The organism is Undibacterium hunanense (assembly GCF_014284335.1).
In the GTDB taxonomy this organism is placed as follows: Bacteria; Pseudomonadota; Gammaproteobacteria; order Burkholderiales; family Burkholderiaceae_D; genus Undibacterium; species Undibacterium hunanense.
Map to the genome: position 1 here is coordinate 173,015 of NZ_JACOGF010000009.1, position 57,671 is coordinate 230,685.

General features: G+C 51.5%; 52 protein-coding genes (1 of these 52 cut by a window edge). 28 read left to right on the top strand and 24 right to left on the bottom strand.

All coding sequences use genetic code 11. From position 1 onward, the window contains the following. From H8L32_RS17860 to H8L32_RS17905, 10 genes are all read right to left on the bottom strand, one after another. Positions 1–283, bottom strand: the 5' portion of a protein-coding gene (locus H8L32_RS17860; protein WP_186948617.1) for a hypothetical protein. 377 nt of this gene lie to the left of the window's left edge; the window shows 283 of its 660 coding nt (coding positions 1–283); it begins with the start codon at positions 281–283; its stop codon lies off the left edge, out of view. A 645-nt stretch (positions 284–928) separates the two neighbouring features. Beyond that, the gene (locus tag H8L32_RS17865) at positions 929–1,525 is read right to left on the bottom strand and encodes a phospholipase D family nuclease (protein ID WP_230412291.1); all 597 of its coding nucleotides are present in this window, start codon (positions 1,523–1,525) and stop codon (positions 929–931) included. 149 nt (positions 1,526–1,674) lie between these two features. Beyond that, positions 1,675–3,147 (bottom strand): ribonuclease G, encoded by a 1,473-nt coding sequence (rng, locus tag H8L32_RS17870; RefSeq protein WP_186948618.1) that lies wholly within the window; start codon positions 3,145–3,147, stop codon positions 1,675–1,677. Positions 3,148–3,170: 23 nt separating this feature from the next. Further along, positions 3,171–3,788: a Maf family protein gene (locus tag H8L32_RS17875; protein WP_186948619.1), complete on the bottom strand. Its 618-nt coding sequence runs from the start codon at positions 3,786–3,788 to the stop codon at positions 3,171–3,173. Between the two features lie 33 nt (positions 3,789–3,821). Continuing rightward, positions 3,822–4,292, bottom strand: a complete 471-nt coding sequence (gene rlmH, locus H8L32_RS17880; protein ID WP_186948620.1) for a 23S rRNA (pseudouridine(1915)-N(3))-methyltransferase RlmH — start codon at positions 4,290–4,292, stop codon at positions 3,822–3,824. 99 nt (positions 4,293–4,391) lie between these two features. Continuing rightward, positions 4,392–5,144 carry a ribosome silencing factor gene (gene rsfS, locus H8L32_RS17885; protein ID WP_186948621.1) on the bottom strand — a complete coding sequence of 251 codons (753 nt, stop codon included), beginning with the start codon at positions 5,142–5,144 and terminating at the stop codon, positions 4,392–4,394. A gap of 3 nt (positions 5,145–5,147) precedes the next feature. After that, complete coding sequence (gene nadD, locus H8L32_RS17890) at positions 5,148–5,822, bottom strand: nicotinate (nicotinamide) nucleotide adenylyltransferase (protein ID WP_186948622.1); 675 nt, start codon at positions 5,820–5,822, stop codon at positions 5,148–5,150. Continuing rightward, positions 5,813–6,712: an oxygen-dependent coproporphyrinogen oxidase gene (gene hemF / locus H8L32_RS17895; RefSeq protein ID WP_186948623.1), complete on the bottom strand. Its 900-nt coding sequence runs from the start codon at positions 6,710–6,712 to the stop codon at positions 5,813–5,815. Before hemF ends, nadD begins: the two co-directional genes overlap by 10 nt. A 137-nt stretch (positions 6,713–6,849) precedes the next feature. Then, a complete protein-coding gene (gene purD, locus H8L32_RS17900) occupies positions 6,850–8,124 on the bottom strand; it encodes a phosphoribosylamine--glycine ligase (protein ID WP_186948624.1) in 1,275 nt (424 codons plus the stop codon). A 1-nt stretch (position 8,125) separates the two neighbouring features. Then, on the bottom strand, positions 8,126–8,851 hold the full coding sequence (locus tag H8L32_RS17905) for a YebC/PmpR family DNA-binding transcriptional regulator (protein WP_186948625.1): 726 nt from the start codon (positions 8,849–8,851) through the stop codon (positions 8,126–8,128). Positions 8,852–8,981: 130 nt separating this feature from the next. Between H8L32_RS17905 and H8L32_RS17910 the strand changes: the two genes are divergently transcribed. Then, complete coding sequence (locus tag H8L32_RS17910) at positions 8,982–10,616, top strand: helicase HerA-like C-terminal domain-containing protein (RefSeq protein ID WP_186948626.1); 1,635 nt, start codon at positions 8,982–8,984, stop codon at positions 10,614–10,616. A gap of 48 nt (positions 10,617–10,664) precedes the next feature. On the opposite strand, the gene H8L32_RS17915 is transcribed toward H8L32_RS17910, so the two are convergent. Next, positions 10,665–10,859 carry a hypothetical protein gene (locus tag H8L32_RS17915; protein ID WP_186948627.1) on the bottom strand — a complete coding sequence of 65 codons (195 nt, stop codon included), beginning with the start codon at positions 10,857–10,859 and terminating at the stop codon, positions 10,665–10,667. Between the two features lie 211 nt (positions 10,860–11,070). Here H8L32_RS17915 and H8L32_RS17920 point away from each other — a divergent pair, with 211 nt between their 5' ends. The 4 genes from H8L32_RS17920 (at position 11,071) to H8L32_RS28010 (ending at position 15,658) form a co-directional block, all read left to right on the top strand. Further along, on the top strand, positions 11,071–12,000 hold the full coding sequence (locus tag H8L32_RS17920; RefSeq protein WP_186948628.1) for a DMT family transporter: 930 nt from the start codon (positions 11,071–11,073) through the stop codon (positions 11,998–12,000). Positions 12,001–12,083: 83 nt separating this feature from the next. Beyond that, the gene (locus tag H8L32_RS17925) at positions 12,084–13,058 is read left to right on the top strand and encodes a quinone oxidoreductase family protein (RefSeq protein ID WP_186948727.1); all 975 of its coding nucleotides are present in this window, start codon (positions 12,084–12,086) and stop codon (positions 13,056–13,058) included. A gap of 11 nt (positions 13,059–13,069) precedes the next feature. After that, positions 13,070–13,213, top strand: coding sequence for a hypothetical protein (locus H8L32_RS17930; RefSeq protein WP_222619410.1), 144 nt, complete (start codon positions 13,070–13,072; stop codon positions 13,211–13,213). Between the two features lie 201 nt (positions 13,214–13,414). Continuing rightward, positions 13,415–15,658, top strand: coding sequence for a DUF1631 family protein (locus H8L32_RS28010; protein WP_186948629.1), 2,244 nt, complete (start codon positions 13,415–13,417; stop codon positions 15,656–15,658). 95 nt (positions 15,659–15,753) lie between these two features. Here H8L32_RS28010 and H8L32_RS17940 read toward each other — a convergent pair whose 3' ends face one another. Beyond that, positions 15,754–16,389 carry a DUF4136 domain-containing protein gene (locus H8L32_RS17940; protein WP_186948630.1) on the bottom strand — a complete coding sequence of 212 codons (636 nt, stop codon included), beginning with the start codon at positions 16,387–16,389 and terminating at the stop codon, positions 15,754–15,756. Positions 16,390–16,723: 334 nt separating this feature from the next. Between H8L32_RS17940 and pepN the strand changes: the two genes are divergently transcribed. The 5 genes from pepN to ribA all read left to right on the top strand — a co-directional run bounded on the left by pepN (position 16,724) and on the right by ribA (position 24,954). Further along, on the top strand, positions 16,724–19,402 hold the full coding sequence (gene pepN, locus H8L32_RS17945; RefSeq protein WP_186948631.1) for an aminopeptidase N: 2,679 nt from the start codon (positions 16,724–16,726) through the stop codon (positions 19,400–19,402). A 210-nt stretch (positions 19,403–19,612) separates the two neighbouring features. After that, positions 19,613–20,614 (top strand): class 1 fructose-bisphosphatase, encoded by a 1,002-nt coding sequence (locus tag H8L32_RS17950; protein ID WP_186948632.1) that lies wholly within the window; start codon positions 19,613–19,615, stop codon positions 20,612–20,614. A gap of 279 nt (positions 20,615–20,893) precedes the next feature. Further along, on the top strand, positions 20,894–21,589 hold the full coding sequence (locus tag H8L32_RS17955) for a helix-turn-helix domain-containing protein (protein ID WP_186948633.1): 696 nt from the start codon (positions 20,894–20,896) through the stop codon (positions 21,587–21,589). A 185-nt stretch (positions 21,590–21,774) separates the two neighbouring features. Beyond that, entirely contained in the window at positions 21,775–23,652 is a 1,878-nt protein-coding gene (gene ilvD / locus H8L32_RS17960) for a dihydroxy-acid dehydratase (protein ID WP_186948634.1), read from the top strand. A 669-nt stretch (positions 23,653–24,321) separates the two neighbouring features. Beyond that, positions 24,322–24,954 (top strand): GTP cyclohydrolase II, encoded by a 633-nt coding sequence (gene ribA, locus H8L32_RS17965; RefSeq protein WP_230412292.1) that lies wholly within the window; start codon positions 24,322–24,324, stop codon positions 24,952–24,954. Positions 24,955–24,988: 34 nt separating this feature from the next. Here ribA and H8L32_RS17970 read toward each other — a convergent pair whose 3' ends face one another. Beyond that, complete coding sequence (locus H8L32_RS17970) at positions 24,989–25,831, bottom strand: HDOD domain-containing protein (protein WP_186948636.1); 843 nt, start codon at positions 25,829–25,831, stop codon at positions 24,989–24,991. Positions 25,832–26,103: 272 nt separating this feature from the next. Here H8L32_RS17970 and H8L32_RS17975 point away from each other — a divergent pair, with 272 nt between their 5' ends. From H8L32_RS17975 to H8L32_RS17990, 4 genes are all read left to right on the top strand, one after another. Further along, on the top strand, positions 26,104–27,063 hold the full coding sequence (locus tag H8L32_RS17975) for an acyl-CoA desaturase (protein ID WP_186948637.1): 960 nt from the start codon (positions 26,104–26,106) through the stop codon (positions 27,061–27,063). Between the two features lie 17 nt (positions 27,064–27,080). Then, the gene (locus tag H8L32_RS17980; RefSeq protein ID WP_186948638.1) at positions 27,081–27,662 is read left to right on the top strand and encodes a hypothetical protein; all 582 of its coding nucleotides are present in this window, start codon (positions 27,081–27,083) and stop codon (positions 27,660–27,662) included. 61 nt (positions 27,663–27,723) lie between these two features. After that, positions 27,724–28,443: an SRPBCC family protein gene (locus H8L32_RS17985; RefSeq protein WP_186948639.1), complete on the top strand. Its 720-nt coding sequence runs from the start codon at positions 27,724–27,726 to the stop codon at positions 28,441–28,443. 52 nt (positions 28,444–28,495) lie between these two features. Beyond that, positions 28,496–28,699: a hypothetical protein gene (locus H8L32_RS17990; RefSeq protein ID WP_186948640.1), complete on the top strand. Its 204-nt coding sequence runs from the start codon at positions 28,496–28,498 to the stop codon at positions 28,697–28,699. On the opposite strand, the gene H8L32_RS17995 is transcribed toward H8L32_RS17990, so the two are convergent. From H8L32_RS17995 to H8L32_RS18010, 4 genes are all read right to left on the bottom strand, one after another. After that, positions 28,676–30,307, bottom strand: coding sequence for a PepSY-associated TM helix domain-containing protein (locus H8L32_RS17995; RefSeq protein WP_186948641.1), 1,632 nt, complete (start codon positions 30,305–30,307; stop codon positions 28,676–28,678). The genes H8L32_RS17990 and H8L32_RS17995 overlap by 24 nt on opposite strands. Further along, entirely contained in the window at positions 30,304–30,594 is a 291-nt protein-coding gene (locus tag H8L32_RS18000; protein WP_186948642.1) for a hypothetical protein, read from the bottom strand. The genes H8L32_RS17995 and H8L32_RS18000 overlap by 4 nt, the downstream gene beginning before the upstream one ends. Beyond that, entirely contained in the window at positions 30,584–30,859 is a 276-nt protein-coding gene (locus H8L32_RS18005; RefSeq protein WP_186948643.1) for a hypothetical protein, read from the bottom strand. The genes H8L32_RS18000 and H8L32_RS18005 overlap by 11 nt, the downstream gene beginning before the upstream one ends. 102 nt (positions 30,860–30,961) lie before the next feature. Further along, entirely contained in the window at positions 30,962–33,193 is a 2,232-nt protein-coding gene (locus H8L32_RS18010) for a TonB-dependent receptor (protein WP_186948644.1), read from the bottom strand. Between the two features lie 261 nt (positions 33,194–33,454). Here H8L32_RS18010 and H8L32_RS18015 point away from each other — a divergent pair, with 261 nt between their 5' ends. Together H8L32_RS18015 and H8L32_RS18020 are read left to right on the top strand one after the other, a co-directional pair. Continuing rightward, the gene (locus H8L32_RS18015; RefSeq protein ID WP_230412293.1) at positions 33,455–35,656 is read left to right on the top strand and encodes a TonB-dependent siderophore receptor; all 2,202 of its coding nucleotides are present in this window, start codon (positions 33,455–33,457) and stop codon (positions 35,654–35,656) included. A gap of 21 nt (positions 35,657–35,677) precedes the next feature. Continuing rightward, positions 35,678–36,904 (top strand): PepSY-associated TM helix domain-containing protein, encoded by a 1,227-nt coding sequence (locus H8L32_RS18020; RefSeq protein WP_186948729.1) that lies wholly within the window; start codon positions 35,678–35,680, stop codon positions 36,902–36,904. A gap of 26 nt (positions 36,905–36,930) precedes the next feature. Here H8L32_RS18020 and H8L32_RS18025 read toward each other — a convergent pair whose 3' ends face one another. Genes H8L32_RS18025 through zwf form a run of 3 tightly spaced genes read right to left on the bottom strand, consistent with a single transcriptional unit; the run spans position 36,931 to position 39,988 of the window. After that, positions 36,931–37,827: an SIS domain-containing protein gene (locus H8L32_RS18025; RefSeq protein ID WP_186948645.1), complete on the bottom strand. Its 897-nt coding sequence runs from the start codon at positions 37,825–37,827 to the stop codon at positions 36,931–36,933. Positions 37,828–37,838: 11 nt separating this feature from the next. Continuing rightward, complete coding sequence (gene pgl, locus H8L32_RS18030; protein ID WP_186948646.1) at positions 37,839–38,513, bottom strand: 6-phosphogluconolactonase; 675 nt, start codon at positions 38,511–38,513, stop codon at positions 37,839–37,841. Between the two features lie 14 nt (positions 38,514–38,527). Further along, positions 38,528–39,988 carry a glucose-6-phosphate dehydrogenase gene (gene zwf / locus H8L32_RS18035; RefSeq protein ID WP_186948647.1) on the bottom strand — a complete coding sequence of 487 codons (1,461 nt, stop codon included), beginning with the start codon at positions 39,986–39,988 and terminating at the stop codon, positions 38,528–38,530. Between the two features lie 291 nt (positions 39,989–40,279). Here zwf and edd point away from each other — a divergent pair, with 291 nt between their 5' ends. From edd to ppc, 4 genes are all read left to right on the top strand, one after another. After that, positions 40,280–42,121 carry a phosphogluconate dehydratase gene (gene edd / locus H8L32_RS18040; protein WP_186948648.1) on the top strand — a complete coding sequence of 614 codons (1,842 nt, stop codon included), beginning with the start codon at positions 40,280–40,282 and terminating at the stop codon, positions 42,119–42,121. 80 nt (positions 42,122–42,201) lie between these two features. Beyond that, entirely contained in the window at positions 42,202–42,855 is a 654-nt protein-coding gene (eda, locus tag H8L32_RS18045) for a bifunctional 4-hydroxy-2-oxoglutarate aldolase/2-dehydro-3-deoxy-phosphogluconate aldolase (RefSeq protein WP_186948649.1), read from the top strand. A 108-nt stretch (positions 42,856–42,963) separates the two neighbouring features. Continuing rightward, a complete protein-coding gene (gene pgi / locus H8L32_RS18050; protein ID WP_186948650.1) occupies positions 42,964–44,598 on the top strand; it encodes a glucose-6-phosphate isomerase in 1,635 nt (544 codons plus the stop codon). A 278-nt stretch (positions 44,599–44,876) separates the two neighbouring features. Beyond that, positions 44,877–47,663 (top strand): phosphoenolpyruvate carboxylase, encoded by a 2,787-nt coding sequence (gene ppc, locus H8L32_RS18055; RefSeq protein ID WP_222619404.1) that lies wholly within the window; start codon positions 44,877–44,879, stop codon positions 47,661–47,663. Between the two features lie 90 nt (positions 47,664–47,753). On the opposite strand, the gene H8L32_RS18060 is transcribed toward ppc, so the two are convergent. Continuing rightward, complete coding sequence (locus H8L32_RS18060; RefSeq protein ID WP_186948651.1) at positions 47,754–48,839, bottom strand: ABC transporter substrate-binding protein; 1,086 nt, start codon at positions 48,837–48,839, stop codon at positions 47,754–47,756. 299 nt (positions 48,840–49,138) lie between these two features. After that, positions 49,139–50,539, bottom strand: a complete 1,401-nt coding sequence (locus H8L32_RS18065; RefSeq protein ID WP_186948652.1) for an MFS transporter — start codon at positions 50,537–50,539, stop codon at positions 49,139–49,141. Positions 50,540–50,936: 397 nt separating this feature from the next. On the opposite strand from H8L32_RS18065, the gene H8L32_RS18070 reads away from it, so the two are divergent. From H8L32_RS18070 to H8L32_RS18085, 4 genes are all read left to right on the top strand, one after another. Continuing rightward, complete coding sequence (locus tag H8L32_RS18070) at positions 50,937–52,532, top strand: methyl-accepting chemotaxis protein (protein ID WP_186948653.1); 1,596 nt, start codon at positions 50,937–50,939, stop codon at positions 52,530–52,532. Positions 52,533–52,718: 186 nt separating this feature from the next. Beyond that, positions 52,719–53,270 carry a molybdopterin-guanine dinucleotide biosynthesis protein B gene (gene mobB / locus H8L32_RS18075; RefSeq protein ID WP_186948654.1) on the top strand — a complete coding sequence of 184 codons (552 nt, stop codon included), beginning with the start codon at positions 52,719–52,721 and terminating at the stop codon, positions 53,268–53,270. 40 nt (positions 53,271–53,310) lie between these two features. Then, positions 53,311–53,511 (top strand): YjfB family protein, encoded by a 201-nt coding sequence (locus H8L32_RS18080; protein ID WP_186948655.1) that lies wholly within the window; start codon positions 53,311–53,313, stop codon positions 53,509–53,511. Positions 53,512–53,687: 176 nt separating this feature from the next. Continuing rightward, a complete protein-coding gene (locus H8L32_RS18085) occupies positions 53,688–54,146 on the top strand; it encodes a hemerythrin domain-containing protein (protein ID WP_186948656.1) in 459 nt (152 codons plus the stop codon). Here H8L32_RS18085 and H8L32_RS18090 read toward each other — a convergent pair. Both H8L32_RS18090 and H8L32_RS18095 read right to left on the bottom strand, forming a co-directional pair. Continuing rightward, positions 54,134–54,352: an RNA-binding S4 domain-containing protein gene (locus H8L32_RS18090; RefSeq protein ID WP_186948657.1), complete on the bottom strand. Its 219-nt coding sequence runs from the start codon at positions 54,350–54,352 to the stop codon at positions 54,134–54,136. The genes H8L32_RS18085 and H8L32_RS18090 overlap by 13 nt on opposite strands. Before the next feature lie 46 nt (positions 54,353–54,398). Then, complete coding sequence (locus tag H8L32_RS18095; RefSeq protein WP_186948658.1) at positions 54,399–54,674, bottom strand: hypothetical protein; 276 nt, start codon at positions 54,672–54,674, stop codon at positions 54,399–54,401. A gap of 217 nt (positions 54,675–54,891) precedes the next feature. Here H8L32_RS18095 and H8L32_RS18100 point away from each other — a divergent pair, with 217 nt between their 5' ends. The 4 genes from H8L32_RS18100 to H8L32_RS18115 are packed head-to-tail and all read left to right on the top strand — an operon-like array spanning position 54,892 to position 57,397. Further along, positions 54,892–55,146: a BufA1 family periplasmic bufferin-type metallophore gene (locus H8L32_RS18100; protein ID WP_186948659.1), complete on the top strand. Its 255-nt coding sequence runs from the start codon at positions 54,892–54,894 to the stop codon at positions 55,144–55,146. A 36-nt stretch (positions 55,147–55,182) separates the two neighbouring features. After that, positions 55,183–56,076: an MNIO family bufferin maturase gene (gene bufB / locus H8L32_RS27790; protein ID WP_186948660.1), complete on the top strand. Its 894-nt coding sequence runs from the start codon at positions 55,183–55,185 to the stop codon at positions 56,074–56,076. Between the two features lie 7 nt (positions 56,077–56,083). Next, positions 56,084–56,881, top strand: coding sequence for an HvfC/BufC family peptide modification chaperone (locus tag H8L32_RS27795; RefSeq protein WP_186948661.1), 798 nt, complete (start codon positions 56,084–56,086; stop codon positions 56,879–56,881). A 54-nt stretch (positions 56,882–56,935) separates the two neighbouring features. After that, on the top strand, positions 56,936–57,397 hold the full coding sequence (locus H8L32_RS18115; RefSeq protein WP_186948662.1) for a DoxX family protein: 462 nt from the start codon (positions 56,936–56,938) through the stop codon (positions 57,395–57,397). The last annotated feature ends 274 nt before the right edge of the window (positions 57,398–57,671 follow it).

Below are 57,671 nucleotides of genomic sequence, written 5' to 3' on the forward strand. Positions count from 1 at the left end.
TTAATGCAGCTGCAATTTCAACTGAATTCAATGGTAGCGACAAGCATTGATCGTCTCCGGTATTCAAAGCAGTAAGCCTCAGTGTATATACGGCACCAGTCTCATCCGGGGAAATAGATGTACCTGCCTCTTCACCATAAATGATCAGATCAGGTGAGGTTTCGCGGTGCAACCACTGATATTGCAAATTAAAGTTCAGCACACGAACATAGGATTTAAAAAGTTCAGCGTCCCTGAAGGCAACGCCAAGTATGCTGAAATAAAATATTTTTCGATTGGGCATGAGTAGGGTTATTGCAGACCTTTTGGCAACAATTTTGGCAGCAAATCACACATGGCTGCAGCAGACATTATTGATATGGTTGATTGAAGTTTTCATGTTTCATATTTCATGTAAGGACTGGAAATATTTCTTCATGCAACACGAAATCTTTTCAATGCCAACATATGATTACTGCACAGTACAAGAGCCTTGGTCAGCAATACGAAGCCATGATCGTACGCATTCATTATGACAATGGATCTCATTGCTGAAACTTTACACAAAAAATCAATGCTACATTGCAACTAATTGTCAAAGTAATCAATTAGGCAAGTTAAGGCCGCTATCGCATGGCAAGAAAGGAGTGGATGTAAGGAGGCAGAGCTTTCCTGCCGCGCCAGTTTTTATAATCCAGTACCTGCCCATTGATAAGATCAATGAGAAACTGGGCTGGGAAAAAAGAGACGGTCAGACTATTACTGAAGGGCAGGGCGCTGCCACAGTCTGGTGAGCTGGTATAGCCGGATTTGGTACGTAGAAATGTCACTTGCCGGGGTTTTTTACTGCCTCAGCCACGCCCTCTCAATTTTCAAAACAGGCGGGTAGTGAATAGACGATCAGGAAGGGCATTTGTATCGACGATGTGATCGCATGCAATATTGTTCCTTACTTCTTCGTTGTCACCATTTTGTAATCCACTGCCTGGGACCAGCGACTTTCCCAGTGGCGAAGAAAAGATTTTGCCAACTCTGGATTGCGCCAGAATACGACCACATTTTCACTGTTGGATTCGGCCGCATCGAGCGTGTAATTGAAGCTTCCGTTTTGAACAGTCTGCTCATCAGCAACGATGTATTTGTCGTGGTGCATCGCGTACACAGAAATTGTGCGTGTTGGAATGCCCGCATTGACCAGACGGTCTAACGCTGCGAGATTGTTTTTTCTTTGATTGCGGAGATAATCCACCATCACCATAATATTTACACCGCGCTTTTTCGCATCAAGCAATGCCTGAATTACAGATGGCGAACTCAACGAGTAGGCAGCCAGTTTGATACTTGAAGAAGAAGTATTGATGACCTTGAGAACCAATGCTTCAGCACCTGCGTCTGGAGAAAAAGCATTCTCAATCGATGGCGACACCACTCCCACATTTATTTCGGCGGCGTGTTTATTTGCCGTGGATGATGCATGGGCAAGAGGCGCCATCACCAGAGTGATTCCCATAATGAAAAGAAGTTTTTTTATTTTGGTAGCAAACATAGTGACTCTCACTCCGGTTTCTGTTGCGTGTGCAATAGATTTTTTTCAGAATAATACATCCGTATCTGCGGTTGTCACAATTACGCAACCTTCATTGCGCCAGCGGCATCGCGCTTGATTCGCTGGCGAAAATGAAAAGAATGAAATTACTACATCAAAATAATATCGTACTGCTCCTGATGAAACACGTTTTCCACTTGCAGTGAAATCGGCTTGCCGATGAAGTCACCGAGCATTGCCAAATGTTGCGATTCTTCTTCGAGGAACATGTCGACCACTACCTGTGAAGCCATGATGCGGAATTCACGCGGGTTGAATTGTTTGGCTTCGCGCAGCAGCTCACGCAGGATTTCATAGCAGATGGTGCGGGCGGTCTTGACCTGGCCTTTGCCATTGCAGGCAGGGCAGGGCTCACACAGTACGTGGGCCAGTGATTCACGCGTACGCTTGCGGGTGACTTCGACCAGGCCCAGGGCAGAAAAGCCGGAAACGGACAGCTTGGTGCGATCGCGTGACAGCGCCTTGTTGAGTTCTGACAGGACGGCGGTCTTGTGTTCTTCATTCTCCATATCAATGATATCGAGAATGATGATGCCACCCAGATTGCGCAGGCGTAACTGGCGGGCGATAGCGTGGGCGGCTTCCAGGTTGGTTTTGAAGATGGTGTCATCGAAATTGCGACCAGCGACAAAGCTGCCGGTGTTGACGTCGATGGTGGTCATGGCTTCGGTCTGGTCGACGATCAGGTAACCGCCTGATTTCAGGTCCACGCGACGGCCCAGGGCTCTTTCGATTTCTTCTTCTACCCCATGCAGATCGAACAGCGGGCGTTCGCCGATATAGTGCTGCAATTTGCCCAGTACAGATGGCATGTAGCGCGTCGCAAATTCTTGCAGCATGATGTAATTTTCACGCGAATCGACTTGTATGCTGCTGGTTTCTTCGTTGACGAAATCACGCAAGACGCGCTGTGCGAGGTTCAGATCCTGGTACAGCAAAGTGGTGGGTGGCTGGGTCTTGGCCAGTTGCAGTATGGTGGACCAGGTGCGGCGCAGGTAATCGACGTCGGCTTTCAGGTCTTCATCCGAGGCATCCTCTGCCATGGTGCGGACGATGAAACCACCTTTCTCGTCATTTTGCTGCAGGCTTTGCACTTTGGCGCGCAAGGCTTCGCGTTCGGCTTCGTTTTCTATCTTTTGCGAGATACCGATATGCGAGTCTTGCGGCAGATAGACCAACATGCGGCCAGCAATCGAGATTTGTGTGGAAAGCCGCGCACCCTTGGTGCCTATCGGGTCTTTGACAACTTGCACGGTCACCGACTGGCCATCGAACAATAATTTTTCTATCGGTGTCAGCGGCGAATTGCTACTGCCATTGCCATCTTGCGGACGGGCATCCCAGATATCGGCAACATGTAAAAAGGCAGCACGTTCCAGGCCGATATCAATGAAGGCTGACTGCATGCCGGGCAAAACGCGCACGACTTTGCCCAGGTAAATATTACCGACCAGACCGCGTGACAAGGTACGTTCTATATGGAGTTCCTGTACTGCGCCCTGAAACATCAGGGCAACCCTGGTTTCTTGCGGAGTGATATTGATGAGGAGATTTTCGCTCATGGACTTCTCAAAGACTTTATCTGTTAGGGAATAATGATGCCGGCCTGACGCAATAACTGGCAGGTTTCAAACAAGGGTAATCCCATGATGCCAGAATAACTGCCTTTGATGTGCGAAATAAAGCGAGCAGCCGCTCCTTGTATGCCATAGCCGCCAGCTTTGTCATACGGTTCATTGCTGCGGCAGTAGGCCATGATCTGCTGTTGATCCAGTTTGGCGAAACTGACTTCCGAGCATTGCGTGACGGCGGCGCTGCCCTGGGCTGAATGGACTGCGATGCTGGTCAGTACCAGATGAGTTTGTCCAGACAGCATTTCCAGCATGTGGACTGCTTCTTCCAGATCGGCAGGTTTCCCCAGAATTTTCTGGCCCAGCACCACGGTCGTATCTGCTGCCAGCACTGGTCGCGCCAGCATTTTGCGCAAATGCATGGCTTCCCATGCCTTGTCGGCTTTTTCTTTGGTGACACGGCTGACATAGGCTTCCGGAGCTTCGCCGGGCAAGACGATTTCTGTCACGTCGGGTCCGCGTGGCGGTGCATCGCGCAAGAGCAGCAGGTCGAATTCTATCCCGACCTGGTGCAGCAGTTCACGGCGTCGTGGGCTTTTGGATGCGAGGTAGATTTTATTTTCGCGGAGCATAGGTTTGTATATGGTTGTCCGAGCGTATCTTGATCACACCCTGTGGTAGGGGTGGTTTTGGGTAATCGACCAGGCGCGATACAGTTGTTCTGCCAGCAGCACCCTGACCATGCCATGTGGCAGGGTCAGGCTGGAGATGCGTATCAGGGTATCGGCCCTGGCCTTGAATTCTGCATCCAGCCCATCAGCACCGCCAATGACAAAGACGACATCGCGGCCATCCTGCTGCCATTGGGTCAGGTTTTGTGACAGAGCGACGCTGGTCCAGTCCTTGCCGCGTTCATCGAGGGCGACAATGCGGGCATTTTTGGGAATAACGGCTTCGATTTTTGTGCGTTCCAGTGCCATCACGGTTTCAGCAGTTTTGCTGCCTGAACGCTCTACCGGCTTGATTTCTTTGAGCAGCACGCGGCATTCCGGCGGCATACGTTTGGCGTATTCCTGAAAGGCGGTTTCTATCCAGGCCGGCATTTTGTGGCCGACGGCGGCGATGATCAATTGCATGTTTATGTCTGTTTGCTGCAAATAACAGCTTGAAAAAACGAGCTTGCTTAAACAAATGGCTGCACCAGGGCAGCCATTTGAAATGGGTCTTCAACAGAATTATTCCTCTGTTTTTTTACGGACTGTTGCGCGTTTGGCTGGTGCAGCTGCTGCCGCTCCGCGTTTTTCCGCAGCCTGTTTGGCGGATGCCACTGCTGTCTTGGTAGAGGCTACCTTGACGCGGCCACCAGTTGGTATTTTGGCTGGCTTGGCTGGTTTGGCGGTACCATCGGCAGCTTTGCGGGCAGCCGGTTTGCGCGCTGGTTTGGCATCTGCTTCGCCTGTAGTTTTGCTGACGCGTGGCTTGCGGGCTGGTTTCTTTTCATCATCCAGCGTGGTCTGGATTGCCATCATGTCATGCGTGACTTCCAGTGGGGCTGCCTTGCCTGCAGTTTTGCGTGGCGCACGTTTTGGCTTGTCGCTGGCTTCACCGGCATCAGGTGCATCGACTTTTTTCGCTGTGATACGCTTGGCTGCGCCGAATTTCACAGGTTTGTCGCCCCACAGTTCTTCCAGACGGTAGTAAGCGCGAATGGCTGGCTGCATGATATGAACGACGATATCGCCCAGATCGACCAGTACCCATTCGCCAGTCGCTTCACCTTCCATACTGACGATAGTGCCACCGTTTTCCTTGACTTTATCGCGTACCGAAGCCGCCAAAGCCTTGGTTTGACGGTTGGATGTACCGGATGCGATACAAACACGGTCAAACAGGCTGGTCAGGTGGGTGGTTTCGTATAATTCTATGTCTTGTGCCTTGACGTCTTCCAGAGCGTCAATGACCAAAGCTTGCAGTTTTTTAATATCCATATTTTATTGGTAGATAGTTTGTTGTTGTAAGTAGTCTAGCACCTTGTGCGGGACTAGCAATCTTGTTGTCGGGTTATGCTGTTTTAATTCTGTACGTAGTTGGGTGGCAGATACATCTTGCGCCAGGTTTCTTTCGAGATAAGTACCACCTGCTGGCCGGGAGCGCATTTCCATGGCGCTGATGGCATTTTTCTTCCAGATATCAGCAATGTCGGGGCTGCTGATATCGAGGCTGAAACCCGGTCGTGAAGCAGCGCAAAGATGCGCTACGCCAAGCAAGGCTTGCCAATTGTGCCAGGTATGCAAATTTTGTAACTGATCTGCACCCATGGCAAACACCAATGATGCCTGTTCGCCAACTTCCGTACGTAGCTGGTGCAAGGTGTCGATGGTGAAATTACTTTTACCCTGTTCTGACCGGATGATTTCCTGCTGGTCTATCCTGACGGGGCAGAGCTGCCAGTCTTCAAAAGCCAGCTCCAGCATGGCCAGCCTTTGTAGCGTTGTTGCCTGAAACTCATTCTTTTGCCATTGTTGACCAACAGGAATGATGCGTAATTCATCCGGTTTCAATACCGTTGCCAGGCTATGGGCAAGGGCGATATGACCCAGATGGACAGGGTCAAAGCTGCCACCCAGTACCAGGACGCAAGGTTTTGCTGCAGTGTCTATACCCATTCCCTGTGTGCCAGAAAGTCTGTTGCCAGTGCTGCTTCCGGGCTACCAGCTTCCGGTTTCCAGTCATAACGCCATTTGACGATAGGGGGCATGGACATCAGTATGGATTCTGTCCTGCCGCCGGATTGCAGACCGAAATGCGTACCACGGTCAAATACCAGATTGAATTCTACGTAGCGGCCGCGGCGATAAGCCTGGAAATCACGCTCACGTTCGCCATATGCGAGGTCTTTGCGTCTTCCCAGTATCGGGCGATAGGCAGGAACAAAGGCATCGCCCACGCTGCGCATCATGGCAAAACTGCTGTCAAAATCAACTTCATTGAAATCATCAAAGAAGATGCCACCGACACCACGGGCTTCCTTGCGGTGTTTCAGGTAAAAATACTCATCGCACCATTTTTTGAAGCGGGCGTGCAAATCTGTGCCAAAAGGCTGGACCGCCATTTTACAGGTTTGGTGAAAATGCACCGCATCTTCAGCGAAACCATAATAAGGTGTCAAATCCATACCACCGCCAAACCACCACACATCTTCTTGCCCTTCGGCACGGGTGGTGAAAAAACGCACATTCATGTGTACGGTAGGGGCATAGGGGTTGCGTGGATGCAAGACCAACGACACACCCATGGCTTCCCACTGGCGACCAGCCAGTTCAGGGCGGCTGGCAGCGGCAGACGGTGGCAGGTTTTTGCCCATGACATGGGAAAAATTCACACCGCCACGTTCAAATACCTTGCCTTCTTCTATAACGCGCGAGATACCGCCACCACCTTCAGGGCGTTCCCAGCTATCTGTGATAAAAGTATGGCCATCAACTGCTTCCAGAGCCGCGACTATACCAGCCTGCAGGCCCAAGAAGTAATTTTTAACCGCGAGTGTATCTGTCATTCTGCTATCTACTCTAAAAAACGCAAGGGGTTGGGCCCGGTAACTGGTCTTTGAACTATTCTCAACCTGTTTTAAAAGATCGAGGGCGCATTGTGCAGTGCTCACCAGCAATGCGCCTCAATGCGCCTGATCAGGACTTAATGTTTGCGGTTGAGCGCACGCCAGCCTATGTCACGGCGATATTGCATGCCGTCGAAATGGATTTTTTCCACTACGTCATAAGCATGTTTTTGCGCCAGTTTGACTGTATCACCCAGACCAACGACGCATAAAACACGGCCACCAGTCACACTCAGGGTCTTTTCATTCAATACGGTACCGGCATGGAAGGTCACGGTTTCCGTCGTTTCTGCCGGGATGCCGGTAATCTTGTCACCCTTGCGCGGGTTGTCCGGGTAACCTGCGGCAGCCATGACGATGCCCATGGCTGTGCGCCTGTCCCATTCCAGTTCCACGGTATCAAGTGTGCCATTCACGGCATGTTCCATGACGTGCAGCAGGTCGGTTTTCAGGCGCGCCATGATGGGCTGGGTTTCAGGGTCGCCCATGCGGCAATTGAATTCCAGTGTCTTTGGATTACCCTGGTCATCAATCATCAGGCCGGCATACAAAAAGCCGGTGAACACGATACCGTCCTTGGCCATGCCCTGTACCGTAGGCACGATGATCTCGCGCATGACGCGTGCATGCAATTGCGGTGTGACGATAGGGGCAGGGGAGTACGCACCCATGCCGCCCGTGTTGGGGCCTTCGTCATTGTCCAGCAAACGCTTGTGATCCTGGCTGGTGGCGAGCGGCAGAATATTTTTGCCGTCCACCATGACGATGAAGCTGGCTTCTTCACCAGCCAAAAATTCTTCAATCACCACGCGTGCGCCTGCGTCACCCAGCTTATTGTCAGACAACATCATGTCAACGGCAGCATGTGCTTCTTCCAGCGTCATGGCCACGACCACACCCTTGCCAGCGGCCAGGCCGTCAGCTTTGATGACAATAGGTGCACCTTTGGCGTTGATATAGTCATGCGCCGGTGCCAGATCAGAAAAGGTCTGGTATTCAGCCGTGGGGATGGCATGCCTGTGCATGAAGGCCTTGGCGAAATCCTTGGAACTTTCGAGTTGCGCCGCTTCTTTGGTCGGGCCAAAGATTTTCAGGCCACGATCACGGAAAATATTGACGATACCAGCCGCCAGCGGGACTTCAGGTCCGACTACGGTAATGCCGATATGCTCCTGTTCGGCAAAGTCCGCCAAGGCAACCGGATCGGTAATGTTGATGTTTTTCAGGCGTACGTCAGCAGCTGTGCCGCCATTGCCAGGTGCCACAAAAATGGTTTGTACACGTTCAGATTGCGCGAGTTTCCAGGCGAGTGCATGTTCACGGCCACCAGAGCCGACAACGAGTAATTTCATCTTAATCTTCTATGATGGCGTTGGTGAATACTTCTTGTACATCGTCGAGGTTTTCCAGTGCATCCAGCAATTTTTGCATTTTGATGCCTTCCTCGCCAGCAAATACGGTCTCAGTATTTGGTTTCATGACGACTTCAGCGACTTCTGCCTTGAAACCTGCTTTTTCCAGGCTGGCACGCAGGTCAGACAGGCTGAATGGTGCGCACAGCACTTCTATGCCACCTTCTTCGTCGGTGACGACATCGTCAGCACCGGCTTCCAAAGCAGCTTCCATCAGGGCATCTTCATTCGTGCCCGGAGCAAAAAACATCTGGCCGCAATGCTGGAACAAAAAGGCCACCGAGCCTTCAGTACCCATATTGCCACCGTATTTGTTGAAGGCGTGGCGTACTTCCGCCACGGTACGCACGCGGTTGTCAGTCATGCAGTCAACCACGATGGCAGCACCACCTATGCCATAACCTTCATAACGTACTTCTTCGTAATTTGCGCCTTCCAGTGTGCCGGCACCGCGTTGTATCGCGCGCGTGACGTTTTCTTTTGGCATATTGGCGTCAGCCGCCTTGTCTACTGCCAGACGCAGGCGCGGGTTGGAATCGACATCCTCACCACCCATGCGTGCTGCAACTGTGATCTCCTTGATCAGACGCGTCCATATCTTGCCGCGTTTGGCATCGGTTGCGGCTTTTTTATGCTTGATATTGGCCCATTTACTATGTCCTGCCATGATCGCTCTTTCCTGAATTGACAATAGCTCACCCTGAGGGCGGCAATTTTGCCTGGCTTGGTTTTATAATGAAGACCAGTATTTTACCATAGTGGTACAGACCGAATTCCCCAAATCACCCCTCAAAACTATGTCAAAACCATTGTTGATCGCTAAAAATTCCGAAATCGACCTGAATTTACTGTCAGACTGGGCCAACCGGCATGGCTGCATCACCGGTGCAACCGGTACCGGCAAGACCGTGACGCTACAGGCCATGGCACAGGCATTTTCCGATATCGGGGTACCGGTATTCATGGCCGATGTCAAAGGTGATTTGTCCGGCATGGCCAAGGCTGGCACTGCCAGCAGCAAGATACAGCAAAGACTGCAAGCGCTGCAATTGGATGAACCCAGATGGCAGGCTTGTCCTGTGACTTTTTGGGATGTATTTGGCAAGCAGGGGCATCCGGTGCGCGCTACCGTGTCGGACCTGGGGCCTTTGCTGCTGGGCCGCATGCTCAATCTGAACGATACCCAGGAAGGTGTCTTGCAACTAGCCTTCAAGATCGCAGACGATCATGGCCTGTTGCTGCTCGATACCAAGGATTTGCGCGCCATGCTGCAATATCTGGCTGAAAATGCGTCGGTATTCCAGACTGAATACGGCAATATCTCTGCCGCCAGCGTGGGGGCTATCCAGCGTTCCTTGCTGACTATTTCTGAGCAGGGAGGCGAGCAATTCTTTGGCGAACCCATGCTGAACCTGGATGACATGATGCAGACCGACGGCGATGGCCGTGGTTACGTGAATATCCTCGCTGCCGATCAATTACTGCAATCGCCGCGCCTGTATTCGACTTTTTTGCTGTGGATGCTATCCGAACTATATGAACATCTGCCGGAAGTGGGTGATGTCGATCAGCCGAAAATGGTATTTTTCTTTGATGAAGCCCATTTGCTGTTCGATGAAGCCCCCAAGGTCTTGCTGCAAAAGATAGAGCAGGTGGTGCGCCTGATACGTTCCAAGGGCGTCGGCGTGTATTTTGTGACGCAAAATCCGCTGGATATCCCGGACACCGTGCTGGGCCAACTGGGTAATCGCGTACAACATGCCTTGCGTGCGTATACTCCGCGTGACCAGAAGGCAGTACAGGCTGCGGCAGAGACTTTCCGCCCCAATCCAGAACTGGATACGGCGGCGGTGATTGCCGAACTGGGTGTGGGCGAAGCTCTGGTATCCTTCCTGGATGAAAAAGGCCGGCCAAACATCGTGGAACGTGCTTTGATCGTGCCGCCATCTTCGCAGATAGGTACGATTACTGCCGATGAGCGCCAGCAAGTCATGCAGACCTCCATCGTCGCCGGTGTGTATGAAAAACATATAGACCGCGAATCTGCCTATGAAAAACTGACAGGACGGGTGGCTACGCGTGCTGCTACTGCCACGACTGCGGCTGATAAGGATGAAAGTCTGCAGCCGGGTAGCAAGGATGAACCGGCAGCGGCAGATGCCAATGGCTGGGGTAATGCGCCATCAGCACCAGCCAGGCCTACGGGTGGTGCTGGCAGTAATGGGCGGGTAGCTCAGCCTGCGCAACAACAAGAAGGCGGTGGCGTTGGCGATACGCTGAAAAGCGTATTCGGCAATCTGCTTGGCGGTGGGGGCTTGCGGCGCAAGGACAATGTGGTGGAGACCATGATCAAGTCCACGGTCAGAACCATGGGCTCTCAGGTCGGACGCGAAATCATCCGTGGCGTGCTGGGATCCATTCTGAAGAAATAAAGCTGGATGGGATTGGGGACTTGTTCCTCAATCCCTTCTGCGCAGACTTCAGTCCTGCTGACCTGAATTGGCCAGGCGTTTGAAAATACTGCTCAAATCTGTGGCATGTTGTTTCAGCGTGACAGGCTTTTGGCGCAATTGTGGCGCTTCTGCGTGAACGCGTTTTGGGCGAAGTACGGGTTGGTCCGCATATTGCAATCTTGGTGTGTACATTTGAAGCTCCTGAGCAATGCTGTTATCCATGAATCGAGTGTAGTGAACTTTGCTTGTTTTGATGGTTACACAAAGTCAAATTGGCATGCAAATCAGGGTGTTCGGTGTAAAAGATTGTGAGTTCTTTTCCAAGTGGAAATTAAAATGCCTGTGACGCACCCCGGAATGAGAGAATGAAGCATGGCAGCAGTGAATTTTTGCCGCCATGGACGTATCGAGAGAGATTTTCAACAGATTATTTATGCATCCCAATACCCTCAATAGCAACTCCGCTTTACTTGCAAGACGTTCCTACCTGACCGGCCTTGCGATTGCCCTGACTGGTGCCATCCTTTTTTCCACAAAAGCCATCGTCGCCAAGCTGATATATCGCTATAACGTGGACGCCGTCACCCTGATTTTTTTTCGCATGGCATTTTCCCTGCCGATTTTTGCCGGCATTGCCCTGTGGCAGATGCATAAGGCCGGCAGCCTGAGTTCAAAAGACCGCCTTAGTCTGGTAGTTCTGGGGCTGATTGGCTATTACCTGTCATCTTTCCTTGATTTCCTGGGTTTGCAATACATCACGGCCGGGCTGGAAAGGCTGATCCTGTTTCTGACACCGTCTTTCGTGTTGCTGATATCCGCTTTCTTTTTGAAACGCGCTGTCAGCCGGCTGGAATGGGCTGCCCTGGTGGTTTCCTATATGGGCATCGTGCTGGTATTTTTCCACGATCTGAAATTTGGAGGCAGCAATGTCTTGCTGGGTTCGGTGCTGGTGCTGGGGGCTGCGGTGTCGTATGCCCTGTATCTGATACAGTCAGGCCAGCTGGTGCAGCGATTGGGGTCCTTGCGCCTGGTGTCTTATGCGATGTGTGTGTCCAGTGCCGCCTGCATAGGCCAGTTTTTTGTCTTGCGCCCGGCATCCATGCTGGTGCAGCCGCTTCATGTATATTCTTTGTCCGTGGTGAATGCCATCTTTTGCACGGTCTTGCCGGTATTCATGACCATGATCGCCGTCAAGAAGATTGGTGCCGCAACCGCATCGCAGGCTGGCATGATAGGGCCGGTATCGACCTTGTTTTTAGGTGCGTATTTTCTTGATGAACCCATCACAAGCTGGCAAATGGCAGGTACAGTGCTGGTCATGGGGGGAATGTATTTGCTGTCGGCAAAGAAAACTTCAGCTTGAATCCAGGTAAAAGAGGTATAGGCAGGCGTAACAATCAGATGAAGTCAATAAACGGATTGAACCATCAGGAGCCCGATATGGTAATGGTAAAAGCAGTCAGGATGCAGCAAACCGGTGGTCCGGAAGTCATGGAGTATGTCGACGTAGAGCTGGGGCAACCTGGTGCCGGTGAGGTTTTGGTGCGACATAAGGCTTGTGGCCTGAATTTCATCGATGTGTACTTTCGCACTGGACTCTACCCGCAGCCGCTGCCAGCCGGGCTGGGTATGGAAGGTGCAGGTATCGTCGAGGCGATAGGGCCGGGTGTTACCTATGTGCGGGTTGGTGACCGTGTTGCCTATGCCGGCAGACCCAGCGGTGCCTATGCTGAAGCGCGCATCATGCCTGCTGACAATCTGGTGCGCCTGCCTGATAGCATAACTTTTGAAACAGCCGCAGCGATGATGTTGCAGGGACTGACTGTGCAATACTTGTTTCATCGTACCTTTCCTTTACAGGGCGGTGAAACCATACTGTTTCATGCCGCCGCCGGTGGTGTAGGTCTGATTGCCAGCCAGTGGGCAAGAGCAATCGGGGTGACCATGATAGGTACCGTGGGTTCTGACGAGAAGGCCGAGCTGGCAAAAGCCCATGGTTGCACCCATGTCATCAACTACAACAAAGAAAATTTTGTTCAGCGTGTTCGTGAAATTACGGATGGAAAAGGGGTGCCTGTCGTTTATGATTCCATCGGCAAGGATACTTTTATCAATTCACTTGATTGCCTGGCACCGTTGGGCATGATGGTCAGTTTTGGCAACGCGTCGGGGCCAGTGCCTGCTTTCAATCTGAGCGAACTGGCATCACGTGGCTCGCTGTTTATTACGCGCCCGAGTTTGATGAGCTATACCGCAAAGCGTGATGATCTTGAGCAAATGGCGGCGCAGTTGTTTTCCATAGTGGAAAGCGGGAAGATTAAAATAGACATTCACCAGCGCTATGCCCTGAGCGAGGTTGCCCAGGCGCACCGTGATCTGGAAGCGCGAAAAACAACAGGTTCTACCATATTAATTCCATGATGCAAGATAATATGACACAAGTGACACCACCAAAAAAGCCAGATGGGCAGCAAAATGACGGCCCCAAATTCGGACGCCTGCTGATAGTCCTGATTTTTGCCGTGATGCTGATCGTGGTGATTACCCTTGCTTCAGAGGCTTACTATACTAACTAAGCTAACTGAGCCAATCAAGACAGTCTGGTGAATGAAGAAGTGCAAGGCATTCTCCGTTGTTATTTGTTTTTTGTCATTATTGTGACTATGCAGACAATTCAGGTCGTGAGCAGTGTACATTTGGTGGTGTGTGGCGCAAGTACCTTGTGCGCCATGTCAGCACAGTTTTATCAACCATTCTGATTACAATAAAAACTAGCAATGGACACACTTCCACTGAATACCGCTAAAACCAGCGAATTTTCCAGCTCCAGCCGTTTGCTGATATTGCAAAGTCTGGTACCGATAGCGACTAACCTGGTGTCTTCACAACTGGAAGCATTTGCCGGACGTCTGACCGAAGCCTTGTTCAAGTTGTCGGATCAGACAGTCAGGCCTGAAGAAGTGGCAATCAGTTTTCAGGCTTATCAGCAACTGAAACGCAATGGCACTACCTTTTATCGCCTGGTGGCCGGCCAGATCAATGCTGCCCTGGCCAAGGAAGTGAGCGTGGTAAACACCCGTAAGCGTGCCAGAACCGATGAAGGAAAGCAGGATTTTTCGCTGGTCAGCTTCGAAGAGATGGAGAGCAAGGTACTCAGCCGTAACCTGAGTCAGTCGCTGGAAGTGAATAATGCCGAGCAGTTGGTGGCGCTGAACATGCGTATAGGACACGTTTTGCGGCGGACACCCATCAGCGTGTCGCAAAACCCGTTTCGTCCTGAACTGTTTGTCAAGGCGGTCCATCAGGCCTGGATGGAACTGGAACCTGATCCGGAAACCCATCACCTGATTTTGCGTTTGTTGCAGCCGGAATTGTTTTTCCAGCTGGGTGCTATTTATAGAGAATTGAACCAGGCATTGATAGAACGTGGCATTCTTCCTGATATTAATGACGGGTACAAGAATAAGCAAAAGAAAAGCATGCATTCGCCTACAGAAGATATTAGCGACCGCGACCCTTATCTTGAAAATAAGTTAAGAAATATTTTCTCTGGTACCTCTACGCCTGCTTCTTTCAGCAATACTGTTGGCGGTGGCGGTGGCGGTGGCGGTGGCGGTGGCGGTGGCGGTGTGGACGGCATACCTTACGCAGGCGGCCAGCAGGGCGGTAGTGGCGGAGGTAGCGCTGGTGGAGGTTTTGCCGGTGATGGCAATGTCGGCGGTGGCGGCATGCATGCACCCGATATGGTGACCATTGACCGTCAGTTCTTTGACTACCTGACTAGCGTACAAAGGAATTTCTCGGTCAGCCCCATGCCCATGGATACGGCGCATTTGCGGCAGTTGTCGCAGCAGCCGAATGCCGAAAGCCTGACCCATATCGATCAAAGTACCATTGAGTTGCTGGCAAGGATCTTTGATTATGTGTTCAATGATGCCAGCATCCCGTCAGATATCAAGGGCCTTATCGGCCAGTTGCAGATCCCCACGCTTAAAGTGGCTTTACTGGACAAGGATTTCTTTTTTAAGGAAAACCATCCAGCCAGGGTATTGATTGATACGCTGGCGAAATCCAGTGTCTTGCTCAATAGTGATACCACAGCAGAAGATCCTCTCTATCAGATGATAGAAGGCATCGTCGAACGCGTGCAGCAGGATTTCGATCAGCAGATAGAATTGTTTTCAGACGTTGTCGCTGATCTTGAAGCCTTTCTGAAGGAAGAAGAACAGCAAACCGAAGTTGCCATCAGTGAACCGGTGGCAGTCGCCCTGAAGCAGGAGAAAATGCGGCTGGCGCGCGAGTTTGCTGAAAACGATGTCGCCATCCGGGTTGAAACAGGTGAAGTTGCCGGCTTTCTGGAAGTGTTTTTGAAAGAGCAGTGGATACGCATTCTGACCATTTCCCATAACGTCAAGGAAGAAAAACCCAACGCCCTGGAAAACGCCCTGCGGACGATGGATGATCTGATCTGGAGTCTGAAACCAAAAAACAGCGCGGAAGAACGCAAGGAACTGGTCAGCAAGTTGCCGGCCATGTTGTCGCTGTTGAATGCCTGGCTGAATGCGATCAAATGGGATGAGCCGGAACGCGTGATATTCTTTTCCAAACTGGCAGAACGGCATGCCGCGATTGCCCGTGCGCCACTGGAATTTTCACCGCGCCGCCAACTGGAAATTGCCGTCAATATTGCCCAAAGAGCGAGTGAAAGACGACTCAACCGTCATGTGCAGGATCAGATAGAGCAACCTGTCGATGAATGGGCGCGTGTCATAGAAACCATGGAACGCGGCATCTGGGTTGACTTCACCCGGCAGAATGGTGTGACTACCCGTTTCAAGCTGGCCTGGGTCAGCCCCAAGCGCACCCGTTATATCTTCACCAACCGCCAGGGGCATGATGCCTTTTCTGTATCAAGCGAAGAATTGATTACCCAATTCCGCGAAGGCAATGCGATACAGATCGTTGCCGAATCGGTGGTGGATCGTGCCCTGGTGGAAGCACTGAGAGACCCGCCGGCCTGATTGAGTAGTTTAACGCCGCTACAATGCCTTACAAAAATGCCCCTGGGTTGCATCAATCCAGGGGCATTTTCTATAGGCTATAGTGAAGAGATTTACTATTTACCCATCTTTATTTCAACTTCGGTAGTGCTGCCGTTTTTACCTGGAAAGTCTTTCAGCGCGCTGTCCATCATCCAGGGCATGAAGGTCGATATTTCAGGATCGGTCTGCTCTGAACTGACCTTGATGTCTGCCAGCTTTTTGGCCGGATTGATTTCGTCTATATGTATTTCCAGTTGATGCAGATAGCTGGCACGCAGGCTGAAATCGGTCCAGTAGCGTGGATAGCCGCCCCAGCCCCAGTAAGGGTAAGGATAGCCCAGGCGATAACGATAAATCCCGCGGCTGAAGTGCATGTTCCAGAAGGGATCATAAATCGCAGGATGCCATAACGGTGAGTACTGGATTTCTCTTAGTGTGGTGCCGTATTTCAGTCCTACTTTCATTGCAGGCGTTGCACCGGCGCTGATTTCCGTGAAGCCCAGAACCTGCAGGCGACTGCGCAGCAAGTCTTCATATAATTTGTGTTCGGGATTATTTTCCTGGCCTGGCGAACGTTCAAAGATATACGATTTATTGCTTGCTGCTGCCGGCCATTCATGGAATACGCTGACCTGGCTGCTGAAGGTGGTTGCACAGCCACTCAGTAAAACACTACAGGCCACAGCAAATAGCATGGCGATCTTTTTCATGGTGCTACTCCTTGATAATTCAGTTTCTGTTCTATTTCTGTTCCACCACTTCATGATATGCATCATTGCGCAAACATGTTGTGATTTCTGTAACGTGTTGTAACGATTTTGTTACTGTTGGTGAGCAAGCCGCTTTCCCCTGATTCATCGCGATTTTTATAAAACTTTTAGCCTGTCTCTGCAAAAAATCCACAATCAGGCCAAATTTTCTGCGTTATTACAAAGTAATTATGACTGCTTTCGTGCCTGCTCACACACAGCTTGGTAAAATGGCAGTCTTCGCAGGGTTCACAAGACTTTGCCATTCCATTTATTTTCGCGAGATATTCAATCCATGCGCAACGATACTGCCAGCACACCACAGACTATTTTCCGTAAAGATTACGTGGCCCCAGGCTTTTGGGTGGACACGGTAGAGATGGGTTTTGACCTTGATCTGCAAGCAACCCATGTGGCAACGCGCATGACCATGCGCCGCAACCATGACAGCAAAGAGAAAGACCTGGTACTGTTCGGTGAATCCCTGAAATTGCTGCAACTGCGCATGAACGGCGTGAACCTGAAGAAAAGCGCTTACAAGATAGAAGGCGAAACCCTGCGCATTGCCAATGCCCCGGACGAAGTCACGCTGGAAATTGAAACCCTGATCAATCCGCAAAAAAACACCTCGCTGTCCGGGCTGTATGCGTCGAATGGCAATTTCATTACACAGTGCGAAGCAGAAGGCTTCCGCAAGATCACCTGGTTCCCGGATCGTCCCGATGTCATGGCGAAATACACGGTCATGCTGCGTGCCGACAAGAAAAAATTCCCTGTCCTCTTGAGCAACGGTAACCTGATTGCAGAAGGTGATCTGGGCGATGGCCGTCATTTCGCCAAATGGGAAGACCCGTTCAAGAAACCTTCCTACCTGTTTGCCCTGGTTGCGGGCAAGCTGGTATGTCAGGAAGAAAATTACAAGCTCAAATCCGGTCGCAAAGCCTTGCTGCAAGTCTGGGTGGAAGAAGGCAATCTGGACAAGACCCAGCATGCCATGGATTCCCTGAAAAACAGCATACGCTGGGATGAACAGCGTTTTGGCCTGGAGCTGGATCTCGATCGTTTCATGATCGTTGCCACCGGCGACTTCAATATGGGCGCGATGGAAAACAAGGGCTTGAATATCTTCAATACCAAGTTTGTACTGGCCAATCCATCCATCGCCACTGACGTCGATTACGCAGGCATAGAATCCGTGGTTGGCCATGAATATTTCCACAACTGGACCGGCAATCGTGTCACCTGCCGCGACTGGTTCCAGCTGTCGCTGAAAGAAGGACTGACGGTTTTCCGTGATCAGGAATTTTCTGCCGATCTGGTTGGCACCGCCACCGGCCGCGCCGTCAAACGTATCGAAGATGTGCGCCTGCTGCGCCAGGTGCAATTCTCGGAAGATGCAGGCCCTATGGCTCATCCGGTACGCCCTGATTCTTTTGTTGAAATCAATAATTTCTACACTGTCACGATTTACGAAAAAGGTTCCGAAGTCGTGCGCATGTATTACACCTTGCTGGGCCACGACGGCTTCCGCAAGGGTATGGATCTGTATTTTGAACGGCATGATGGACAGGCTGTTGAATGTGATGACTTCCGTGCTGCCATGGCTGATTCCAGCGGTCGTGACCTGACCCAGTTTGAACGCTGGTATAGCCAGGCGGGTACCCCGCGCGTCAAGGTGGAAACAAGCTATGACGCAGAAGCGCAGACCTATGAAATCAAACTCAGCCAGTCTTGCCCGGCCACACCAGGACAAGTAAAAAAATTGCCTTTCCATATCCCGGTGGCGATGGGTTTGCTGGGTGCTGATGGCAAGGACATGGCCTTGCATTGCGACGGTTACGAAGCCCACGCAGGCGCAAGCAGTCTGGTGCTGGAACTGACAGAAGATAGCCAGATATTCCGCTTCAGCAAAATCAGCAGCAAGCCTGTGCCTTCACTGCTGCGCAATTTCTCTGCACCTGTGGTGCTGGAGATTGATTACAGCGATGAAGAACTGGGCCTCTTGCTGGCCAATGACAGCGACCCGTTCAACCGTTGGGAAGCTGGCCAGCGCCTGGCGACACGCCGTCTGGTCAAACTGACGACAGCAGTACAACAGGGTGAAGAACTGACGCTGGACAGCATGTTCATAGAAGCCCTGCGTGCCACGCTGAAGGATGCCAGCCTCGACCCGGCATTCCGCGAACTGGTGCTGACCCTGCCTTCCGAAGCCATGATTGCTGAAGAATTCAAGGTGGTTGATCCACAAGCCATTCATACTGCCCGCCAGTTTACCCGTGCCACCCTGACCGGGCATCTGCGCGCCGACTTGCTGAGTGCCTATGAAGGCCATCTGACACCAGGAAAATATAGCCCGGATGCACAATCCATGGCCAGACGCGGTTTGAAAAACCTGTCCCTGTCGTATTTGCTTGAATGGTCGGATGATTCCACTTTTGATCTGGCGAAAACCCAGTTCGATGAAGCTGAAAACATGACAGATCGTCTGGCCGCATTGACAGCCCTGACCAATTTTAGCGGCACGGACAAACATGCCAAAGCAGCCGCCAAAGCCCTGAACCAGTTCTTTAAAGACTTCAAAAAAGAAGCCTTGGTCATCGACAAATGGTTCATGTTGCAGGCCACTGCGCGCACCACTGATGTGGCAAAAGTACGTGAACTGATGACACACCCAGCCTTTACCTTGAACAACCCCAACCGTGCACGCAGCCTGACGTTTGCCTTCTGCAATGCCAATCCGGCACGTTTCCATGCGGCTGACGGCAGTGGTTATGCCTTGTGGGCAGAGTTGGTGATTGCGCTCAACAAGCTTAATCCGCAAGTGGCAGCCCGTCTGGCGCGCAGCATGGATCGCTGGAAGAAATATCCAAAGAATTTGCAAACCCATATGAAGGCCGCTCTGCAAAAAGTAGCTGACACCAAAAAACTGTCGAAAGACGTTCTGGAAGTAGTCAGCAAAGCCCTGGCTTCCTGAAAACCTGTTTTGATCTTACTGCGCGAGCGTGATCGGGGCTCATGCGCTGCTCGAAATGCTCATGTACTATAGTACATTCCGCTTTTTGCGCGGCTCTATTTGTTGCCACTGAGCCCGCTGACGCACGCTCGCTGCAGATCGTAAACAGGTTTTGAACGACTTATTGAACAAACTATTGACAAGAATTACTGAAAAAATCGAGAGAACAACATGAAACGTGTAAGCCTGACCCAGTACCTGGTCGAAGAGCAGCGCCTGAATAATTCGATACCGGCAGAATTGCGCCTGCTGATCGAAGTGGTGGCGCGCGCCTGCAAGACCATCAGCCATGCAGTAGGCAAGGGTGCTTTAGGTGAAGTGCTGGGTACCGCCGGTAGCGAAAACATTCAGGGCGAAGTGCAAAAGAAGCTCGACATCCTGTCGAATGAAATTTTGCTGGAAGCGAATGAATGGGGGGGGCATCTGGCCGCCATGGCATCGGAAGAAATGGAAAGCATCCATCCGATACCTAACCGCTATCCCCAGGGCGAATACATGCTGCTGTTTGATCCACTTGATGGCTCCAGCAATATTGACGTCAATGTCTCTATCGGTACCATCTTCTCGGTATTGAAGGCACCGGAAGGCATGGGCAAGCCAACTGAGCAAGACTTCCTGCAACCCGGCAGCAAGCAGGTTGCCGCCGGTTATGCCGTGTACGGCCCCCAGACAGTCCTGGTACTGACCACGGGTAATGGCGTGAACTGCTTCACCCTCGACCGTGAAATGGGTTCCTGGGTACTGACCCAACGCAATATGCAAATCCCGGAAGATACCAAGGAATTTGCCATCAATGCCTCCAACACCCGTCACTGGTATCCACCCGTCACGCGTTATGTCGATGAAATGCTGGCGGGCGGCACCGGTCCACGCGGCAAAGAATTCAACATGCGCTGGATCGCCTCCATGGTGGCCGACGTACACCGCATCCTGAACCGTGGCGGCATCTTCATGTACCCGGCAGACAAACGTGAACCGGACAAGGCAGGCAAACTGCGTTTGATGTACGAAGCCAACCCCATGTCCTTTATCGTCGAACAGGCTGGCGGCGCATCGACCGACGGCAAGCAACGCATGCTGGATATCCAGCCAGAAAAACTGCATCAGCGTGTTGCGGTGTTCCTGGGTTCCAAAAATGAAGTGGAAAGAGTGACGCAATACCATCAGGAATGATGGAGTCATAATCCTTGAAAACGCGAAGTGTAAGCTTCGCGTTTTTTTATGGGTGTTCGTGTTTTGTCGGTGTTAAATCATGATCATGATTCGGTATTGGGGGCATGCCATTTTTTTCATATTGGTTACTTCACATCGAAACTTAATGGCAAATTGTTGAAAATATTGACGCTTGAATTATTCTTCAACTTGTCGGTCAACTGTCGGGTTTCTGTCGTGTTGTCTTTTTGAACGTTTATCTATACTTCGCAACATTGATCGAAACGATGGAATTACGAAATGAATACTGAAAAAAACACTCAACAAACTCGCTTACTGACACCTAACGAGCTTGCGGTTTTTATTAAAATTTTCCGTGAGATGAGACACTGGTCTCAAGAGCAATTGGCTGAAATCTCAGGACTCAATGTACGAACAATTCAGCGGGTAGAGCAGGGCTTGTCTGCAAGTCTCGATACTCGACGAGCTCTCGCGAGTGCATTTGAATTAGAGGATATTGATGCTTTTAACAAGCCATTCGCTATTCCATCCGAAGAAGAAATAAAAATACAGAAAGAAAAATTTGATCGAGAAAACGTCACGTTAACGGCGATTCCGCTAACAACAGGAAGGCAATTGGCCAAGCTTGTGGAAACATGCGCGATGGACCTGTCGGAACCAGCCTTCGAACTATCCCGCGAAATGGAGGAAGCCTTTGCGGAACTGGTGGATTATTTCCGTTGCTATCGTGATTGTGCCGATGAGTACAGTCAAACCCAGAAGCTTGATATGTACGATGAGATGCAATCCTATATTGACACGCTCAAGGTACTTGGAGTTTCACTGAGATATGCAGAACGCAAGATGCAGGTGAAATGGGGTTTGGATACAGATAGTATGCCAATGTCTGTTAACGTACTTTATGTTGTCGGTTTCCCCCTCGGCAAGGAGCCTGAGCAATTTGCTACTTCTAGATCTGCTGGAGTTCGCATGTAGGGTGATAATTGTCACCAGAATTGTCAATTTAATAACGTTGTACCTATTTTTGCGGGAATTTTTAGGTTTTGATTTTATTGATACTTAATTCGACCTAATTATCAATAAATTCCATATTTGACATATGACTAGACGAAGCGCATGCTGATATAACATTTTCATTTATCGCCAGCCTGGAGTCAGACATGCCCGCATACCGTTCCCGTACCACCACCCACGGCCGCAATATGGCCGGTGCCCGCGCCCTGTGGCGTGCGACTGGCATGAAGGATGGTGATTTCGATAAGCCTATCGTTGCTGTCGTCAATTCCTTCACCCAGTTTGTGCCTGGGCACGTGCATCTGAAAGACCTGGGCCAGATGGTGGCGCGTGAGATTGAAGCGGCTGGCGGCGTTGCCAAAGAATTCAATACGATAGCGGTGGATGACGGTATCGCCATGGGTCATGGCGGCATGCTGTATTCGTTGCCTTCACGCGAATTGATTGCTGATTCGGTTGAATACATGGTGAATGCCCATTGTGCTGACGCCATGGTGTGTATTTCCAACTGCGACAAGATCACGCCCGGTATGCTGATGGCTGCCATGCGTTTGAATATCCCCGTCGTATTTGTCTCTGGCGGCCCGATGGAAGCGGGCAAGGTGCTGGAGACCTTGCATCCCAAGCAGACTGGTGAACAAAGGATAGTGAAGATTGATCTGGTCGATGCCATGATCAAGGCTGGTGACAGCAAGGTATCGGATGAAGAAATCGGACGTATCGAACGCTCTGCCTGTCCTACCTGTGGTTCCTGTTCCGGCATGTTCACGGCAAATTCCATGAACTGCCTGACCGAAGCGCTGGGTCTGTCCTTGCCAGGTAACGGCACGATTTTGGCGACACATGCTGACCGTAAGGAACTGTTCCTGCGTGCAGGTCGTCTGGTGGTCGAACTGGCCAAGCGCCACTACGAGCAGGATGATTATTCCATCCTGCCACGTTCGATTGCCAACAAGGCGACCTTCGAAAACGCCATGGCACTGGATGTGTCCATGGGTGGCTCTACCAATACTGTTTTGCATTTGCTGGCTGCAGCGCATGAAGCTGGCGTCGATTTCAAGATGGCGGATATCGACCGTATCTCGCGCAAAGTACCCTGTCTGTGCAAGGTCGCACCGATGACCGATAAATACCATATCGAAGATGTACATCGCGCTGGCGGTATTATCTCTATCCTGGGTGAGCTGGCACGCGCCGGTTTGCTGGATACCACACGCCCGACTGTGCATAGTCCGACCATGGCAGACGCGATTGCGCAAAACGATATTGCCGTGACTGACAATGCCGCGATACGCAAACTGTTCAGCGCTGCGCCGGGTGGCGTGCCTACCCAGACTGCATTCTCGCAAGACAAACGTTTTGACAGCCTCGATACTGACCGCGAAGCTGGCTGCATACGCGACAGGGCACATGCCTATTCGCAGGATGGCGGCCTGGCAGTTCTGTATGGCAATCTGGCAGAAAAAGGCTGTATCGTCAAAACCGCAGGTGTCGATGAAAGCATCCTGAAATTTACCGGCAAAGCACGTGTGTTTGAAAGCCAGGATTCTGCTGTCGAAGCCATTCTTGGTGATACCGTGCATGAAGGTGACGTCGTCATCATCCGTTATGAAGGCCCCAAAGGCGGGCCCGGTATGCAGGAAATGCTGTATCCGACTTCGTACATCAAATCCAAGGGCCTGGGCAAAGCCTGCGCGCTGTTCACTGATGGTCGTTTCTCGGGCGGTTCTTCCGGCTTGGTCATCGGCCATGCGTCACCCGAAGCAGCAGAAGGCGGGACGATTGGTCTGGTAGAAGAGGGCGATATCATAGAAATCGATATTCCCGCCCGTACCATCAACCTGAAAGTCAGCGACAGCGATCTGGCTCAGCGCAGGACAGCAATGGAAGCACGTGGTCCGCAAGCCTGGCAACCGGTAGACCGTGAACGCTATGTCTCGCAAGCCTTGCAGGCGTATGCTGCTTTGGCAACATCGGCTGATCGTGGCGCAGTCAGGGATATTACCCAGTTGCAGCGTAAATAAAAGCCTCGTTCGGGCAAATTTGTTCGCTGGCTGACATCGCAGGGCATTGGTATAAACCGATGCCCTTTTTTAATTGTAGAAATCCTCTAAGCTGGTAGAACTCATTTCATAAATAGGGATGAGTGCGAGCAAGGCGATTCGGGATGCAGTGCAAGGCGTAAGGTGTTTACACTGTGCAGCTAAGGCTGGTGCCTTAGCAAGCGCAATGTCACAACCTCGCGCTGCAATGCGCCCGCGAAGTGTCAATGCGGCCAGCTCCCGGAGGGTTTGCCTCATAACGCGTGCTGGACTGCAAGGTGTGAACAATTCGACTCGTTGCAATAGACCCGCTATTGACTGCCTCGTCCCCTTGCAGGGCGCATGTGCGCTGGTAAGCGCACATCGTACGCAGGCGTGCAGCATGCTGCACGAAACCCCTGCTTTACCCTTGCCAGCCCACGTTATGAGGCAAACGCATCTCACCCCTATTTATGAAATGAGTTCTCGCTACTTGCTTTCTGGCACGCTGACCATACATAGTGAGCAGAGTTGGTAAATAATACGATCGTTCACCGCAAAAAGTAGGAAATGCGCGCCTCGTTTATACTCTGGTCTGAGCCGTCAGGTTTTTTGATGCCGGTCATAACAGAATACCAAGCAATATTCATAAAAAGAATCCGCGAGAATTGTATGTTAAGCAATGACCAGCCTGTCGATCTGAAGGAACAGGCACTGGAATACGTTACCTCCTGTAATCTGCCCATGAGCTGGGCGACATTTCGTATGCATGCCTTTGTTGAAACAGCAACAGGCAAGGAACATATTGCCCTGACCCTGGGTGACGTGGCCGACGGCCAGCCTGTGCTGGCACGTATCCATTCTGAATGTCTGACTGGTGATGCCTTGTTCAGCCAGCGTTGTGACTGCGGCCCGCAACTGGAACTTGCCCTGCAAAAGATCGCCAATGAAGGCCGCGGTGTCTTGTTATATCTGCGCCAGGAAGGACGTGGCATTGGCCTGGTGAATAAAGTGCGCGCCTATCGCTTGCAGGATGAAGGCGCGGATACCGTAGAAGCCAATCAAAGACTGGGTTTCGCGGCTGATTTGCGTGACTATAGTCTGTGTGACCCCATGCTTAAGCATTTGGGTATCAACTCAGTCAAACTGATGACCAATAACCCACGCAAGATCGCTGCGATGGAAGGCATGAAGATCACGGTGAAAGAACACGTGCCGCTGATCATCAAGCGCAACCCTTTTAACGAGCGTTACCTGGCCACCAAGGCCACTAAGCTCGGGCATCTGATACAGCCAGAACTGTAAGACGCTCTGCCGCCAGTCAGTTCACCTGCAAGATTCATACTTCCACCATGTCTTGCAGTTTTTCAAATTCGGTGGTGGCTTCAGTCAAGACTTCATCCAGCGAAGCCTGATCCAGTCCCAGGCTTTCCCATGACTGCCCGGTGATTTCTGGCGGTGCCAGATCGGGCGTGGTTGTTACTCTCAAGGCGTGGGCTATACCATCTGCCACATGGATGATGGTTGCCAGAAAACCCAGTCCGGGTTTTTCTGGTTGATGATGGCCTGAAATGGCCTTGATCATCATTTCTGAAAAATTCCACTGTATTGCCAGCGCTTCGCCTATCGCGGCATGATCGATGTCGATCAAACTTTTTTCAGTTTCGTATTGTGTTTCTGGATGCTCTTGTCTATGGGCCAGCACAGTTTCGTAGGCCTCGGTATATGAGGTCGCCAGTACCAGCGCGCCTATGTCGTGCAGCAGACCGGCGGTGAAGGCCACGTCAGTATTAAAGTTCAGGCGCCTTGCCAGGATCTTGGCGACAATGGCAACTGCATTTGAGTGACGCCAAAATTCCTTATGGCTGAAACCACGACAATTATTTTCTGGAAAACAGCCCGACAGGGCGGCGGTCATCACTATCTGTTTTACCGTGCTCAGTCCCAGTAGTGAAATTGCCTGCTGCACCGTGGTGACCTTGATCATGGTCGAGTAATAAGCCGAATTGGCATAACGCAGAGTCTTGGCTGTCAGTGCGATATCCAGGCTGACCTTTTGTGCCAGCTCATGTACATCCAGTTCATCGTTATCCATGCTGTTCAGCAATTCCATCACGATCGCTGGTAAGGTTGGCAAATCTTTAACGCTGTCGATAATCTGTGCAAGTGAGATGGAGTTCATACGGGTTTTCCTGCAAAGCTGATCCCCATAGATTGCCAGAAATTTGGCAATTGAACATGCATTTTTCTTATGTGTACCAATTTACTACGCAAGATGCCATGAAATTGAGTAATTCAAAGAATGTGCAGCAACTCGCATTTTTGTGTCAGGATACAAGATAAGTTGCCAAAAAGAATAGGTGTAAAACCATGCTGATTGTTAGCCAGCCTTGGTCTGGTGAGCTGCTTCGTTGGTGCACGTGTAGAAATAGGTTCTTTCCCGCATGAAAATTTATGAAATCAATTCAGCCTTTTATTATTGATCATCGTGTGCTTGCTACTGATGCCCTTGGTGTTCAGGCAGGCAGCGTCAACTATTCGTTATTGAAATCTTTCTGGTTTATAGGGATGCTGTCTGCCGCCGTGATAGGCGGCATCACGCATTTCAATTGGGCTGCATTAACACTGTTCATCTCGTCTACGATCGTGGTTTTGCTGTTTGGACATTCGTTGGGCAGCCACAGAAAGCTGATACACAATAGCTTCGAATGTCCGTTATGGCTGGAGTACCTTATGGTTTATCTAGGTGTGCAAGTGGGGCTGGCTGGGCCGATAGGGCTGTTGCGACAACACGAATTGCGTGATTACGCGCAACGTCTGCCAGACTGCCATGATTATCTGCGGCATGGTCGTCGTATCTGGGTGGATGGATGGTGGCAATTACATTGTGATCTGCATTTACATCATCCACCAGAAATTCGCATAGAGAGCAAAATAGCAGACGACGGTTTTTATCGTTTTTTGGAAAAAACCTGGATGTTGCAACAATTACCGATTGCCATGCTTTTTTATTGCTGGGGTGGCTGGGCATTTGTATTTTGGGGGGTGTGCGCACGCGTTACTACGGGTGTTTTTGGTCACTGGTTCATTGGTTACCTTGCACACAATCATGGACAACTGCGTTATGAAGTCAGCGGTGCTGCGGTACAGGGGCGTAACATACGACTCGCTTCACTGTTGACCATGGGAGAGTGCTGGCACAACAACCATCACGCCTATCCGGGGTCTGCAAGACTGGGTTTGCTGGCTGGTGAATGGGATCCGGGTTGGTGGGCTCTTTTGCTGTTAAAGAAAATGAGACTGGTTTCCAATTTGAAGCTGCCGGATGATTTGCCGGTTCGACCTGAATTGCATGTATATACGGTAGCTGGACAGTATGTGCCCCAGAAAAAATACTCAAATGCGGCAATTTAAAGAGATAAAAGACATCTATGAATGAAGATGAGAGTAAGGAAGTACAGCCATTAGTTCCATTGGTGGCAGATAACGCAAATAAAAACTTCATTGAAGGGTTTGTTCCGGAAGTAGTAAATGGTTTGGTTCTGCCAGCACCACGCAAGAAAGCGCTGCCTTTTTCAAAATGGTTGCCCTTCATTGCCGGTGCAGTCATCGGTGTTGTGCTGAGGCTGGTTTTTTCAGGCACCACCGGGTCGGCTTATACCGCTATGGCAAGTGCGTTTATCTGGCTGGTACCAATGGCGGTTGGGGTAAGTACCGTGTTTGTTGCAGAGTGCCAAACGCGGCAAAGCTGGTGGTTCTATGTTACAGGACCTATTGTTGCGAACACCCTGTTTGTATCAGGGCGTGTTGACATATCTTTTAGGCGAAGCATTTCCCCCATAGCGCGGGCTGGCAAGGCGTGCGGCGCAGTCAGGGCTGGTGCCCCTGACAAGACGCGCAACGCAGTCCAGCCCGCGCTATGGGGGAAACCCGGAGGGAATGGGTCCGAAACCTCGCCTGGCGTTGTTGTGCGTCGCTCACTTGGATTACCAAGCAGCGCTCCGCACGCCTAGCCAGACAAGGTTTCAAACCCATTTGCTTGCCTAAAAGATATGTCAACACGCCCTAGGTACGATGGCGATTTTAATAGAAGGCATGATTTGCGCCATCATTATCATCCCGCTGTTTGCCGTGGTTGGTGCACTTGGAGGGCTGTTGATGGGGGTAATTTGTCGTACCACCAATTGGCCCAGGCAGGCAGTATCTGGTTTTGTGGTGTTGCCACTGTTGTTTGGTGCAATCCCGGCATCTGATCCTGATCTGCAACGTATAGCTATGCTTGAGCGTACGATACAGATACAGGCTTCGCCAGAACAGATCTGGCATCAATTACATCATGCAGAAAACATACAGCAAGATGAAGTAGGGCAGGCCTGGATGTATCGAATAGGAGTTCCTTCGCCACTTGCTGGCATCACCCGCGAAACCCCGACTGGACTGGTGCGTACAATCAGAATGAACAAGGCTATTTACTTTGATCAGGTTTCCAGCGATTGGGTGAAAAATCAATATGTGGTCTGGCGTTACCACTTTTACCCGGATTCTTTCCCGCCCAATGCGCTCGATGACCATGTGATGATAGGTGGGCGATACTTCGATATTCTGGATACGACTTATTCCCTCAAGCCATTGACCGCACAAACTACAGAACTGAAGATACAAATGCGTTATCGAGTCAGTACAGATTTCAATTGGTATGCTGATGCTGTTGCCAAATTACTGATCACGGATTTTGAAGAAGTGATTTTAAATTTCTATCAAAAAAGAGCAATAGCAAGAGTCGAAAAGATTTGATTGATTTGATGGCAGGCATTGCTAAGTCCATCAGTAGTGACACGCGTCAAAAATGGACGATTTCAAACAAGTCAATGCGAATGATGTACTGGCCAACACGACCGGTGTATCGGTGGAAAAAGTGGAAACGGACCGCACCTATTACATGGTGCGTGGTTTTGATATCGTCTACCGGCAATCCATCTGCGCCACGTGCTCAAATCCAGATGAGCAAATCGTGGCGCAGGAATATTTATGCTTTTGGAGCTGCAGTTGATGCGGTCACGCTTGCTTCAGCATGCTGTACCTGGGTTTGTTTTTGCGGCAATGCCCACACGCTATTGGGGTCACCCTGTTGTCCACGTCGCAAAGTCGCTTTGGCCATGCGCCAGTAAAGGTAAGCGGCGATCAGGGCCACCGTATCCACAGAAAAAATGACCCATTGCCCATGCCACAGATTTTGCAGCAGGTGTTCACCACTGGCCGCGTAATTGATGACAGGGATGGCGGCTGTCAGGGCTGCACATAGCAGCAGTAATTCATGACCGGCACGCGCCGGTGCTCGCAAAAATGCCCAGATCATGCATATGAAAAACACCGCATAATAACTGCGTTCTTCCCATAGTGCCGGGTCGCCGGCCTGTGGCGATAGCTGCATGAATTTATTGGTGACGAATACGGCGGAGATACCCGCAATGCAGCCCAGGCACACGCCCAGGGTCAGTTGTGCCATCCATTTGGTATTGCGTGGCTGTGCGATCTGGTGTCGCTTGCGGCGTGCTTCCACCCATAACAGATTGCCGCTGTAGAACAGGAAGGCACCCGCCAGACCGAGGATGAAGTACAGCCACTGCAAGGCGACATGGCCATAATTGCCGAAGTGCAGGGTTTGCAAGGCGCGCAGGAAGCCGGTGCCGATACTGAAATTTTCTGGCTGCTGCACACGCAATATCTTTCCTGTGCTGCCATCAACGGCAACACCGGCCATGGTATTGAGTGTGCGTTGCTGGTTTTCGCCGTAGGCTTCTATCCTGGCATTGCTGTCGCCTGCATGGTGATAGTACATATGGGCGATGTTGATCTGTGGCGCTGCTGCCTGTACGCGTGCAACCGCATCATCGAAAGAAATCAGGGCTGCGCTTTTACCGCTGGCCTTTACCGGTGCAACCAGCGATAAATCTTCGTTGATGATGTCCAGCAATTTGCCGTCAAACACCAGGAATTGAAATGGTGCCAGCATCAGGGTGCCGATGGCGAGTACGGCACCACTCCAGGCAAAAATGATGTGGAAGGGAAGTGACAGCATACCGATGGCATTGTGTGCATCTTGCCAGAACAGTTTGAGGTTCCTGCCTTGTCGCAAAGCGAACAGGCTTTTCAACATGACCGGCGCGTAGATGACTACGCCGCTGACCAGTGCCAGACCATATAACACGCAAACTATGCCCAGCACATACAGGCCCCATGATGCTGGCAAACCAGCGGTGTAATGCAGGCGATAGATGAAGTGTGACAGTTCGGATATCTGGTTCTTTTCCTGTAATTTGCCATCGGCAGACAGGCTGAAATGGTGTTCGAGTGAAGTGCCGTCTTTGCGCTTTTCATCCCATTCCAGTACCAGTCTGGGTTCATGCGGGGTCGGCAGGTTCAGGTGAAATCTTTCGCTGGCGGTGGGGTGTGCTGCCAGCACGGCATCAATCAGGGCTTGACCTTGTTGTAGCGATTCTATTGGTGCATGGCGGGTTTCGGTTTGTTCCCATGCATGTAGCTGTTCGGTAAATACTGTGATGGATCCGGCGTAAAAAGCGATAAACAAACCCAGCCCGGCGATGAGTCCAACCCATGTATGTACCTGAAGAAAGCTGCGTAAGGTAGAAGTTTTCATGCGGGTTTCACCATGGTGGTCAAAAACATTGCCAGGCCCATGGCCTTGAGTAGATGGATGGCAGTAAAGCCCAGCAGCGTTGCGGCACCCATCCACAGCCAGGCACGCAAGCCGGTTTTAAACAGGAATGCACTGCACATGCTGGCTATCCATACCAGGAAAACCAGCAATAGCAGAGGCAGGGTACGGGTTTTGACATCGCCCGGCCCAAACAGGGCAAGCAGACCGACGATGGCAACAGACAATGGCAGGCCGAGCAGTGCCGCGGCCAGGGATTTAGCCCACATTTTTTGTTCTCCTGTAAGCATCAAAATAGGGTAGGACAACCAGGCCCAGCATCAGGGCAGTCAAAGCCGAAAAAAACCCGGCCCACCAGCCGAGCGCAAACCAGGCGGCGGCAATACCCAGCCCGCAGCATAAAGCGGACAGAATAAGCAGTCTGCGCCGCTGATCCGGGCTGGCCTTGATCGCCAGCCACAAATGCTGATGTGGTGAAGTCAGGTAAAGGCATAGGGCAGCCAGCCATGAAAGAAGTAGAGCCAGGATAATCATGAGTTCTGAAACCGTAGATGAAAATCATATTGATGAATATCATGGCAAGGCATGCGTGTGACTTTGCCTGCCTTGCCATAGCGAAGTTGGATGCAATGAGTTCTAGATCTTCGCTTCCACTCCCAGGCCCAGCATGCGGCCTTTGCCCAGCACTGCCGCCTGACGATTGCCTACGGTATCTGTGCGATAGGTGGTGTAAGTGCTATTCAGTAAATTGCTGCCATAGGCAAAAAAGCGTATGCCTTCCGTCATGGCATACGAGAGCTTGCTGTTGAAAATGGTGTGACCATCATTACGTCTGTTCGCCGTGTTTGCCGCATCGGAATAAGTGCCTGCTTCATGCACGACATCGCCATTGATGATCCATGCGCCGGGTTTCCAGGTAAATCCAAGGGACTGCATGGCATCTGGTGACCGTTCAAACTGGTTGCCGGTGAAATTTCCTTGTGGTGACGTAAAGTCCAGATAGCGACTGCGCGAAATACCCAGGGCGCCAAAAACTTCCAGGTCGGGGTGAACCTGGCCGCGCAGCTCCAACTCCATCCCCTGCAACCGTGATTTACCTGCATTCACGATATAGGTATCGAGCGAGTTGCGGGCGATATTGACTTGCTGGTCACGCCAGTCCACACGATAAATATTCAAGGCCAGGAACAATTGTTCGGCAGGCTTGCCCTTGACTGAAAATTCATAGTTGCTGGTGGTTTCCGGCGCATAGGCTTTTGCACCACGCTGATAACTGTAATTGACGCCGCCGGTACGGTAGCCGCGCTGTGCGGTAATGCCAGCCATCCAGTCTTTGCTGAAGTTGTAGCGCACACCCAGCTTGGGCAGCCAGGCAGAAAAATCCGTGGCCAAATCCTGTATGCCATCATTGGCAACCACGCCGGCACCAATCATTTGCGTCACCACCTGCTTCGCCGTGGCAGTATTGCCGCTGGTGTTACTGATGAGGATGCGGCTTTGCTTTTCTTTGTCGTAACGCACACCAGCTGTGAGTGTCAGCTTGTCGATGCTGTAATCCAGTTCACCAAATACGGCGCGATTGTCAATCTGGTTGCGTTCGCCATTGTTGCGCAGGATGAGATCGTTAGGGTAAGCTGCTTCGCAGACAGTGGGGTTGGGGCAAAGGCCAAAAATGTTCAGCACATACGATACCGGCACGTGGAAGTCATCACTGGCATTGCTTTTTTGCGTGGCGTAATAGGCACCGACCACACCCTTTAACTGATTTCCAAAGACGGGCAAGTCAAAATTGGCACGTGCTTCCTGGCTGAATTGCTTGTCGATATGCAAGCCTATGGCAGTTCCCTGATTGAGCTCAGTCTTGTCGTAATCTGTGAGGCGGTTATAGCGATTCCTGGCAAGCGTGGTCAATAAGGTGACTTCGGTTTTGCCGAATGCCATGCTTTGTTCCAGCGCCAGGTTTTTGGTATGGTTGCTGGAAAAATGTGGCATGTTCGACAGCGCGATGCGGTCATTGACATTGCGTGTCGTCATTTCCACATAGCTGTCGCCAAGCTGCTGTTGCGATTCAACCAGGGTCAGTTTGGCCTGGTAATTGTCACCGAACGGTGTCAGGCGCAATTTGCCACGGTAGGTGTGGTTGTCATCCGGGTTCCAGCGCGAATCATTGCGTGTCTGGTTAAAACTTTCACCATCGCTGCGCTGTTGTTCAATGCTGATGCGGAATGCTGCCAGGTCCTGTACCAGTGCACCGCCACCGGCAACGGCGACTCTTTGTGTATTGAAGTTGCCCATGCTGACGCGGCTACTGAAATCCCAGCGATCCAGCGGGTCACGTGTGCGCATTACTACTGCGCCAGCCAGGGCATTGCGCCCCTGATTGGTAGATTGTGGCCCACGCAAAACTTCCACCCTGTCAGCATCCCAGACCGACATGCCGCTGAAATCCTGGCCATATCCTTCCTGGGCGACACCGTCGATGGTGATCGTGGCAGTCTTGCCGTCGCCACCAGTCGGGCCATACAGCGGGACGCCGCGAATCGACAGACCCTGCGCTGTTCCCACGTTCGCCATGCGGCTGACTACGTTTTCCAGTGAGGCATTGGCAGCTTCTGCCATTTGTCGCCCATTGCGGATGCCGACACTGTTGCTGCTGTCGATTTCACTACGTTTGAGTTTGTCGCCGCTGACGACAACGGTATCGACTTGCGCCGGTTTGTCGCGGTCACTGTCCTGTGCCGGACCGGATTCGTCATTGGTGGTGGTGCCGGCTGGTGTTGCCGGTGCTGCTGCATAGGCATAGTTAACATACGCATGGTTAACGGTCAGAGCGCTGATGAGCGAAGTCATCAAGAGATTTTTACGCATTACTTTCCCTCAGTTGATTGATTTTTGTTTTTGTTTTTTCAAGCGATCTACCCACGTCGTAATGCTGGCGAACGTGTTGAGTAGGAGGGCTGGCTGCTTATGGGAATCGTGAAATTGTAACAATACGAAATATTGTAAATGGTAATGAGAATGATTTGCAATAAAAATGTTACTTAAGTACAATGTCGGCAAGATTTTTCAATTCCGGTCTGCCAGCAGAAACCACTTTTTTGCCTGTGCAGTCATTTTTCAGGACTCTTCATGAATCAGCGTACTTCAATTACTTCCCGTCGCATTTCCCATCTTTTGCAGGACAATTTGCCGCGTTTGAGGCCGATGGCATGGGCCTTGTCCATGGCAATGGCCGCATTGGCCGCAGTGACATCACCGGCGCTGGCATTTGCCGATGAGGCCACTCCGGCCAAAACGGACAAGGCGGAATTACCCGAGGTAGTGGTCAGCGGAACTGCCGGGAACGAGCCCAGTACTGAAAAAACCGGAGCCTACACCACGCGTAGAAGTGGTTCGGCTACCCGCCTCGATATGACATTGCGCGAAACACCGCAATCTGTATCAGTAGTGACACGCGCCAAAATGGATGACTTCAAACAAGTCAATGCGAATGATGTGCTGGCCAACACCACCGGTGTATCGGTGGAAAAAGTGGAAACGGACCGCACCTATTACATGGCGCGTGGTTTTGATATCGTCAATTTCCAGTATGACGGCGTGGGCCTGCCATTCACCACCGGCAATGTGGCCGGTGATATTGATACGGCGATTTACGACAGGGTGGATATCGTGCGTGGGGCGAATGGTTTGATGTCGTCTACCGGCAATCCCTCTGCGACGGTCAACTTTATCCGCAAGCGTCCTGCGTACCAATTCCAGGCATCGACCGGATTGACGCTGGGTTCGTGGAATACGCGCAGGCTGGATGCCGATGTGTCAGGCGCCCTGAATGCGGCTGGTACGATTGCTGGCCGTATTGTCGTGGCCAAGCAGGTGGGTGATTCTTATCTGGACCGTTACTCACCTGAAAAAACGGTGGTATATGGCGTGATCGAAGCCAATCTGGGTGATGCCACCGTGCTGACCCTGGGGCATTCGCATCAAAAGAGTGATGGCAAGGGTGGCATGTGGGGTGCCTTGCCCCTGTATTACACCGATGGCAGCCCGACCAATTACAGAACCTCTACCAGCACTGCGGCAGACTGGGCACGCTGGGTGACGCAGGATGATCGCAGCTTTGTCGAACTGAGCCATCAACTGAATAATGACTGGCAAATCAAGACTACCCTGAGCCACAACCGTTCAACAGCAGATTCCAAACTGTTTTACGTCTATGGCACGCCTGACCGCAAGACCGGCCTGGGTTTGTACAGCTACCCTTCCATGTATAACGACGTCAATAGCCAGACCCTGTTTGATCTGTCTGCCACGGGCAAGTTCACGCTGGCAGGACGTCAGCATGACCTGAGTTTCGGTGTCAACTGGTCGAAGTCAAAAATGGATGATATTTCCCACTATGGCGTGGGCATAGGTACTGCCTTGCCGGATATCACGAACTGGACAGGTAATTATCCGCAACCGGCATTTAATGCTTACACCGATGGCAGCGCCTATGAAGACAAGCGCAATACGGTATTTATAGCATCCCGTTTTAACCTGGCAGATCAGTTCAAACTGATTGCCGGTGCCAATCGCACCAAGGCCGAAAGCACCGGCTATGCTTACGGTGTCAGTAGTCAAAAGAACGCCAGCAAGACCACACCTTATCTGGGTCTGGTGTATGACCTGACACCTTATGTTTCTGTATATGCCAGCCATACTGAAATATTCAATCCACAAAGCGAAGTGGATGTCAGTGGCAAAACCCTGGATCCGGTCAAGGGTAAGGGCGATGAACTGGGCGTTAAAGTTGAACTGTTTGAGCGCAAGCTCAACCTGTCGGCCGCTGTTTTCAAGATACAGCAAAACAATGCAGCAGAGCAGGCTGGTTATATCGGTACCAAAACCTATTACAAAGGCATCGATGCGCAATCGCAAGGCTTTGAACTGGATGCCAGTGGTGAATTGGCAAAAGGCTGGAACCTCAGTGCCGGATATACCCAGCTAAGTCTGAAGGGCAGCAATGACAAGGATGTGAAAACCTATGTGCCCAGAAAACTGTTCCGTCTGTCGACTACCTATCAACTGCCTTTCATGCCGCAGGCGAAAGTGGGTGGTAGTCTGAACTGGCAGGGCGATACTTTCCGTGATGAAGGTTCAGGCATCATCATTCGTCAGGACAGTTATGCAACGATGAATCTGATGGCGCGTTATGATGTGAACCAAAATTTCAGCATATCGGCCAATCTGAACAATGTCAGCAATAAAAAATACCTTACCAGCCTGTACTGGAGCCAGAGTTATTATGCGGCACCAAGAAATGGCAGCGTCACGATCAACTGGAAATACTGACCGGGCCGGTGACTCATGTTGATGCGCCCTGTCTTCGTTTTGCTGCACCGCTGGTTTGGACTGGCGGTGGCGGTTTTCCTGTTCATTTCAGGTTTGACCGGTGCTTTCATCTCCTGGGATCATGAGCTCGATGCCATGCTCAATCCGCAACTGTTCCAGGCGCGCAGCCAGGCGCAGGGAGAAGCAAGCAAGCTGTTGTCAGGGCTGGAACTGGCAAACAGGGTAGAGGCGCATGACCCCAGAATCTGGGTGACTTATGTGTTGAATGAAGCAGAGCCAGGACATACCAGCCAGATGTCGGTGGAAGGACGCATTGACCCTGCCACCGGCAAGCCCTATGTTCTGGGGTTTAATCAGATCGCAGTTGATCCCGTTACTGGTGATGTGCAGGGCAAGCGGCAATGGGGTGAAATATCCCTCAGCCGGGAAAACCTTTTGCCCTTTTTGTACAAGCTGCATTACACCATGCATATTCCCGATGTATCGGGTGTGGAACTGGGTATCTGGTTCATGGGCATTATTGGCCTGGTATGGGTGCTGGATTGTTTTATCGCACTGTGGATTTCTTTCCCCAACTGGCGTAGCTGGCGCAAGTCGTTTGCTTTTCGCTGGTCGCAGGGCGGCCATAAACTCAATTTCGACCTGCATCGTTCCGGCGGAGTCTGGCTGTGGCTGTTCATGCTGTTGCTGGCGATTACATCGGTATCGATGAACCTGAACACGCAGGTAGTGCGCCCTGTGGTTTCATTATTCTCGCCTTTAAGCGCTGATGTATTTGCCAGTCGCGTGCCAAAGGCACCGGATCAGCCTGTCATACCAGGCATTAGCCGTGAACGCATTGTTGAACTGGCGAAACAGGAAGCGCAACAGCGTGGCTGGACCTTGCCGGCTGGCGGCATATTCTATTCACCGGCTTTTGGCGTTTATGACGTAGGATTTTTTGAAGCTGGCAATGATCATGGCGATGGTGGTCTCGGCAATGCCTGGCTATATTTTGATGGCAAGGACGGGCACGCCCTGGGTGGCAAGATTCCCGGTACCGGCAGCGCCGGGGATATTTTCCTGCAGGCGCAGTTCCCGCTACATTCAGGACGCATCCTGGGCTTGACGGGGCGCATACTTATTTCAATGCTGGGTCTGGTGGTAGCCATGTTGAGTATCACCGGCCTCATCATCTGGATCAGGAAACGGCGCGCAAGGGTGATCGCCAAAGCTCCGGCAATATCAACTAATCCAGTTATTTCTTAACGGTCTGCCTGGTTTTAGCCTGTTTTTCAGCCTATCTTGGGTACCAGGCGTTTTTCACTAATGCTGGCCTTGGCGCGTTCCAGCATGTCGATGGCAGCCGGGCCGCGCAGCAAGGTGACGGCGACTGCCAGCGCATCGATATAGGTCAGATGCGCGAGTCGTGACGTCATGGGAGTGTAAATATCAGGATCTTCTTCCACGTCCACACCGATGTGTACATCAGCCAGTTCTGCCAAGGGGCCGCCACTGGCACACAATACCAATATTTTGGCACCAGCTTCCTTGGCCAGTTGCACGCTATTGATCAGGTCGCGTGTACGGCCTGTGCGCGAAAAGGCGACCACGACGCAATCGCTGTTCAATAAAGTTGCTGACTGTGCCTGCAAGTGGGCATCGCAAAATACCGTCGTGGGTATGCCAAAACGGAAAAACTTCAACTGCGCATCAATCGCCAGTGCGCCGGAATAGCCGAGGCCATAGCATTCTATGCGCCTCGCCCGCGCCAGCAGGCTGACAGCGGCTTCGAAGGTGGCGGTGTTGGCATTATTGCGGGCTTCCATCAGGGCCGCGATGGTGCGATCAAATACCTTGGGCAAGACATCGCGTACATGATCGGCCTGGTTGACATCCAGATGCAGGTAAGGGATGCCGGTTGCCAGGCTTTTGGCAAATGCCAGCTTGAAGGTCTTGAAGCCATCAAAGCCCAGGCTCTGGGCAAAACGGGCGACCGTGGGTTCACTGACATCACAGGCCTGGGCCAGTACACGTATCGACATTTCCAGCGCATCATGCGGTTTTTGCAGCAGAAATTCTGCTACCTGACGCTCAGCACGGCTCAGGGCCGTGCTGGCAGTGCGTATGCGTGCCAGCAAGCCTTTTTCAGGCGGACTGTTGGGTTTGTTGTCAGAAAACGGGTTTGCCATATTGTTTGGTCTTACGGACACCAGAAAACATCTATGGTACAGCCAGCTTCACGCAATAAGGACGCAACCGGCAGATTATTTTCTATTGCATGATCAAGCACCTGACGTTTTTCTGCGCCGGTAATCACCAGCCAGATGCGTTTGGTGTTCAGCAGACGCGGCAACGACAGCGACATGCGGCTTTGCCGGGTTTGCGGATGCACTGCTGCCAGGCAGGCCAGGTCATCATGCTGGGTAGGCGCGCCGGGGAATAGCGAAGCGATATGCCCGTCTGCACCCATACCCAATAACACCGCACTGAAAGCCTGGGGTAATTGTTCATTCAGCCTGGCATTGATGGCTTCGGTGGCGACTTCAGGTGTATTTGCTGCATTTTTAAGTGACACCAGTTGCCAGCGTTTGTCTGTGGCCGACGCTGACAGGCAACGACGGAACAGGCCTTCATTGCTTTGCGTGTCCTGGTCCGGTACCCAGCGTTCGTCGGTGGCGACCAGCTTGATCGGTTGATGTTTATCGATGTCGGCCAGCAACTGGTCCAGACGCTGATACACAGGAGCTGGCGTGGAACCGCCAGCCAGCGCAAAGCTGGAGCTGCTGCCTGTCGGGGTGGTCTGTATCACGTCCAGCCATTGCTGGCTCAGGGCTTCGCTGAGGGTGGCGAAATTTTCGAAGGTATGGTATTTCATGCTCATTTTCCGGCTTAACTTTCCACGAATTCTTCGCCCCATGCCGCACCGTGCTGGGCCAGCAGGTAGCTGGCAGCAGACGGTCCCCAGCTACCGGCGATGTATGACTTCAAGCCTTCGCTATCGTTTTGCCAGGCGCTCATGATAGGGTCTATCCAGGCCCAGGCGGCACTCAGTTCATCATCACGCACGAACAAGGTCAGGTCGCCATGCATGGCGTCCAGCAGCAGGCGTTCATATGATTCCACGCGGCGTGAATTGGATACTTCGGCAAAGTCCAGGTTCAGGGCCACGTCAGACAGACGTATGCCTTCGCCAGGTTCTTTGGCCTTCATGTACAGTTGTACGCTTTCTTCAGGCTGTAGCGAAATCACCAGGCGGTTCGAGCGCAAAGGTCCCTGTGACTTACCAAAAATGGAGTAAGGAATCGGCTTGAAATTAATCGTGATTTCAGCGCTGCGGCTGGCCATGCGTTTGCCTGTGCGCAAATAGAAGGGCACGCCGGCCCAGCGCCAGTTATCAATCTCGGCACGTATGGCGACAAAGGTCTCTGTGCGTGATGCTGGCGGTACGCCGGGTTCATTCTGATAAGCAATGACGGGTTTGCCATCGACGGCGCCGGCACGGTATTGACCGCGCACGGTTTTCTTGCTGACTTCATCCGGCGTGAACTTGTGCAGGGCGCGCAAGACTTTCACTTTTTCATCACGGATGGCATCCGGGTTGGCATTCACCGGTGGTTCCATGGCGACGATGGACACCAGTTGCAGCAAATGGTTTTGTACCATGTCGCGCAGGGCACCGGTATGGTCGTAGAAATCACCGCGTGATTCCACTCCCACCTGTTCAGAGATGGAGATTTGCACATCCTGTACCCATTTGCGGTTCCACAATGGTTCGAGGAAAGAATTGGCAAAACGCAGGGCCAGCAGGTTTTGCACCATCTCTTTGCCCAGATAGTGGTCGATACGGTAAATCTGGTTTTCGTTCAGGTAACTGCGCAGGGACTGGTTGATTTCTTTGGCCGACTGCGCATCACGACCCAGCGGTTTTTCAACCACCACGCGGGCATTGCCTTCGACCAGACCATGTTTGGACAATTGTTCAACCACGGGGATAAAAATGTCAGGGCCAGTTGCCAGGTAAAACAGGGTGGCGTTGTCGTCACTGGTATGCAGGCTGTCTTTCAACGCGGCAAAGTCTTCAGGGATGCGGGCATCGATTTTTGAATAATGCGTCGTCGCCAGAAAGGCAGCACGCTTTTCTTCTGTCGCACCATCAACATTGGCAGCATAGGATGCTATCGCCGCAGCGACACGCACACGGAACTCTTCGTCAGTCAGCTTTTCGCGGGCTGCACCGATGAACTTGAAGTTCTGGTCCAGCCGGCCATTCACAAATGCGCTATACAAAGCAGGGATGATCTTGCGCTTGGCCAGATCGCCGGTGCCGCCAAATAAGACAAATGTGGTCATGCTGACTCCGTATTGTGTTTTGATTAAAGCAGATTTAGTTCTGCTTAAAATCAGTGTAGTCCCATAAATGGTCTACATTGATGATATAGGTTTATGTTGATTATGCCAGAAAATAATCAAAAATGTAGTTTCATTACGATAAATTTGATGTTTTTGCTTAAAATACTGGCTAAAACTTAAAATACTGAAAGTTTGTTACAGAAAAATCGGGATTTATGCTATCTTTACTGGTATTGAATCAGTATTGCAAAAGCTTTCTTATTTTCGCCCTTTCGGGCCTCAGGTGTTTATATGACGACATCCCCATCCACGACGCTGCACCCTGTTATCGACAAGGTTACCCAGCGTATTACAGAGCGCAGCAAAACCTTGCGTAGTAGCTATCTTTCCCAGTTGGAGCATATGCGTGGCCGTGGCCCGCGTCGTGCCAGCCTGTCGTGTGCCAATCAGGCACACGCCAATGCGGCCATGGATAGTGGCACCAAGATCTGGCTGAACCAGGCACAAAAGCCGAATATCGGCATCGTCACTGCCTATAACGACATGCTGTCGGCGCATCAGCCGTATGAAAACTATCCGGCGCAGATCCGCCAGACAGCCTTGCGCTTTGGTGGTACAGCCCAGGTGGCCGGTGCCGTACCTGCGATGTGCGATGGCGTGACGCAAGGCCGTCCTGGCATGGAACTTTCGCTATTCTCGCGGGATGTAATCGCCCAGGCAACGGCGGTGGCTTTGACCCATGATGCGTTTGACGCTACCTTGTGTCTGGGTATTTGCGACAAGATCGTGCCTGGTCTGCTGATTGGTGCCTTGGCCTTTGGTCATCTGCCAACCATTTTTATACCGGCAGGACCTATGGGTTCTGGCTTGTCGAATAAAGAAAAAGCTGCCGTGCGTGAACGCTATGCGCAAGGCAAGGCAACAAAAGAAGAGTTGCTGGCCGCAGAAAGCGCGGCATATCACAGCGCCGGTACCTGTACTTTCTATGGCACGGCCAACAGCAATCAAATGTTGCTGGAAGCCATGGGCCTGCATTTGCCGGGTGCAGCCTTTGTCCACCCGTCCGACCCTTTGCGTAGCGTCCTGACCGATGCCGCCGTAGAGCGCGTCCTGCAGTTGACCGAGCAAAGCGGCAACTACACACCTATTGGTCAACTGGTCAATGAAAAAACCATCGTCAATGCGGTTATCGCCTTGCTGGCAACGGGTGGTTCCACCAATCACACCATTCACTGGATCGCGGTGGCCCGCGCCGCTGGCATCATCATCGACTGGCAGGATTTTGATGAACTGTCATCCGTCGTTCCTTTGCTGACACGTGTTTATCCCAATGGTACTGCCGACGTGAATGCCTTTGAAGATGCCGGTGGCCCGGTGTTCGTGATACGCGAATTGCTGTCGGCCGGTCTCATGCATGCTGATGTCATGACCGTCTATGGCAATGACGGTTTAAACTCACATACCAGCCGTCCGGTATTGACGGATGAAGGCAAGGTCAGATGGGAAGCACTGCCTGCGGAATCGACAGATACCACCGTGGTACGGAATGTAACGGATCCGTTCGCGCCTACGGGTGGTCTGCGCTTATTGCATGGCAATCTGGGTCGTGCCATCGTCAAGGCATCTGCCGTACCTGAAGATGCATGGATCATCAAGGCACCTGCCAGGGTGTTTGAATCGCAGGATGCCTTGGTCAAGGCATACAAGGCCGGCGAACTGAATATGGATTTTGTTGCTGTCGTGATCTTCCAGGGCCCGCAGGCGAATGGCATGCCCGAGTTGCATCAGTTTACGCCTGTACTGGGCAGCCTGATGTCGGCTGGCTACAAGGTGGCACTGGTGACGGATGGTCGCATGTCGGGCGCATCCGGCAAAGTACCGGCGGCCTTGCATGTCAGCCCTGAAGTGGCGCAAGGTGGGCCTTTGGGCAAGGTACGCGATGGTGACCTGGTGGAGTTGAATGTCCATACCGGCGAATTGCGTGCACTGGTGGATGCCGATATCTGGGCACAACGTGCCGTGCGTGAACTCAGCAAGGAGCCGACCTTTGGCTATGGCCGTGATCTGTTCGCCGCACAACGCCGTGTCGTGACTGCGCCTGAGCATGGCGCGTCCACACTTTTCATCGATTGATTTTATCGATTAATTTCATCGATTAATTTCATCGTAATGCCGGAAACCCGCATCACTATTTCTGAAAGCGAAACAAGATCATGAGTCTCAATACCAGCGTGAGCAAACGCAACATCATCGCCCAGCTTGAACAAATCCGTGTACTGCCTATTCTGGTCACCGATGATGTGGATCAGGCGATACGCTGTGTCACAACCCTGGCAGAAAACGGTTTGCCAGCCGTGGAAATCACGCTGCGTACGCCGAATGCCATGACGGTACTGCGTGAAGTCGTCAAGGCTTGCCCAACCGTAACGGTAGGCGCCGGCACGATACTGACGCAGGCACAACTGGAAGCGGTCAAGGCTACGGGAGCTGCCTTTGGTATCAGCCCGGGCATCACACCATTACTGGCCAGGGTTGCTGCTGATTCCGGCCTGCCGTATTTTCCTGGCGTCGGTGGTGCCAGTGATTTGATGCTGGCGCTGGAACATGGTTTTAATGTCGTCAAACTTTTCCCTTCGGACATCGTTGGTAGTACCAAGATGGCCAAAGCCTTGGGCGGCCCTTTCCCTGATGTGAAGTTTTGCCTGACCGGCGGCGTCACTGTGGAAGCGACACCGGCCTTGTTGCAGCAATCGAATATCCTGTGCGTGGGCGGATCATGGATGTGTCCGGCTGCGCTGATCAATGCTGGTGACTGGGCAGCGATAGGTGTGTTGGCCGCAGCGGCAGCAGCAGCCGGCAAGAAGTAAATATTGTCACCAGTGCCAGCAAATGGTAATCCGGCATTGGTACTGGTTGATATGTGTTAGCAGTGTTAGCAGTTTTCGTAAATCACTTTTCGCAAAATAAGCAAGATTATGGCTACTTCCGTTTCCCGTACTCCGCTCTGGTGTTTGTTGCAGCAACGTGCCACCAATATGCCCAGTCTGAAAGAATTGTTTCGCGCTGATCCACAGCGCTTTACGCATTTTTCTGCGTCTGCCTGCGGCATCATGCTGGACTATTCCAAGCAGCGCATAGACACGACAGCCAAGCTTAATTTGCTGGCTTTGGCCAGGCAGCAGGATGTGGAGTCGCGTCGTGACGCCATGTTGCGTGGCGAAGCCATCAACCAGACGGAAAATCGCGCTGTCCTGCACACGGTCTTGCGTCTGCCGAAAGGTGAAGCCTTTGATTTGAACGGTGACAATATCGCGGCGGATGTGCATCAGGTACTCGCACAAATGCGCAGCTTCAGTGATGCAGTCAGGGAAGGGCGCTGGCTGGGCTATACTGGCAAGGCCATACGTACCATCGTCAATATTGGTATCGGCGGTTCTGATCTGGGCCCGCAAATGGCCTGCATCGCCCTGGCACCCTGGTCACAAAAAAACCTGTCACTGCATTTTGTTTCCAACGTCGATGGTCGCCATGTGGCCGATGCGCTGGCGAATGCCGACCCTGAAACCACCTTGTTTGTGGTGGCATCAAAAACCTTCGCCACCATGGAAACGCTGACCAATGCCCGCACCGCCCGTGAATGGATGTTGTCGCACGGTTGCCCGGTTGACCAGATACGTCAGCATTTCGTGGCACTCAGCACCAATGTCAAGGCGGCAGCTGATTTTGGTATCGCACCTGAAAATGTGTTCCCGTTCTGGAACTGGGCGGGTGGCCGCTATTCGATGTGGAGTGCTATCGGGCTGTCGATTGCGCTCTACGTGGGCGCAGACCGTTTTGAAGAAATGCTGGCCGGTGCGCATGAAATGGATTTGCATTTCGCCCAGGCACCGCTGGAACAGAATCTGCCAGTCTTGATGGCCCTGATAGGTGTATGGAATATCAATTTCCTTGGCCTGCAAGCCTTGTCGATTGCGCCGTATCATCAGCGCATGACACGCCTGCCAGCTTATTTGCAACAGCTCGAAATGGAAAGCAACGGCAAGTCCGTCACACGTGAAGGCCAGCGAGTGGATTACACCACCTCACCCATCCTGTTTGGCGAAGCCGGTACCAATGGCCAACATGCGTACTTCCAGTTACTGCATCAGGGCGCAACCATCATCCCTACAGATTTTATTGTGGTGGCGGATGACGATGCCGGTTTGCCCGGCCACAACCAAGCGCTGCTGGCGAATTGCTTTGCCCAGTCCAAAGCCATGGCCTGGGGCAAGAGCATGGAAGAAGTGCGCGCAGAACTGGGCGATCTGCCAGATAAAGTACTGGCACCCCGCGTGTTCGAAGGCAATCGCCCGACCTCGACCGTCTTGCTGGATTCTCTGACGCCGCGTTCCCTGGGCGCATTGATTGCCTTGTATGAACACAAGGTCTTTGTGCAATCCGTGATCTGGGATATCAACGCCTTTGATCAATGGGGTGTGGAACTGGGTAAATCCCTGGCCCAGCAACTGATCAGTCTCGACCCCAGTGCCGTCAAGGAAGATTACGATAGTTCCACCAAGGGCCTGTTGCAGGCGGTGGGACGCAGTCACAAGTTAAAAAAAGCTGCGTAGGGTATTAAGCGGTAACACGTAGCAACACGCCCTGGCGTGCGGGCAGATAAGTCAGGCATTTGTTGTAAGCAAGCCGCAGCCTGTTTGATATATCAAGTCGCAGATTGTGGTGTAAGCATGCTGTCAAGACAGGTGCTTACTCTGTAGAGCTGCGTCTTGATACAGATAAAATTATCGCCTGATATTATTGTCCGATACGTTGCCCGATACATTGCCTCAGTCAGACACGCAAGAATTTTCATCATTCCGATTTTATCCTTACCGTAGAATTTGTCAGCATGAACGCCCACCTACATCCACAATTAAAAATGAACGATATCAGTGACGACAAAGACCAGAACCTGCGTGAAGACATACGCAGGCTGGGGCGTATCTTAGGTGATACGGTAAGAAACCAGCATGGTGATGAAGTGTTCGACCTGATCGAACAGGTACGCCAGAATTCCATACGCTTCCGCCGCGATGCAGATGAAGCCGCACGTGCCGAGCTGGAAACCACACTGGATACCCTGACCAATGACCAGACCACGCAAGTCATACGTGCCTTCAGTTATTTTTCGCATCTGGTGAATCTGGCGGAAGACCAGCATCACGTACGTCGCACGCGTGCCCATTTGATCGCAGGTTCTGCCCCGCGCCAGGGTAGTCTGGCACACACCATCGAAGCCTTGTACAACACCGGACACAGCAGCCAGCAATTGCTGGATTTTTTCCAGACTGCGCAAGTGTTTCCGGTATTGACAGCGCATCCTACCGAGGTGCAACGCAAGAGTATCTTGAATTGCCAGATGGTGATTACACGTTTGCTGGATGAACGTGACCGCATGCAGCTGACCCCCGAAGAATCCGCCGCCAATGAAGAAGCCCTTGGGCGCGCCGTCCTGACGCTGTGGCAGACACGCATGTTGCGCACTTCCAAACTGTCGGTGCTGGATGAAGTGGAAAATGGTCTGAGTTTTTATGACTACACCTTCCTGCGCGAATTGCCACAACTGTATGCAGGGCTGGAAGATTTATTGACGAGCAAAGATGCGGCATTGACGCAAACAGAATTGCCCAGTTTTATGAAAATGGGTAGCTGGATAGGTGGTGACCGCGACGGCAATCCTTTCGTCACTGCCACCGTGCTGGAAAAAACCCTGGCCATGCAGGCGACCCGAGCGTTTAAATTTTATCTCGACGAATTGCATACCCTGGGTTCGCAATTATCGATGGCCAACCTGCTGGTCAAGGTATCTGACGATCTGCTGGCACTGGCACAACGTTCGCCCGATCATTCACCACATCGTGCAGATGAGCCTTATCGCCTGGCCATCAGTGGCGTGTATGCGCGACTGTCTGCCACCTACAAACAATTGCTTGATCTTGAACCGGTGATTCACCCCAGCGGCATTGCTGAGCCTTATGCAACGGCCGAAGAACTGGTAGCGGATCTGGATATCGTCCATCATTCCCTACATGCGAATGGTTCAGCCGCGATCACCCGTGGCCGTCTGCGCCACCTGCGACGTGCGGTCAAAGTCTTTGGTTTTTATCTGGCACCACTGGATTTGCGGCAGAATTCTGATGTGCATGAGCGCGTGGTACACGAATTATTGCAGGCGGCCAATCCTGAATTGAAATACCTTGATTTGAATGAAGAACAGCGTATTGAAGTCCTGATCAGGGAAATCAGTTCGGCCCGGCCGCTGGCATCGCCATACCTGAACTATTCTGAAGAAACCCAGTCCGAACTGGCGATTTACCGCGCCGCCTGCACCGCGCAGCAACGCTATGGCAAAGGTGCGGTACCGAATTGCATCATCTCCAAAACCGATGGTGTGTCCGACATGCTGGAACTGGCCCTACTCTTGAAAGAGTCTGGCCTGCTGCATCCGGCAGAAGGGCGTGTCGATGTCAACATCATCCCGCTGTTTGAAACCATTGGTGATTTGCAAAACAGTGCACCTGTCATGGACAGGTTGTTTGGTATCCCTGCCTATGCGCGCTTGTTGGCCAGCCGCAACAATGCACAAGAGGTGATGCTCGGCTATTCTGACAGTAACAAGGATGGCGGCTTTTTGACATCGGGCTGGGAGCTGTACAAGGCCGAACTGGATCTGGTTGAGGTATTCGCCAAACATCAGGTAAGGCTGCGCTTGTTTCATGGGCGTGGTGGTTCAGTGGGGCGTGGCGGTGGCCCCAGCTACCAGGCTATCCTGGCGCAGCCTGCTGGTGCCGTGCAGGGGCAAATCCGTCTGACAGAGCAGGGGGAAGTGATCACCGCCAAATACGGTAATCCGGAAGTAGGGCGGCGCAATCTGGAAGTGCTGGCAGCCGCCACCATGGAAGCCAGTTTGCTGGCGTATACCGAAACAGCACCCAGGCCAGAATTTTTGTCAGCGATGGAAGAATTGTCTGACCATGCATTCAAGGCATACCGCAACCTGGTGTATGAAACTGAAGGCTTCGAACAGTATTTCTGGGAATCGACCGTCATTTCCGAAATCGCCGGCCTGAACATAGGCAGCCGCCCCGCATCACGCAAGAAATCGACAGCGATAGAAGACTTGCGCGCCATACCCTGGGTATTCAGCTGGTCACAATGCCGTTTGATGTTGCCGGGCTGGTTTGGTTTTGGCAGCGCCGTACAAAGCTATCTGACAGCACATCCGGATACGGGCATGCAGACCTTGCAGGCCATGTTCAGGGAATGGTCTTTCTTTTCTACTGTGTTATCGAACATGGAAATGGTACTGGCCAAGAGCGATATCGGTATCGCCAGCCGTTATGCACAACTGGTGAAAGATGACTCTTTGCGTAACCGCATCTTCCCGCGCATACAGGCCGAACATGAAGCTACGATCGACATATTGAAAGCAATCTCTGGCCAGGATGAATTACTGGCAGCCAACCCCTTGCTGGCACGTTCGATACGTAACCGCTTCCCTTATCTGTCACCCTTGAACCATGTGCAGGTGGAATTGCTGGAACGTTACCGTAACGGGGATGAAGATGAGCGTGTGCGCCGTGGCATCCATCTGTCCATCAATGGTATTGCTGCCGGCTTGCGCAATAGCGGTTAAGCACAGCCTGTCCTGAAAGAAAAAACCTCGCTTGCAAAATGCAAGCGAGGTTTTTCTTTTGGCTGCCAAGTGTGGCTGCCAAGGTCAGACTCAAAACAGCAGGCCGCCACCTTTGCGGAACAAGGCCATATCCACAAAACTGGACATGCGATGTGTACCATCAGATGTCGTGACGGTAATGCCGCCCAGGTCAATAATGCTTTTTTGTACGGCCAGCGACTGTACGGCATCACGTCCGGGTTTGGCCATTTGTATGCCCTTGACCAGCGTCTTGGCAACCATGAAGCCTTCAAAAGTCAGGGAAGACAAATCTTCATCCCTGAATTTTTTCATCATATTGCTATGGTCCATCTGTATCGGAGATTTCTTGCTCAGAGGGTTTGGCACTACCTGGGAAAATACCGTCCATTCAAGTGCAGTAGGTCCAGCCACTTCTGCCAGACGGTCCAGATTGATCAGCGACATACCGGCGACAAAAGTACGTGGGGCATACTTCCTGAACTCTTTCAGGAAAATGCCGGTACCCAGGGTATCGGAAATGGCAATCACGATGCCAGGATTGGTTTTTGCCAGTACGGCGGATTCCCTGGCCATATCTGCAGCCGTACCACTGATGTGGACGATGCCACTCATGAGCATATTGCGTTTGCGCAGTTCGGCAACCACATATTGGTACATGTCCTGATTCAGTGCTGATTCCTGCACCGCGATGCCTACACTTTTAATACCCAGTTTATCGAAATAGGAAAAAATGTATTGCATCTCCTGTTCAGGGCTGGGGCGCCAGAACAATACGCGCGAATTGTAATTTTTTACCGATGCAACCAAAGGTGCAAACAGGGTTTGTCCACTTTGTGCAAATTTTGGCGCGGCCAGCACGGCATCAGTGACTGCTGCCCCTATGCCGCCCAGCAGATATTCTGCCTTGTCTTTTTCTATCAGTTCGGTAACTGCCTGTGCCGACTGTGCCGGTACACCCTGATCATCACGTACCAGATATTTGATACGGCGTCCGCCTACACCACCAGTAACATTGATACTGTCAAAATAGGTAGTGATGCCGGCGACATAATCGCGGCCTATGCTGCCATTGGGCCCGGACAGGTCAATGGCCTGGCCGACAATGATCATATTGCCCTGAGCCAGAGCTGGCGCGCTAAAAATGCCCGAAAACATGCCCGAAAGTAAGCAAACGCAAATGATGCATTGTCTGAGGAAAGAAATCATCCTGGATAACCTGTTGTTTATTGCAATGCAACAAGTTTGTCATGAAAATGTTACGACCCAATGACGATGCACCATTTTGGTTATATCCTCAGGTAATATAGTTATACCTCTTTCAGGGGGTGAAAGCAGCAAACCGGGCTTGCGTCGCCGGTAGTGCGAGATAAATTCTTGATCAGATTATGGAAGGCATCCGGGAAACAGCATCTGGCTGAATCCCGGCATGAAGACAGGTTTTGTTCATTGAAAGATCAGGCTGCGTTTCCTTTTGCAGTATCGTTAAATGTGACGCGCTTGATATCCCCAACGATGACCAGGTAGCAAAAGATGGCGACGGCCGCATTGGCTGCCACGAAAACCAGCGCACCCGAGAATGAACCTGTGGCCTGGAGAATGTATCCAATCACGATCGGTGTCGTGATGCCGGCGACATTGCCAAACGTATTGAACAGAGCACCACTCAAACCGCCAGCTTCTTTGGGTGATGTGTCGGATACGACGGCCCAGCCAAGTGCGCCTATCCCTTTACCAAAGAATGCCAGGGACATGACTGCGATCACCAGTTCATCGGTAGAAATGAAGTTACACAAAATCATGCATGTGGACAAGAGCAAACCTATGACGATAGGAGTTTTTCTTGATATGGAAAGTGACACGCCGGATTTGATCATACGGTCAGAAATGAAGCCACCCAGCATGCCGCCAGCAAAACCGGCGATGGCTGGTATGGCCGCCACGAAGCCCGCTTTGAGGATGGTCATATGTCGTTCTTTAACGAGGTAAACCGGGAACCAGGTCAGGAAGAAATAGGTCAGGGTATTAATGCAGTATTGACCAATGTACACACCTAACAGCATGCGGTTGGACAGTAATTGTTTGATGATGGAAAAGGTATCGATGCGGTTTGCTTCCGGTGCCTGGTGAACGATTTCCAGATCAACCAGGGCGCCGCCCGCATTGATATAGTTCAGCTCTTCGGCATTGATTCTTGGATGATTTTTTGGATCATAAATAGTGAACAGCCAGATGACCGCCATGATTATGCCCAACACACCCATGACGTAAAACACGCTTTGCCAACCCCAGTTATGCACGACCCATCCCATGAAGGGAGCAAAAATAACGGTGGCAAAATACTGCGCTGAATTAAAAATCGCTGCCGCCAGTCCACGTTCGCTGACAGGGAACCAGGCAGAAGTGATGCGGCTATTACCTGGAAAAGAAGGTGCTTCTGCCGCCCCTACCAGCAAGCGCAGAGCAAACAGTAATGTGATCGCCGCTGCCCCGGAAAGAAAACCAACCGTTCCCATCAGCAGCGTAAAAAATGACCAGAGAAAGATACTGAAGAAGTAGGTTATCTTCGAGCCAAACCGGTCAAGCAACCAGCCGCCGGGTATTTGCGCCAGGACATAAGACCAGGCAAATGCAGAGAAGATATAGCCCATCTCTACCGATGACAGACCAAGTGTCTTGCTTAATTCCGGGCCGGCAATAGAAATGGAGGCGCGGTCAGCATAATTGATCGTGGTGACGATGAACAGTATCAGCAAGATACTCCAGCGTACACCTGTGGCGTTGCCGGTATTGTTACTGCCTGAATTATTGCTGCCTGATGGTGAGAGCGGTGATGATGAGGACTTCAATGCAGTCATACGGTTTCCAGTTGCAAAAAATTAACGGCGCTAAGCCTGTGCTTTGCGTGGCAAGCCATGCCAAAGCCCAAATACAAATTGGAAAACTATACATTGTTATATGATGTCGTACAACGTTGTTTTGATGTAAATTCAATTTCCGGGTAGTGATACCCGTGGGTATTTACTCTGCTTTGCTGGATATATTGTCTCTTTTTGGATTCAGCCAAAGGCAGGGTTGGCCGCCTGTTTTTCTTCGGTCGCCTGTGCGGTTGATGAAAAAGCACTTTGATTTGGGGTATTTTCGTCCTGCATGAAATGTTAGATTTTGTATAAAACTCCTGCTTTGGAGAAATATTTGCTATGTTAAAAGTAACTATTTGAAAGTCACTATTGAAATTTTTTAAGAATGAATCCCATGAAAAATCTCTCTGTCAATTTTAGTTTGAACAGTATCCTGCTCGTGCTTGTCGCAATCATTCTTTCCCAGGGCGTGATAGGCATGTATGTCGTTAAACAGTCGAACTTTTCGACTGCATTGGTCCATGAAATTTCTCAGCGCATCATCATGATCAATGATTCTTACAAGGACACCACCAGAGCTCGTTCTGCAATGACACGGGTGTATGCATCGGCCAAAGAGAATGATGCGGGCACGGATAAAGACGCTGCAATAAAAGGAGCAAAAAATTCTTTGTCGAAGGCAGAAACGATGTTGAAGAATTTTGAAAATCTGCCCGCTTATCAGAATGAAGATGCCACGCTGAAAGCAGACTTGCTGAAGGCTGGTGGGCGATTGATCAAATCAATCGAAGATGCCTGCAAAACCCTGGAGAAACAGGATTACGACAATTACAGTGCCATCAATAAAGATAAATTAACTTCACAAGGCGCAGAGTTTTCATCGTTGCTGGAAAAGTTTCAATCGAATGCAGACAAGCAGGTTCAATCCATCATGGAAGCGCGTGAACTTGAATATCAAACGACCGTGAAAGTCTGTGTGCTGGCGATGATTGCCGCCTTGCTGATTGCCGTCGCCGTACATCTTGCTACCAAGAAAATCATCCTGAAACCCCTGAATCATGCAGTTCAATTGCTTGATCAGGTAGCCAAAGGGGATCTGACTGCCGACATAAAAGTAGACAGCAATAATGAAATTGGCCAGTTGATTGCCGCCATAGAGAGCATGCGCAAGGATTTATCCAGGACGGTAGGCCAGGTCAGGATCGTTGCAGAATCGATTCATGTGAGCTCGCAAGAAATTGCTGCTGGAAATATGGATTTATCGTCAAGAACTGAAAGCCAGGCAAGCTCCCTGGAGGAGACTTCGGCTTCCATGGAAGAACTGACCAGCGTGGTGGCAAATAATGCAGCCAATTCCAAAGATGCCAAAAAATTTGTGGAAAGTTCCGTGCAGGTTGCTGCCCGTGGTGGTGAGGTAATGGAACAGGTCATGAGTACCATGAATGATATCAACACGGCGTCCGGCAAGATTGTAGAGATCATCAGTGTGATTGATGGCATCGCCTTTCAGACCAATATTCTTTCTCTGAATGCAGCGGTTGAGGCTGCGCGTGCCGGCGAACAGGGCAGGGGCTTTGCCGTCGTCGCTTCAGAGGTGCGCAATCTGGCCCAGCGATCAGCATCAGCAGCCAGGGAAATAAAAAGCCTGATTGACAGCACGGTGTCCAGGGTTGATGCAGGTGCCAAATTGGTCGAACAGGCTGGTAGCACGATTGGTGAGCTTGTATCCAGCGTCAGGCGGGTGTCTGAAATTGTGAATGAAATTTCGAATGCAAGTCAGGAACAGGCTGAAGGTATTCATCAGGTCAATATTGCCATTGTACAAATGGATGAAGTAACGCAACAGAATGTGGCTCTGGTTGAAGAAGCTGCGGCGGCAACCCAGTCACTGAATGATCAGGCCAGCGCGCTTTCCAGCACCATGAGTACCTTCAAGATCAGTGCTTCTTCTGTTCACCATGCATCCTCCCTGACCAGAAGAGCAGCATAAGGAAACAGGTAAACTGTCGCCGGGCTTGAACCGCGCAGAGTCTGTCGATGAGCAATGCAGTATATTGGCGGTTTGGGCGAAAACAGGCGGGCCTGGCCTGCCGGATGAACTCGCCCGAAAAGATCAGTTTTTGCTGATTTCACTCATTTCATCAATAAATACACAGACAAACGGAGCGTAGTACATATGGTGGGGCAGATACTTGGTGTCATAGGCTGGTCGGGCAGTGGCAAGACCAGCTTGCTGGAATATCTGGTAAAGGAATTGTCAGCGGCTGGCAAACAGATCAATATCGTCAAGCATAGCCATCACGACATCATCATTGAACCACCCCACAAGGACAGTGCCAGGCTGCGTCTGGCCGGTGCCGCCGAAGTATTGCTGGCTTCGCCATACCGTTATGTCATCACACGCGAGCTGCGCGAAGAAGCTGAGCCGCCGCTCAGTGATTTGTTGCTGCGCATGTCGCCAGCCGATCTGACCCTGGTGGAAGGGTATAAATGGGAAGCTATCCCCAAGCTGGAAGTGCATCGCCCCACGCTTGGCAAACCAGCCATCTATCCGCATGATGCCTGTATTCTGGCGGTAGCGTCCGATATTCCGGCACCAACCAATCTGCGGGCAGGGCTGGCATGGCTGGATTTGAACCAGCCCCAACAGGTGCTGGAGTGGTTGCTTGCTGCGATGCAGAACAGTTTATTGAAAAAAAACGCAAGCGGCCCTAAAGAATCCCTCTAAAGCTGTCGTTACTGTATGTAGACAGATAAGGAGAATTGTCATGGATGTAACTGGTATAGCTAATTTGGCAACAACGCTGGCGGATGTCGGTACAAGCCAGGCGGTGAGTATTGCCGTATTGAAAAAAGCAAATGACATTACTGCCGAAAGTGCAACTGCGCTGATCGAAGCGGTGCCTGACAACAAGTCTGTTGCCAACTTGCCACCCAATCTGGGTCGCAACATCAACACGACTGCATGAAGCTGGAGTAATCAGGCTTAGGTAATTAGTTTTTTTGTCGGATGTGTTTGAATCAAGAGGCGCGCCATAGGCGCGCTTTGTTTTTGGCGGGTCTTTGGTGGATATGCTGATATGGCGCAAGCAAGCCCGGCGCTGATCGGCGATAATTCTGACCAACATTGATTTCAGGAAAAAGCATGGAGCAAAATTCTTGGGGCTGGTCCGACCGCCTCAGCCTCAGTTATGAACCTATGGACGAGACACACAAAGAATTCGTGGAATTATGTGCTGCCCTGTCCGAAGATAATCCAGATACCTTCCTGAACCGGCTGGATGCACTCATCGTGCATTCCATTGCCCATTTCGAGCAAGAAAACCGCTGGATGGAAGAAACAGCCTTTCCGCCTGTCGGCTGCCACAGGCAGGAACATGATGCCGTGCTGGAAGTCATGCAGGAAGTCAGGCGTCGTGTTGCGCTCGGCGAAACAGACCTGGCGGCCCGCCTGGCAGAAGAGTTGCCATTATGGTTTGAACATCATGTCGATACCATGGACAATATGCTGGCGCGTTTTATGGCCGCAGGGCAAGCCAATCAGCTAACTGAGCAGCTATCTGAACAGCAAACGGATCAGCAGGGACAGACTCAACCCGCCTGAACCCGGATTTCAATATCGCCAAGGCTGACCAGTTGACCCGCACGGATCTTGGCAGTCTTGCGCAGTTCTTGCTCACCGTCAACACTGACGTCACCACTGGCAACAATCGCCTTGCCGGCACCACCGCTTTCGCACAGACCGACCAGCTTCAGTAACTGGTTCAACTCTACATATTCGCCTTCGAGGCTAAAACTCAGTTTTTGCATAATAATTCCTACGAATGGTAGTAAAAAGGGGCGCAGCTTACACTATTTATGCAGACGCGTTGAGTCTCGCTGTTGCTTTCTTTAGCCAGATGCGCAGTTGTGCCGTCAGATCCGCCTGGCTAAAGGAGCAGCTTTCTTCAGTGAACAGGCTGCTGGCTTCCATCCTGCCCAGCAAATTTTCCATCACTTCTGCAAATTGGGGTGGCAAGGCTGCGAGTAAATCCGTTTGTGTACGCCAGAGCTGGCAAAATTGGCGGATATTGATACGTTCCTCAGACAAATCCGTAATACTGCTACCCAATTGCTCGATGATGTTAAACATAAAGAAAGTTTTTCTTGAAAAAAAGTAATAAGATAGTACGATATTTGAACTATGGCTTGAATCCAGACAAACCAGTTTCCCGTATATTGTGATGCAGATCTGTTTTTATGAAAATTTTTTCAGAGATTTTTGTAAGTTTGCCGTTTCTGCTCCGACTACAGGCTGTAGTTCTTAATTTTTCCCGCTGTGGGATGTTTTACTTTTTCAGGAGAAGACAATGAATAACAAGGCAATGGTTGCAGTAGCACTGGCTGGTTTGCTTGGCTCAAGCGTAGCAATGGCTGCAGAGCCAGTAAAAACAGAAAAATGCTTTGGTATTGCAAAAGCAGGTCAAAATGACTGCGCGACCAAATCCGGTTCTCACTCTTGCGCTGGTCAGGGCAAAAAGGACAACGACCCTGCAGAATGGAAAAAAGTACCATCCGGTACCTGCGAAAAAATGGGCGGCAAACTGGACGCACCTAAATCTTAATGCGCTTGATGGCTGGTTTTTTGACGGGCGGGAATAATGTTGACTGACATTGCCCGTTCACATGCCATACCCAATTCCACGCCCACCCTGCAAGGGGTGGGCGTGGGTTTACGTAGCCTGCACTATCGTGATTTTCTGAATGCGCCTGTAGACATCGACTGGCTGGAAGTGCATTCAGAAAATTATTTTGGTGACGGCGGCTATGATCTGCATGTATTGCAGACACTGCGCCGTGATTACCCGCTAAGCCTGCATGGTGTCGGTTTGGGCCTGGGCTCAGCCCAGGGATTTTCCGCAGCCCATATGGATAAACTCAAGCGCCTGGTCGAACGCATCGAACCGGGGCTGGTGTCCGAACATTTATGCTGGGGCGCCATCGCCGGGCAGCACCTGAATGACCTCCTGCCTTTGCCACTGATGCAAAGCGCGCTCGATCTGGTATGTGAACGTGTTGATCAGCTACAGATGCTGTTGCAGCGTCAGATACTGATAGAGAATGTATCGACCTATGTACGTTTTGCCCGCGACGATATGTCCGAGGCTGAATTTTTAGCTGCACTGGTCAGTCGCACCGGCTGCGGTGTATTGCTGGATATTAATAACCTGTATGTGAATCAATCCAATCATGGCGAAAGCGCACGGGATGCCTTGCGCATCATGGCGACATTGCCGCCAGGCGCGATCGGTGAAATCCATCTGGCGGGACATTTGCAGACCGATATCTGCCTGGTTGATGACCATGGCAGTCAGGTTGGCAGCCCGGTCTGGGATTTGTATGAACAGGCCTGTCAGTTGCTGCCTGCCGATATTCCCGTATTGATAGAATGGGACACGGCAATCCCTGCCTTGCCGGTATTGCTGGACGAGGCGGCCAAGGCTGGCGAAATACGGCATCGCTACCGTCATTCCATGGAACTGGCGGCATCATGAGTGCATCATGAGTACATCATCACTTGCGCAGATACAGCAGCAATTTGCCACTGCCTTGTTGCAGCCCGAAACGGCTATGGATGCCGGCAAGCTGTTTGCTGCCCACCCAGCGCAGGATGATCGTCTGGCTCTGTATCGTGGCAACCTGACTGCCATCTGGACCGCCGCCTTGCGCAACGCCTATCCGGTATTGCATGCACTGGTTGGCGAAGACTATTTTGCGCAAATGGCACGCAGTTTCGGGCGCAGTTTTCCTTCTGAATCTGGTGACCTGAATGATTTTGGCGCGCACCTGCCAGCGTTCCTGAGGCAGACACCAGATGCAGCCGATTACCCTTATTTTCCCGACGTGGCTGCGCTGGAATGGCACATCCATCGCGCTTACTACGCGGCAGATGCAGACATCTTGAGCCTGCCGGCACTGGTGCAACTGGTGGGTGAAACCGGCCAGGATTTGCAGCAAGCCCGTTTCGATTTGCATCCGGCTTTTGGTCTGCATGCATCAGACTGGGCGACATTTGCAATTTGGCTTGCTCATCAACCGGGAACACAGACTGGCTTTCCTGAACAGATCCGGCACAGCAGCCACGGACTGATCTCGCGCACGCTGTGGTCGGTAGAGCTGACAGATATCCCGCAGCCAGCATACCTGGCTTTGCAGGCCCTGCAGGCAGGCGCAAGCTTATCCGAAGCACTGGAAACAGCCGTCAATGCAGACTGTGATTTTGATATCAACAGTAATCTGCAAGCCTGGTTTCATGCAGGCTTGTTTACCGGGGTCAGATTTTCTGACGATAGCCTGTAAGGATACGGTTGCTGGTCTGACTAAGTTGCAGGAGTTTAAAACTGGAGAATCTCAATGTACATCCTGCAATACGTTCATACTTTAAGCCGCCGTTTTGACCAGAATCTGAATATCTGGGCCGGTTCGGTTCTATGCCTGGCACTCAGAATTTATGTGGGCTGGCAATTCTTTAAAGCCGGCATGGTCAAAGTGTCTGACTGGTCTGCCACGCTATCTTTGTTCCAGGAAGAATACATGGTCCCCGTCATCCCGCCTGAACTGGCTGCCTGGATGGGGGCAGGGGGCGAGTTGATTTTGCCTGTGCTGCTGGTCGTCGGCATCTTCAGCCGCCCAGCAGCACTTGCCCTGTTTGCCGTCAACGCCATGGCTGTGATTTCTTACCCTGCTTTGTTCATGCTCGAATGCCCGGCAGCTATCAACGCCCATTTTTACTGGGGCATCCTGTTGCTGGTACTCGTCAGTTTTGGTCCGGGTAAATTTTCTGTGGATGAGTGGTTGGGTAAGCGGGGGAATTGAATTTGCTGATGACGTAGGCAAGTATCGATATCGCGCTGAGTTTGTGGGAGGGGTGGGCGCGTAAGCTTATACGAGATGTTTATGTAGGCGAAGGTTTTGATGTGTCGAATATAAACCGTGCCTACCAGAATTTCCATCTTGGTTTTGCCGGAATCCATACGCCAGTCCAGAGATCAAAATGGTCGAATTTTCCCAAGAATTCTCTGACATTTTTTTCGCCAACGACGTCAATGAGTTTCGTTGGAATGGAAATTCCCCAGCTTGAACTGTCAAT

What these genes read in the sequence shown, in the direction of transcription:
- H8L32_RS17865 (WP_230412291.1), bottom strand. Translation starts at nt 1,525, where the DNA reads ATGTTTGCTACCAAAATAAAAAAACTTCTTTTCATTATGGGAATCACT.
- rng (WP_186948618.1), bottom strand. Translation starts at nt 3,147, where the DNA reads ATGAGCGAAAATCTCCTCATCAATATCACTCCGCAAGAAACCAGGGTT.
- H8L32_RS17875 (WP_186948619.1), bottom strand. Translation starts at nt 3,788, where the DNA reads ATGCTCCGCGAAAATAAAATCTACCTCGCATCCAAAAGCCCACGACGC.
- rlmH (WP_186948620.1), bottom strand. Translation starts at nt 4,292, where the DNA reads ATGCAATTGATCATCGCCGCCGTCGGCCACAAAATGCCGGCCTGGATA.
- rsfS (WP_186948621.1), bottom strand. Translation starts at nt 5,144, where the DNA reads ATGGATATTAAAAAACTGCAAGCTTTGGTCATTGACGCTCTGGAAGAC.
- nadD (WP_186948622.1), bottom strand. Translation starts at nt 5,822, where the DNA reads ATGGGTATAGACACTGCAGCAAAACCTTGCGTCCTGGTACTGGGTGGC.
- hemF (WP_186948623.1), bottom strand. Translation starts at nt 6,712, where the DNA reads ATGACAGATACACTCGCGGTTAAAAATTACTTCTTGGGCCTGCAGGCT.
- purD (WP_186948624.1), bottom strand. Translation starts at nt 8,124, where the DNA reads ATGAAATTACTCGTTGTCGGCTCTGGTGGCCGTGAACATGCACTCGCC.
- H8L32_RS17905 (WP_186948625.1), bottom strand. Translation starts at nt 8,851, where the DNA reads ATGGCAGGACATAGTAAATGGGCCAATATCAAGCATAAAAAAGCCGCA.
- H8L32_RS17910 (WP_186948626.1), top strand. Translation starts at nt 8,982, where the DNA reads ATGTCAAAACCATTGTTGATCGCTAAAAATTCCGAAATCGACCTGAAT.
- H8L32_RS17915 (WP_186948627.1), bottom strand. Translation starts at nt 10,859, where the DNA reads ATGGATAACAGCATTGCTCAGGAGCTTCAAATGTACACACCAAGATTG.
- H8L32_RS17920 (WP_186948628.1), top strand. Translation starts at nt 11,071, where the DNA reads ATGCATCCCAATACCCTCAATAGCAACTCCGCTTTACTTGCAAGACGT.
- H8L32_RS17925 (WP_186948727.1), top strand. Translation starts at nt 12,084, where the DNA reads ATGGTAAAAGCAGTCAGGATGCAGCAAACCGGTGGTCCGGAAGTCATG.
- H8L32_RS17930 (WP_222619410.1), top strand. Translation starts at nt 13,070, where the DNA reads ATGACACAAGTGACACCACCAAAAAAGCCAGATGGGCAGCAAAATGAC.
- H8L32_RS28010 (WP_186948629.1), top strand. Translation starts at nt 13,415, where the DNA reads ATGGACACACTTCCACTGAATACCGCTAAAACCAGCGAATTTTCCAGC.
- H8L32_RS17940 (WP_186948630.1), bottom strand. Translation starts at nt 16,389, where the DNA reads ATGAAAAAGATCGCCATGCTATTTGCTGTGGCCTGTAGTGTTTTACTG.
- pepN (WP_186948631.1), top strand. Translation starts at nt 16,724, where the DNA reads ATGCGCAACGATACTGCCAGCACACCACAGACTATTTTCCGTAAAGAT.
- H8L32_RS17950 (WP_186948632.1), top strand. Translation starts at nt 19,613, where the DNA reads ATGAAACGTGTAAGCCTGACCCAGTACCTGGTCGAAGAGCAGCGCCTG.
- H8L32_RS17955 (WP_186948633.1), top strand. Translation starts at nt 20,894, where the DNA reads ATGAATACTGAAAAAAACACTCAACAAACTCGCTTACTGACACCTAAC.
- ilvD (WP_186948634.1), top strand. Translation starts at nt 21,775, where the DNA reads ATGCCCGCATACCGTTCCCGTACCACCACCCACGGCCGCAATATGGCC.
- ribA (WP_230412292.1), top strand. Translation starts at nt 24,322, where the DNA reads ATGTTAAGCAATGACCAGCCTGTCGATCTGAAGGAACAGGCACTGGAA.
- H8L32_RS17970 (WP_186948636.1), bottom strand. Translation starts at nt 25,831, where the DNA reads ATGAACTCCATCTCACTTGCACAGATTATCGACAGCGTTAAAGATTTG.
- H8L32_RS17975 (WP_186948637.1), top strand. Translation starts at nt 26,104, where the DNA reads ATGAAATCAATTCAGCCTTTTATTATTGATCATCGTGTGCTTGCTACT.
- H8L32_RS17980 (WP_186948638.1), top strand. Translation starts at nt 27,081, where the DNA reads ATGAATGAAGATGAGAGTAAGGAAGTACAGCCATTAGTTCCATTGGTG.
- H8L32_RS17985 (WP_186948639.1), top strand. Translation starts at nt 27,724, where the DNA reads ATGGCGATTTTAATAGAAGGCATGATTTGCGCCATCATTATCATCCCG.
- H8L32_RS17990 (WP_186948640.1), top strand. Translation starts at nt 28,496, where the DNA reads ATGGACGATTTCAAACAAGTCAATGCGAATGATGTACTGGCCAACACG.
- H8L32_RS17995 (WP_186948641.1), bottom strand. Translation starts at nt 30,307, where the DNA reads ATGAAAACTTCTACCTTACGCAGCTTTCTTCAGGTACATACATGGGTT.
- H8L32_RS18000 (WP_186948642.1), bottom strand. Translation starts at nt 30,594, where the DNA reads ATGTGGGCTAAATCCCTGGCCGCGGCACTGCTCGGCCTGCCATTGTCT.
- H8L32_RS18005 (WP_186948643.1), bottom strand. Translation starts at nt 30,859, where the DNA reads ATGATTATCCTGGCTCTACTTCTTTCATGGCTGGCTGCCCTATGCCTT.
- H8L32_RS18010 (WP_186948644.1), bottom strand. Translation starts at nt 33,193, where the DNA reads ATGCGTAAAAATCTCTTGATGACTTCGCTCATCAGCGCTCTGACCGTT.
- H8L32_RS18015 (WP_230412293.1), top strand. Translation starts at nt 33,455, where the DNA reads ATGAATCAGCGTACTTCAATTACTTCCCGTCGCATTTCCCATCTTTTG.
- H8L32_RS18020 (WP_186948729.1), top strand. Translation starts at nt 35,678, where the DNA reads ATGCGCCCTGTCTTCGTTTTGCTGCACCGCTGGTTTGGACTGGCGGTG.
- H8L32_RS18025 (WP_186948645.1), bottom strand. Translation starts at nt 37,827, where the DNA reads ATGGCAAACCCGTTTTCTGACAACAAACCCAACAGTCCGCCTGAAAAA.
- pgl (WP_186948646.1), bottom strand. Translation starts at nt 38,513, where the DNA reads ATGAAATACCATACCTTCGAAAATTTCGCCACCCTCAGCGAAGCCCTG.
- zwf (WP_186948647.1), bottom strand. Translation starts at nt 39,988, where the DNA reads ATGACCACATTTGTCTTATTTGGCGGCACCGGCGATCTGGCCAAGCGC.
- edd (WP_186948648.1), top strand. Translation starts at nt 40,280, where the DNA reads ATGACGACATCCCCATCCACGACGCTGCACCCTGTTATCGACAAGGTT.
- eda (WP_186948649.1), top strand. Translation starts at nt 42,202, where the DNA reads ATGAGTCTCAATACCAGCGTGAGCAAACGCAACATCATCGCCCAGCTT.
- pgi (WP_186948650.1), top strand. Translation starts at nt 42,964, where the DNA reads ATGGCTACTTCCGTTTCCCGTACTCCGCTCTGGTGTTTGTTGCAGCAA.
- ppc (WP_222619404.1), top strand. Translation starts at nt 44,877, where the DNA reads ATGAACGCCCACCTACATCCACAATTAAAAATGAACGATATCAGTGAC.
- H8L32_RS18060 (WP_186948651.1), bottom strand. Translation starts at nt 48,839, where the DNA reads ATGTTTTCGGGCATTTTTAGCGCGCCAGCTCTGGCTCAGGGCAATATG.
- H8L32_RS18065 (WP_186948652.1), bottom strand. Translation starts at nt 50,539, where the DNA reads ATGACTGCATTGAAGTCCTCATCATCACCGCTCTCACCATCAGGCAGC.
- H8L32_RS18070 (WP_186948653.1), top strand. Translation starts at nt 50,937, where the DNA reads ATGAAAAATCTCTCTGTCAATTTTAGTTTGAACAGTATCCTGCTCGTG.
- mobB (WP_186948654.1), top strand. Translation starts at nt 52,719, where the DNA reads ATGGTGGGGCAGATACTTGGTGTCATAGGCTGGTCGGGCAGTGGCAAG.
- H8L32_RS18080 (WP_186948655.1), top strand. Translation starts at nt 53,311, where the DNA reads ATGGATGTAACTGGTATAGCTAATTTGGCAACAACGCTGGCGGATGTC.
- H8L32_RS18085 (WP_186948656.1), top strand. Translation starts at nt 53,688, where the DNA reads ATGGAGCAAAATTCTTGGGGCTGGTCCGACCGCCTCAGCCTCAGTTAT.
- H8L32_RS18090 (WP_186948657.1), bottom strand. Translation starts at nt 54,352, where the DNA reads ATGCAAAAACTGAGTTTTAGCCTCGAAGGCGAATATGTAGAGTTGAAC.
- H8L32_RS18095 (WP_186948658.1), bottom strand. Translation starts at nt 54,674, where the DNA reads ATGTTTAACATCATCGAGCAATTGGGTAGCAGTATTACGGATTTGTCT.
- H8L32_RS18100 (WP_186948659.1), top strand. Translation starts at nt 54,892, where the DNA reads ATGAATAACAAGGCAATGGTTGCAGTAGCACTGGCTGGTTTGCTTGGC.
- bufB (WP_186948660.1), top strand. Translation starts at nt 55,183, where the DNA reads ATGTTGACTGACATTGCCCGTTCACATGCCATACCCAATTCCACGCCC.
- H8L32_RS27795 (WP_186948661.1), top strand. Translation starts at nt 56,084, where the DNA reads ATGAGTACATCATCACTTGCGCAGATACAGCAGCAATTTGCCACTGCC.
- H8L32_RS18115 (WP_186948662.1), top strand. Translation starts at nt 56,936, where the DNA reads ATGTACATCCTGCAATACGTTCATACTTTAAGCCGCCGTTTTGACCAG.